The sequence below is a fragment of the Aromatoleum diolicum genome, assembly GCF_012910955.1.
Taxonomy (GTDB): domain Bacteria; phylum Pseudomonadota; class Gammaproteobacteria; order Burkholderiales; family Rhodocyclaceae; genus Aromatoleum; species Aromatoleum diolicum.
Map to the genome: position 1 here is coordinate 1 of NZ_WTVQ01000043.1, position 41814 is coordinate 41814.

At 65.6% G+C, this 41814-nt stretch carries 40 protein-coding genes; 19 read left to right on the forward strand and 21 right to left on the reverse strand.

What is annotated here, in order from left to right; translation table 11 throughout:
- Positions 1-185: 185 nt before the first annotated feature.
- From GPA25_RS19190 to ompR, 6 genes are all read right to left on the reverse strand, one after another.
- The gene (locus tag GPA25_RS19190) at positions 186-968 is read right to left on the reverse strand and encodes a peptidylprolyl isomerase (protein WP_169262014.1); all 783 of its coding nucleotides are present in this window, start codon (positions 966-968) and stop codon (positions 186-188) included.
- Positions 968-1258: a BolA family protein gene (locus tag GPA25_RS19195; protein WP_169262015.1), complete on the reverse strand. Its 291-nt coding sequence runs from the start codon at positions 1256-1258 to the stop codon at positions 968-970. The genes GPA25_RS19190 and GPA25_RS19195 overlap by 1 nt, the downstream gene beginning before the upstream one ends.
- The gene (locus GPA25_RS19200) at positions 1255-1554 is read right to left on the reverse strand and encodes a YciI family protein (RefSeq protein ID WP_169262016.1); all 300 of its coding nucleotides are present in this window, start codon (positions 1552-1554) and stop codon (positions 1255-1257) included. Before GPA25_RS19200 ends, GPA25_RS19195 begins: the two co-directional genes overlap by 4 nt.
- A complete protein-coding gene (locus tag GPA25_RS19205; protein ID WP_169262017.1) occupies positions 1554-2162 on the reverse strand; it encodes a septation protein A in 609 nt (202 codons plus the stop codon). The genes GPA25_RS19200 and GPA25_RS19205 overlap by 1 nt, the downstream gene beginning before the upstream one ends.
- A 34-nt stretch (positions 2163-2196) precedes the next feature.
- Entirely contained in the window at positions 2197-3564 is a 1368-nt protein-coding gene (locus tag GPA25_RS19210; RefSeq protein ID WP_246265885.1) for an ATP-binding protein, read from the reverse strand.
- Between the two features lie 64 nt (positions 3565-3628).
- Positions 3629-4366: an osmolarity response regulator transcription factor OmpR gene (ompR, locus tag GPA25_RS19215; protein ID WP_169262019.1), complete on the reverse strand. Its 738-nt coding sequence runs from the start codon at positions 4364-4366 to the stop codon at positions 3629-3631.
- 210 nt (positions 4367-4576) lie between these two features.
- Between ompR and GPA25_RS19220 the strand changes: the two genes are divergently transcribed.
- From GPA25_RS19220 to GPA25_RS19235, 4 genes are all read left to right on the forward strand, one after another.
- Entirely contained in the window at positions 4577-4957 is a 381-nt protein-coding gene (locus GPA25_RS19220) for a hypothetical protein (protein ID WP_169262020.1), read from the forward strand.
- 104 nt (positions 4958-5061) lie between these two features.
- On the forward strand, positions 5062-5754 hold the full coding sequence (gene tsaB, locus GPA25_RS19225) for a tRNA (adenosine(37)-N6)-threonylcarbamoyltransferase complex dimerization subunit type 1 TsaB (RefSeq protein WP_169262021.1): 693 nt from the start codon (positions 5062-5064) through the stop codon (positions 5752-5754).
- A gap of 26 nt (positions 5755-5780) precedes the next feature.
- Positions 5781-6206 (forward strand): ribosomal protein S18-alanine N-acetyltransferase, encoded by a 426-nt coding sequence (rimI, locus tag GPA25_RS19230; RefSeq protein ID WP_169262044.1) that lies wholly within the window; start codon positions 5781-5783, stop codon positions 6204-6206.
- 29 nt (positions 6207-6235) lie between these two features.
- Positions 6236-7087 (forward strand): uracil-DNA glycosylase, encoded by an 852-nt coding sequence (locus GPA25_RS19235; protein ID WP_169262045.1) that lies wholly within the window; start codon positions 6236-6238, stop codon positions 7085-7087.
- 113 nt (positions 7088-7200) lie between these two features.
- On the opposite strand, the gene lplT is transcribed toward GPA25_RS19235, so the two are convergent.
- Entirely contained in the window at positions 7201-8451 is a 1251-nt protein-coding gene (lplT, locus tag GPA25_RS19240) for a lysophospholipid transporter LplT (protein ID WP_169262022.1), read from the reverse strand.
- Between the two features lie 175 nt (positions 8452-8626).
- On the opposite strand from lplT, the gene GPA25_RS19245 reads away from it, so the two are divergent.
- The 6 genes from GPA25_RS19245 (at position 8627) to GPA25_RS19270 (ending at position 17096) form a co-directional block, all read left to right on the forward strand.
- Positions 8627-9544 carry a LysR family transcriptional regulator gene (locus GPA25_RS19245; RefSeq protein WP_169262046.1) on the forward strand — a complete coding sequence of 306 codons (918 nt, stop codon included), beginning with the start codon at positions 8627-8629 and terminating at the stop codon, positions 9542-9544.
- Entirely contained in the window at positions 9544-10917 is a 1374-nt protein-coding gene (radA, locus tag GPA25_RS19250) for a DNA repair protein RadA (RefSeq protein WP_169262023.1), read from the forward strand. The genes GPA25_RS19245 and radA overlap by 1 nt, the downstream gene beginning before the upstream one ends.
- A gap of 151 nt (positions 10918-11068) precedes the next feature.
- Positions 11069-12550: a PAS domain-containing sensor histidine kinase gene (locus GPA25_RS19255; protein WP_169262024.1), complete on the forward strand. Its 1482-nt coding sequence runs from the start codon at positions 11069-11071 to the stop codon at positions 12548-12550.
- Between the two features lie 3 nt (positions 12551-12553).
- The gene (locus tag GPA25_RS19260; RefSeq protein WP_169262025.1) at positions 12554-12952 is read left to right on the forward strand and encodes a response regulator; all 399 of its coding nucleotides are present in this window, start codon (positions 12554-12556) and stop codon (positions 12950-12952) included.
- A 20-nt stretch (positions 12953-12972) separates the two neighbouring features.
- On the forward strand, positions 12973-16350 hold the full coding sequence (locus tag GPA25_RS19265; protein WP_169262026.1) for an EAL domain-containing protein: 3378 nt from the start codon (positions 12973-12975) through the stop codon (positions 16348-16350).
- Positions 16351-16478: 128 nt separating this feature from the next.
- Positions 16479-17096 (forward strand): glutathione S-transferase family protein, encoded by a 618-nt coding sequence (locus GPA25_RS19270; RefSeq protein WP_169262027.1) that lies wholly within the window; start codon positions 16479-16481, stop codon positions 17094-17096.
- Between the two features lie 6 nt (positions 17097-17102).
- Here GPA25_RS19270 and gloA2 read toward each other — a convergent pair whose 3' ends face one another.
- The 9 genes from gloA2 to edd all read right to left on the reverse strand — a co-directional run bounded on the left by gloA2 (position 17103) and on the right by edd (position 28826).
- Positions 17103-17528: an SMU1112c/YaeR family gloxylase I-like metalloprotein gene (gene gloA2, locus GPA25_RS19275; RefSeq protein ID WP_169262028.1), complete on the reverse strand. Its 426-nt coding sequence runs from the start codon at positions 17526-17528 to the stop codon at positions 17103-17105.
- Positions 17525-17803, reverse strand: a complete 279-nt coding sequence (locus tag GPA25_RS19280; protein ID WP_169262029.1) for a SemiSWEET transporter — start codon at positions 17801-17803, stop codon at positions 17525-17527. The genes gloA2 and GPA25_RS19280 overlap by 4 nt, the downstream gene beginning before the upstream one ends.
- A gap of 29 nt (positions 17804-17832) precedes the next feature.
- Positions 17833-20571, reverse strand: coding sequence for a phosphoenolpyruvate carboxylase (gene ppc, locus GPA25_RS19285; RefSeq protein WP_169262030.1), 2739 nt, complete (start codon positions 20569-20571; stop codon positions 17833-17835).
- Positions 20572-20718: 147 nt separating this feature from the next.
- Entirely contained in the window at positions 20719-22002 is a 1284-nt protein-coding gene (gene eno, locus GPA25_RS19290; protein WP_169262031.1) for a phosphopyruvate hydratase, read from the reverse strand.
- A 109-nt stretch (positions 22003-22111) separates the two neighbouring features.
- The gene (locus GPA25_RS23865; RefSeq protein ID WP_211163225.1) at positions 22112-23749 is read right to left on the reverse strand and encodes an NADP-dependent glyceraldehyde-3-phosphate dehydrogenase; all 1638 of its coding nucleotides are present in this window, start codon (positions 23747-23749) and stop codon (positions 22112-22114) included.
- Positions 23750-23800: 51 nt separating this feature from the next.
- Entirely contained in the window at positions 23801-25228 is a 1428-nt protein-coding gene (pyk, locus tag GPA25_RS23870) for a pyruvate kinase (protein WP_211163226.1), read from the reverse strand.
- Between the two features lie 8 nt (positions 25229-25236).
- Complete coding sequence (locus tag GPA25_RS19300) at positions 25237-26322, reverse strand: aldose 1-epimerase (RefSeq protein WP_169262032.1); 1086 nt, start codon at positions 26320-26322, stop codon at positions 25237-25239.
- Complete coding sequence (eda, locus tag GPA25_RS19305) at positions 26319-26957, reverse strand: bifunctional 4-hydroxy-2-oxoglutarate aldolase/2-dehydro-3-deoxy-phosphogluconate aldolase (protein WP_169262033.1); 639 nt, start codon at positions 26955-26957, stop codon at positions 26319-26321. The genes GPA25_RS19300 and eda overlap by 4 nt, the downstream gene beginning before the upstream one ends.
- A gap of 21 nt (positions 26958-26978) precedes the next feature.
- Complete coding sequence (gene edd, locus GPA25_RS19310; RefSeq protein WP_169262034.1) at positions 26979-28826, reverse strand: phosphogluconate dehydratase; 1848 nt, start codon at positions 28824-28826, stop codon at positions 26979-26981.
- A gap of 384 nt (positions 28827-29210) precedes the next feature.
- Between edd and zwf the strand changes: the two genes are divergently transcribed.
- The 4 genes from zwf to pgi all read left to right on the forward strand — a co-directional run bounded on the left by zwf (position 29211) and on the right by pgi (position 34047).
- A complete protein-coding gene (gene zwf, locus GPA25_RS19315) occupies positions 29211-30683 on the forward strand; it encodes a glucose-6-phosphate dehydrogenase (protein WP_169262035.1) in 1473 nt (490 codons plus the stop codon).
- Between the two features lie 2 nt (positions 30684-30685).
- Positions 30686-31417 carry a 6-phosphogluconolactonase gene (gene pgl / locus GPA25_RS19320; protein ID WP_169262036.1) on the forward strand — a complete coding sequence of 244 codons (732 nt, stop codon included), beginning with the start codon at positions 30686-30688 and terminating at the stop codon, positions 31415-31417.
- A gap of 73 nt (positions 31418-31490) precedes the next feature.
- Entirely contained in the window at positions 31491-32408 is a 918-nt protein-coding gene (hexR, locus tag GPA25_RS19325) for a transcriptional regulator HexR (protein ID WP_211163227.1), read from the forward strand.
- Between the two features lies 1 nt (position 32409).
- Complete coding sequence (pgi, locus tag GPA25_RS19330; RefSeq protein ID WP_169262037.1) at positions 32410-34047, forward strand: glucose-6-phosphate isomerase; 1638 nt, start codon at positions 32410-32412, stop codon at positions 34045-34047.
- A 13-nt stretch (positions 34048-34060) separates the two neighbouring features.
- Here pgi and pip read toward each other — a convergent pair whose 3' ends face one another.
- Positions 34061-35044: a prolyl aminopeptidase gene (pip, locus tag GPA25_RS19335; RefSeq protein ID WP_169262038.1), complete on the reverse strand. Its 984-nt coding sequence runs from the start codon at positions 35042-35044 to the stop codon at positions 34061-34063.
- 189 nt (positions 35045-35233) lie between these two features.
- Here pip and pqqA point away from each other — a divergent pair, with 189 nt between their 5' ends.
- The 5 genes from pqqA to pqqE are packed head-to-tail and all read left to right on the forward strand — an operon-like array spanning position 35234 to position 38545.
- The gene (pqqA, locus tag GPA25_RS19340) at positions 35234-35308 is read left to right on the forward strand and encodes a pyrroloquinoline quinone precursor peptide PqqA (RefSeq protein WP_076601006.1); all 75 of its coding nucleotides are present in this window, start codon (positions 35234-35236) and stop codon (positions 35306-35308) included.
- Between the two features lie 58 nt (positions 35309-35366).
- On the forward strand, positions 35367-36281 hold the full coding sequence (pqqB, locus tag GPA25_RS19345; protein ID WP_169262039.1) for a pyrroloquinoline quinone biosynthesis protein PqqB: 915 nt from the start codon (positions 35367-35369) through the stop codon (positions 36279-36281).
- A gap of 43 nt (positions 36282-36324) precedes the next feature.
- A complete protein-coding gene (gene pqqC, locus GPA25_RS19350; RefSeq protein WP_211163228.1) occupies positions 36325-37125 on the forward strand; it encodes a pyrroloquinoline-quinone synthase PqqC in 801 nt (266 codons plus the stop codon).
- A complete protein-coding gene (gene pqqD / locus GPA25_RS19355) occupies positions 37122-37397 on the forward strand; it encodes a pyrroloquinoline quinone biosynthesis peptide chaperone PqqD (protein ID WP_169262040.1) in 276 nt (91 codons plus the stop codon). The genes pqqC and pqqD overlap by 4 nt, the downstream gene beginning before the upstream one ends.
- Before the next feature lie 11 nt (positions 37398-37408).
- Positions 37409-38545 carry a pyrroloquinoline quinone biosynthesis protein PqqE gene (gene pqqE / locus GPA25_RS19360; RefSeq protein ID WP_169262041.1) on the forward strand — a complete coding sequence of 379 codons (1137 nt, stop codon included), beginning with the start codon at positions 37409-37411 and terminating at the stop codon, positions 38543-38545.
- 6 nt (positions 38546-38551) lie between these two features.
- Here pqqE and GPA25_RS19365 read toward each other — a convergent pair whose 3' ends face one another.
- The 4 genes from GPA25_RS19365 to GPA25_RS19380 form a co-directional block, all read right to left on the reverse strand.
- Positions 38552-38755, reverse strand: a complete 204-nt coding sequence (locus GPA25_RS19365; protein ID WP_169262013.1) for a hypothetical protein — start codon at positions 38753-38755, stop codon at positions 38552-38554.
- Between the two features lie 101 nt (positions 38756-38856).
- Positions 38857-39792, reverse strand: a complete 936-nt coding sequence (locus GPA25_RS19370; protein WP_169262042.1) for a carbohydrate kinase family protein — start codon at positions 39790-39792, stop codon at positions 38857-38859.
- A gap of 45 nt (positions 39793-39837) precedes the next feature.
- Positions 39838-40770: an ABC transporter substrate-binding protein gene (locus tag GPA25_RS19375; RefSeq protein ID WP_169262043.1), complete on the reverse strand. Its 933-nt coding sequence runs from the start codon at positions 40768-40770 to the stop codon at positions 39838-39840.
- Positions 40771-40887: 117 nt separating this feature from the next.
- On the reverse strand, positions 40888-41814 hold a 927-nt coding region (locus GPA25_RS19380), incomplete at its 5' end, for an ABC transporter permease subunit (RefSeq protein ID WP_211163229.1).

Below are 41814 nucleotides of genomic sequence, written 5' to 3' on the forward strand. Positions count from 1 at the left end.
TCTACTTGCTCCACCACCGCCAGTTTAAAAGCCAGCGTGTAGTCCCGCTGTGTCCTCTTAATCCCCGTTTCCATCTGACTTCCCCTTTCTTTCCAGAAAAGGTGTCAACTTCTTTCAGGACGGGTCAGGTCACAAAAAAAGGCCGCCTCGTCTGCACGAGGCGGCCTTTTCTATCTCAGTCGTGCTTACTGGACTTTAGCCTTGCCCCGCAGTTCCATGATGTGCTTTTCGATCTTCTGCTGCTGAAGACGCTGCTCGATCTGCGGCTTCACTTCGGCGAAATCCGGAGCCTTGAGGTCGCGCACGTCGTCGAGCTGAATCACGTGATAGCCGAAATCGCTCTTTACCGGCGTCGCGCTGTACTGGCCCTTTTCGAGTTTCACCATCGCCTCGGAGAAGGGCTTCACGAACATCCCGGGGTTGCTCCAGCCAAGGTCGCCACCGTTATCCTTCGAGCCCGGATCCTTCGACTGCTTGGCCAGGGTCTCGAACTTTTCGCCCGCGCGGAGCTTGGTGATGACGGACTTGGCCTCTTCCTCGGTTTCGAGGAGCACGTGACGCGGCTTGTATTCCTTCGCGCCCATCTGGCTCTTGATGCCCTCGTACTCCTTCTTGAGCTCGGCCTCGGTCACCGGATTCGCCTTGACGAAGTCCTGGATGTAGGCGCGCAACAGCACCGCCTGACGAGCGAGATCCATCTGGGCCAGCACATCGGCCTTCTTGTCGATGCCCTTCTTGGCAGCCTCCTGGGCCATCACTTCGCGACGGATGAGTTCCTCGCGAACCGCATCACGCAGCTGGGGGGTGTCCGGCGCACCCTGCGCGCGCTGTTCGTTGAACATGACATCCGCGCGCGTTGTGGGAATTGCAGTGCCGTTGACCGTCGCCGTGGGCGCAGCCGCACCGGCTGCGTGGGCGATCAGGCCGGCCATGAGGCCGAGGGCAAGGCGGCTGGGAAAACGTTTCATTAAAGTTCCTTCTGGGTGAGTTGAATGCTGGCCTCTTCGGCCGTCAGGGCGCGAATCGCGAGTGCGTGGATGCGCGTACGCATCAACTCGCCAAGCGCGCCGTATATCAGGCGGTGGCGCGCCACCGTGTTCTTGCCCTGAAACTGATTTGAGACCATAGTCATACTGTAATGACCGCCACCGCCCCGTGCACCGGCGTGGCCGGCGTGCAGTGCGCTGTCGTCCTCGATTTCGATCGACACCGGGTCAAGAACGGCAAGCCGCTGACGAATTTCGTCGATGACGCTCATGGCAGAACCTTCTTGTATGGTCGCACACTGGTGCGGGCGAACACGCCCTCGATGACATACGGATCGGCGGCGAGCCACGCTTCTGCTTCCGTCTGCGAGGCGAACTCGGCGATGATCAGACTGCCGAAAAATCCGGCCGGCCCGGGATCCGGCGAGTCGATGGCTGGCATCGGACCCGCGACCAGCAGGCGCCCTTCATCGCGCAAGGCCTCAAGCCGGGCGAGATGACCGGGCCGGACTGCCATCCGGACATCGAGCTTGCCGGGCGCATCTTCACCCGTCAATACATAAAACATCAGGTCGTTTCCTCCTGGACATGTCTGGAAAGGTAGAAGCCTTGGGCGACGACGAACACAAGCATCAGCCCCATGCCACCAAACAGCTTGAAATTGACCCAGGTTTCCTCGGGAAAATTAAAAGCGACGTAGAGGTTCAGGACCCCCATCGCGCTGAAAAATGTCGCCCAGGCGAGATTGAGACGCCCCCATACCACGTCGGGCAGCCGAACCTGCGCCTCCAGCATCTTGCGGATCAGATTGCGCCGGAAGACGAGTTCGGAAACGACCAGCGTGCCGCCGAATAGCCAATACAGCGCCGTCGGCTTCCATTTGATGAAGGTCGGATTGTGGAACATCAATGTTGCGCCACCAAATACCACGATGATCGCAAGGCTGACCCAAAGCATCGTGTCGACCTTGCGATGCCGAAGCCATACCCAAGCGATCTGACCGACGGTAGCGAGAATGGCCACCAGCGTGGCAAGCAGGATGGGCGCCTGGGCAAGCTCGATGCCGTCACCGAGCCAGCGCGACGCAAGATCGTGGGCTGCGGCCTGGTTGCCACCGGCAACCTTGTAGGCGGCAAAGAAAAGAATGACGGGAAGCAAATCGAAAAGAATCTTCATGCGGCGAGATTATAGCGATTAGTGACAACAACCGTCAGAGCTGCTCGCTCGCGGTATTCCCGGAGGCGATCCCTCGGGCGCGCGCCGCGCGCGTCCGCTCGAGTGGAAGGTGGATGATGGCACGCAAGCCACCACCGTCACGCGTGCGCAGTTCGAGTCGACCGTCGTGCGACGCAATAATCCGCTCGACGATCGCCAGACCCAGCCCTGCACCCTTGGTGTTTGTGCGTGCGTCCTCGAGGCGGGTGAAGGGATGGCGCATCCGGTCCATGTCCGCCTCCGGGATTCCGGGCCCGCGATCGGCAACCTCGATCAGGGCCTCGCCCTCCCGATTTGCAAGCTTGATGCTGATAGGCTTGTCTTCGCCGGCATAGCGCACGGCGTTGTCGATCAGGTTCAGCAGGGCGCGCCGCAAGGGCAGGGCGCGTACCGGCGTGATCAAGCGTTTCGGAACATCCACCGCAACGTCGATCCCGCGCAGACGATACGGTTCGGCGAGCTCGCAGACAAGGCGTACGAGATCCAGTTCCTGCAGCGGTTCCTGCGGCTCGCCGCGGCCGAAGTCGAGGAACTGGCCAATGATGCGGTCCATCTCCTCGACATCGGCGACCATTGCCAGCACATCGGTTTCCGGCGCACCGGACATTTCGATGCCGAGGCGCAGGCGGGCAAGCGGAGTGCGCAAGTCGTGCGACACCCCGGCCAAGATCAAGGCACGATCGGCGTCAGTGCGCGCGAGGTCGCCAGCCATCTGGTTGAATGCCTTTGCCACGGTGGCGATCTCGAGGGGGCCGGTTTCGGGCAGATGTGGAGGCGTACGCCCGCTGCCGACCACGCGCGCCGAGCGCGCCAGATTTCGCAGCGGCACGCTGATGCGCGAAACGATCAGATACGCACCGATCAGCGCGACCAGCAAGGCTCCGCCTCCCCAGATGAGCCATTCGATCGCGTGCGTCTGTTCGAGCCGTTCGGAGGGTAGCATCACCCAGAAATCCTGCGCATCGTCCGGATCGAGCCGAAAGCTTACCCAGAAACCGTCCAGCGACTTCCAGCGGGCCGCAAACCGCGTGTGCGTACCGAGTTGGCGCCGGACTTCATCCGTCAGCAGACGCATCGAGCGCGTATCGGGGAGTGGGCGCAGTTCGTCCGTCGGTTCGGCCGGATAGATGCGAATTCCCTCAAGCGCAGCAAGTTCGATCAGCAGTTCGGTGCGGCGTTGCACTTCGGCGTTGATCAGAGCGGTGCGCGTGAGATTGACGACGCTTGCAACCATCTGCGCGAGATCGCGTGCGCGCGCGGGATCCTCAAAGTGCCGGAAAATCTGCGACCAGGTTGCCAGCGCCAGGGTCAACAGCAACGCAATCAGGAAAAAGGTCTGCCAAAGCAGTGTGCGCGGCAGCAATGCAGGTCGCCGCCGCACACCCGGTGCAGTATCAGGATTGATTCCTTCACCGATCGGTGAGGGATCAGTTGTCGCTGGCAGGCTTTGATTCATCCGGCACGAACACGTAGCCAAAGCCCCAGACGGTCTGGATGTAACGCGGCTTGGCCGGGTCCTCTTCGACCAGCTTGCGCAGGCGGCTGACCTGGACATCGATTGCGCGATCGAAGACGCCGTACTCACGCCCACGCGCCAGTTCCATCAGTTTGTCGCGCGACAGGGGCTGGCGCGGATGCTGTAGCAAGACCTTTAGTAGCGAAAATTCGCCGGTGGTAAGTGAAATTTCTTCGCCGTCGCGGGTCAGCGATCGCACGCCCAGATTGACCTGGACCCGGCCGAACCTGACCACTTCGTCCTCGATCGTCGGCGCGCCGGGCAGGCTCGGCGGCTGACGGCGCATCACGGCATGAATGCGCGCGACCAGTTCGCGGGGGTTGAAGGGCTTGGCGAGATAGTCGTCCGCCCCCATTTCAAGCCCGATGATGCGATCGACATCATCACCCTTGGCAGTCAGCATGATGATCGGGATGGCATTCTGATCGGCGCGCAGGCGCCGGCAGATCGTCAGACCGTCCTCTCCCGGGAGCATCAGATCCAGAACCATGACGTCGTAGTGCTCACGGTGGAGCGCACGATCCATCGATCCGGCATCCACGACAGCCTTGACGGTAAAACCCTGCTCCTGCAGGTACCTGGACAACAAATCGCGCAGGCGCGCGTCGTCGTCGACCAACAACACTCGATATCGGATTTTGGCGTTCATAGTTCACATCCTATCCCGTCAGTTTTTGGCAGGCTAGCGCCACGGGTAATCAAACGGGGTTGCCGGGTAACGTTTCGTAAGCGCTTGGGAAATACGCAACACCTCCTTACAGAGTCGCCGCATATTGCGGGCCCGAGACGCCCGTAAATACTGAAATCAAGGTATTTTAGAGTTGTTCGCATGTGACGCGGCATTCAGGTCGAAAAGGTCATGAAAGGTTCCGGACTCGCTGCCATCTTTCCCATTCCGCCGGCTTTTCGAGCTGGTGGGGTCGGGCTTATGTTACGCAACGCCGTCAGTGGGCGCGTTGTCAGTACGAGCGCCGTGTTGATCGCAGCGCTCGCGTCCGCACTTGTATCGACCCCGGGACTTGCCCGCGATCGCGCATCAACTCCATCGCTTGATGGAGGACCGCTGATTATCTATCACAATACTCCGGATCAGCGTCGCGCAGAATTACGCCGCGCACTGATCAGTGGCGCCGATTTTCCGCAAGCGCCGGCCGCGCGGCCGCGTATGTCGCAGGAGCGGCGCGATGCCCTGAATCAGGAACTGCGGGAAGCTGTTCGCGGCGCTTATCAACAGCGCTGAGACCGCGGACGCGCTCGCTGTGCGCACCGCGGATCAACAGTCGGGGCTTTGGGCACTGACGTGCGTCACCTTCGAGGGCCGGCTATCGGTAAAATAGCCGGCCTATGAAAATCCTTTCCATCGAGACCTCGTGCGAACACGCGAGTGTCGCCCTGCTGATCGACGGTGAAGTCGTCGAGCGCACGCTTGAAGGGCACGCCAATCATTCGGAACGACTGCTTCCCACACTGCGAACGCTGCTGGCCGACGCGGGGATTGCGTTGAACGCGCTCGATGCCATGGCATTCGGGGCTGGGCCCGGAGCCTTCACCGGTCTGCGGCTTGCTTGCGGCGTAACGCAAGGCCTTGCGATGGGGGCCGACCTTGGCGTGGCGCCCGTTTGCAGTCTCGCAGCCCTGGCGCTGCAAGGCACCGGGGAGTCGATCTACGTCCTTACCGATGCGCGCATGGGTGAAGTGTATACCGCCGCCTATTGCCTGCAGGATGGGTATCCGCTCGAAATCGCGCCGCCTGCCTGCTGCCCTCCGGATCTCCTGACTCTGCCGCCGGCGGGCCAGTGGTTCGCCATCGGTTCTGCGTTGCGCACATACGAAGGCCGTATTCCCGCGACCGTGTTCGACCGCCTGAGTGGTCGCAACGCCGACGGCGTGCCGCGTGCTGGCGACGTGGCGCGCCTTGCCGCGCGCATGGCGGGCCAAGGCGGCCTCGTGCCGCCGGAACAGGCGGCCCCGCTTTACGTGCGTGACAAGGTTGCGCTGACCACCGCGGAGCGTCTGGCACGCGGAGGGCGGGCGTGACGCCGGTGATCTTCGACTTTGCGCCAATGACTGATGGTGACCTTCCCTGGGTAGTCGAGAATGAGGGGGAGTTGCATGCTTTTCCGTGGACACATGGCAATTTCACCGATTCCCTCACCGCCGGTTACAGCGCGTGGGTGATGCGGCGGCAGGAAGAGCGAATTGCCTATGCAGTGATGTTGACGGTCATTGACGAAGCTCATCTGCTGAATATCAGCGTCGCACGCCACGCCCAGCGCGGCGGGGTCGGTGGGGTTCTCCTGCACCATCTGTTTGGCGAAGCCCTCCGACTTGGGTGCTCGCAATTTTTTCTCGAGGTGCGCCCCTCGAACGACGCGGCACTGGCGCTGTATCACCGCCACGGCTTCGCAGCTGTCGGACGGCGTAAACGCTATTACCCGGCACCGGACGGGCAAAGGGAGGACGCAATCGTGATGAGGCGTGATCTGTGAGTCAACGGCGTGAAGGCGTCCTGCGCGAGATGGGTCTCGCGCCGATCTGGCGCCTGCGCAGCGCAACCGGGGCAGAGGTAATTGACGCGCCGCCTGCGCCGGAGTCCGTTGTGACATCGGTACCGGCTGACGTGCTCGCGGCGGATGAAATCGCCCTGCGGACTGCCCCGAACCCGCGTCCGACACGTCCCCCACTCGCCGATGCGCCACGGGCTCCTGCAACCGCTCCGCGTTCGGAACCCGCGCGAGCGTCGCAACATCCGGCGGCCGTGGCGACGCATTCTGCCGATCCGGTCCGTGTCGCGCGCATTGCCGCACTCGAGTGGGACGAACTCGAAGCGGAGATTCGCGCCTGCCAGGCATGTCGCCTGTGCGAACGACGCAAACAGGCAGTCCCCGGTGTAGGCGATCGGCGCGCCGACTGGATGCTGGTGGGAGAGGGACCGGGCTCGGAAGAGGACCAGCGCGGCGAACCCTTTGTCGGGCCGGCGGGCAAGTTGCTCGACGCGATGCTTTCTGCCATTGGCCTCAAGCGGGGAGAAGGCGTCTATATTGCGAATGCGGTCAAATGCCGCCCGCCACACAACCGCACACCGGAAGCGGACGAGATTGCGACCTGTCTGCCCTATCTGGCGCGTCAGATCGAGCTTGTGCGCCCGCGCTTGCTCGTTGCGTTGGGTCGCCCCGCTGCGCACGCGCTGCTTGACACCGAGATCAGCATTGGTGCTTCACGCGGGCGGATCTTCCATTACCGCGATACGCCGGTGGTCGTGACCTATCACCCGGCTTATCTGCTCAGGAACCAGGCGGACAAGGCGAAGGCCTGGGAGGATCTGTGTTTTGCCAGGCGTGTGATGCAGGGAAGCGGCGGCGAAGCGTAGTTGCCGGGCGGCCCGGGAACGCCGTGGGGGCGTGCCGGAACGCTGTTGAAGGATGTTGTCCAGGCGCTGCTTGACCCGCGATGGCCTCAGGCTCCCGCCGCCACGCCCTGCAGCTAGTGCTTGTGGTCTTCCAGGAGCGTCACGGAATCGAACGCGCGCTGATTCAGTTCGTGGCGGCGCTTGACCATGTACATGGCGCCGGCAACGAAGAGCCCGAACAGCACGATGACCACATTGATCGACATGCCGGTCATGATAAGCAGGGCGTAGAGGCCGGTCATGGTGAGGATCGACAGGTTCTCGTTGAAGTTCTGCACCGCGATGGAGTGTCCGGCGCCCATCAGGATATGCCCGCGATGCTGCAGCAGGGCATTCATCGGGACGACGAAGAATCCGGCAAGCGCGCCCACCAGCACCATCAGGGCCATGGCGAGCGGCGGTTGCGTCACGACCACCATCACGATCACCACCAGCCCCATCGCAATGCCGAGCGGAATCACTTCGACCGAACGACGCAGGCTGATCATTCGCGCAGCCAGCACCGATCCGAGCGCGACACCCAGCGCCACCACGCCTTGCATCATCGACGCTTGCGAGAGATCGAAGCCGAGATTGCGCTCGGCCCACTTGATGACGATGAACTGCAGGGTTGCGCCGGCTCCCCAGAACAGGGTGGTGACGGCAAGCGATATCTGGCCAAGCTTGTCGCGCCACAGCAGTTTCAGGCAGTGGGCGAAATCGTGTACGAGATAGACAGGATTGTTCTTCAGCGGCTTGTGATCGACACCGGTGTCGGGAATGTACAGGTTGAAGACCCCGGCGATCAGATAGAACAGGCCGACTACGGCGATCGTCGCGCGGAAGGCGTTGTCGAGCAGCGGCAGCCCGAGATCGGCTAGCCATTCGGCAACGTCCGGGCGGATCAGCACGCCGCCGACGACGGTTCCGAGAATGATGGCGGCCACCGTCAGGCCCTCGATCCAGCCGTTCGCGACGACCAGCAGGCGATGTGGCAGGTATTCGGTGAGGATGCCGTACTTGGCTGGCGAGTAGGCTGCTGCGCCAAGCCCGATCACTGCGTAGGCGAAGAGCGGATGGGCACCGAGAAACAGCATCAGGCAGCCACCGATCTTGATGGTGTTGCTGATCAGCATCACCCGCCACTTGGGCATCGAGTCGGCAAACGCGCCGACGAAGGCGGCGAGTGCGACGTAGGAAACGGTGAAGAACAGCTTGAGCAGCGGCTCGTATGTTGCCGGAGCTGCCATATCGCGAAGCAGCGCAATCGCGATGATCAGCAGGGCGTTGTCGGCCAGCGCGGAAAAAAACTGCGCCGCCATGATGATGTAGAAACCGAGCCGCATCGGTGCGGGGAGCCGTTACTTATGTAAAGGCCGGTTTATATCACGACCGTCGTCAGTTTGTTGTGATTTGCCTCATGGTCAGTGTCGACGCCATTGTGCGGCGTCAGGGGTGCTGCAGCGCATCAGAGCAACATGTGCTTTAATGCAGGTTATAAATCAAACTTATGGAGTAGCCATGGCTGATCGCAGACTGCAGGTTTTCAGCGCAGTGGCCAAGTACGGTTCATTTACCCGCGCGGCCGAACATCTTTTCATGACCCAGCCGGCGGTCACGTTTCAGATCAAGCAGCTGGAAGAGCATTTCAACACGCGGTTGCTGGAGCGTGGCCATGGGAAAGTCAGCCTGACCCAGGCGGGCGAGGTGGTGATGGCCTACGCAGAGCGGATCCTCGATCTGTCGGATGAGCTCGAATCGCGGGTGTCGGAGCTGACCGATGAACTCGGTGGTTCCCTCAACATCGGCACCAGCACGACGATTGCGGCGTACTGGCTGCCGCAGTTGCTCGAGGGCTTCAAGCGCAAGTATCCGCGAGTGATTCCGCGCGTGGTGGTGGGCAATTCGCAGCTCACCGAGGATCGCGTCGCGTCGCGCGAGCTGGATCTTGCGCTGATCGAGATCGCCTCCGAGCAGCCGGCCGTGGAGCGACTCGCGGCGACGCGCGATGAGTTGCTGGTGATCTGTCGTCCTGGTGATCCGCTCGCAAAATACGACAAGCTCACCGCTGCAGACCTGCGGGATCATCCATTCATCACGCGCGATCCGGGAAACGGCATCCGCATCCTTGCCGAGGAGTTTTTCGCCGCGGCCGGTATCGGCGTGGATCAGCTGACGGTGTCTGCGGAGCTGGGCAGCCTCGCGACCGTCAAGCATCTTGCCGCCGAGGGGATCGGCTATGCGATCGCATCGCGCGCAGCCATCCAGCGCGACATCCGTGAGGGACGCCTGGTTGCGATTCCCCTCGAACCGCGGATCTATACGCCGCTCGAGGTGATCGTGCCGCGCGACAAGTTTCGCTCGCGCCTCATCACGACATTTGCCGAGTATGCCGTTGCGGAATTGCAGCATATGGCCGCCGCCGGCGAGACGGCGTGATGGCGAAGGCCAAGACCAGTTTCGTTTGTACGGAATGCGGCGGACAGGCGCCGCGCTGGCAGGGGCAGTGCCCGCAGTGCAAGGGCTGGAACACGCTCGTCGAGACTGTGGTGGAGCAGGGGGGCGGAGCCGGCAGCCGCTTTGCGGCGCTCGCCGGCACTACCGCAAAGCTGCAGACGCTGGCCGAGCTTGAGCCGCGCGAGGAACCGCGAACACCGACGGGCATCGAAGAATTCGACCGTGTTCTGGGTGGCGGGCTGGTGGCGGGTGGCGTTGTGTTGATCGGGGGGGACCCGGGTATCGGCAAGTCGACGCTGCTGCTGCAGGCCTTGTCCGTCCTTGCAGCGCGCCACCCCGCCATCTACGTCAGCGGCGAAGAATCGGGCGAGCAGGTTGCATTGCGCGCGCAGCGTCTGCAGCTCGATCCGACGGGCCTGCAGTTGCTGGCCGAGATCAATCTGGAGCGCATTCTTGCGACGCTGAAGGACGCACGGCCGCGCATCGCGGTCATCGACTCGATCCAGACGGTGTATTCGGAAGCGCTGCAGTCAGCACCCGGCTCGGTCGCGCAGGTGCGCGAATGCGCAGCGCAGCTGACACGCTTCGCGAAACAGAGCGGCACGAGCCTGATCCTGGTGGGCCATGTCACCAAGGACGGCACGCTGGCCGGACCGCGTGTGCTGGAACATATCGTCGATACGGTGTTGTATTTCGAGGGCGATACGCACTCGAGCTTCCGCCTGGTGCGGGCGTTCAAGAACCGCTTCGGGGCGGTGAATGAGCTGGGCGTGTTCGCGATGACTGAACGCGGCTTGCGCGGCGTGAGCAATCCATCGGCGATCTTCCTGTCGCAGCATAGCCAGCAGGTGGCCGGCAGCTGCGTGCTTGTGACACAGGAGGGCACGCGGCCGCTGTTGGTGGAGATCCAGGCGCTGGTGGACGGTGCGCATAGTCCGAACCCGCGGCGCCTTTCCGTCGGTCTGGAGCAGAACCGGCTTGCAATGCTGCTGGCCGTGCTGCATCGCCACGCGGGCGTGGTGTGCTTCGATCAGGATGTCTTCGTCAACGCCGTGGGCGGCGTGAAGATTACCGAACCCGCGGCCGACCTTGCGGTGTTGCTCGCGATCGTGTCGTCGCTGCGCAGCCGGCCGTTGCCGCGCGAGTTGGTGGTGTTCGGCGAGGTGGGACTGGCGGGGGAGATCCGTCCGGCACCGCGCGGGCAGGAGCGGCTCAAGGAGGCGGCGAAGCTGGGCTTCTCCGTCGCGATCATTCCGAAGGCGAATGCGCCGAAACAGGCGATCGCCGGCATGCGGGTGATTGCGGCCGACCGCATCGAGGAAGCCATCGAGCAGGCGCGCGAGCTGGAGGTTTGACCATCCCGGCAGGCATCTAAGTTAATTATTGCAAATCATTCGTATTCCTGACAGGGTTTCGCTAAAGTGTCATTGACGATCCAGGGACAGGGCTTCCTGTCGGTCGAAACATTGCGCTTCGGCAGTTGGGCGTCATGCGGAGGATTTTCCAATGTCCGAGAGCCCCGATCATGGCTGGATCGCCGATACACCGGATGCGCTGATCCTTGTTGACGCTGTCGGCGTGGTGCTCGAATGGAGTCCTGGCGCGGAGCGGATGTTCGGCTACTCGCGCGCGGAAGCAGTAGGGAGCGGGCTCGATCAACTGGTGGTGATCGCGGAGCGGGCCGATGAGCAGCGGGGCTTCATTGCCGAGACGCTCGCGGCGGGTTGGGGTACGTTCGAATCCCTGCGCCGGAGAAAGGACGGCACGCTGATCTACGTCGATATTTCCGGCAAGCGGATGGGCGACGGTTCGGCAGCGGATAGCCAGGTGCTGTTCTCGGAAAAGGACGTCACGCAGCTGAAGGTGCGGCGGGACAGCAAATCGCTCGAAGCACGCTTCGGTGATTTGCTCGAATCGACGCCCGACGGCATCGTGATCGCCAACTCGACCGGCCATATTCTCGTCACGAACAGCCAGGCGGAACGATTGTTCGGTTACGCGCCGGGCGAATTGCGCGCCCGTCCGGTGGAGGATCTGTTGCCCGAGCGCTTTCGCGCCTCACACAAGGGACACCGTTCGCATTATTTCTCCCAGCCGCGCACCCGCGCGATGGGTGCGGGGCTGGAACTGTTCGGCTTGCGCAAGGACGGCAGCGAGTTTCCCGTTGAGATCAGCCTGAGTCCGCTGATGAGCGAGGAGACCCCGGTGGTGATCAGCGCGGTTCGTGACGTCAGCGAACGCAAGTGCTTCGAGCAGGCGCTGCAGGAAAAGAACCTCGAACTGGAAAACGCGAACCGTGCGAAGGATCGCTTCCTCGCGAGCATGAGCCATGAGCTGCGCACGCCGCTGAATGCGGTGATCGGCTTCTCTGGAACACTGCTGATGAAGCTACCGGGAGAGCTGAACGCGGACCAGACGCATCAGCTGGAGATCATTCGCGGCAGTGCGCGCCATCTGCTGGCCCTGATCAACGATTTGCTGCATCTGGCGAAGATCGAGGCGGGGAAGGTGGAGCTGCATCCCGAGTTGGTCGACTGCAATGCACTGATCGAGGAGGTCGCCGCGACCCTGAGACCGCAGGCCGTAGCCAAGGACGTGGCGCTCGAGCTCGACGTTCCGGTGGAGCCGGTGGTGTTCAGAACGGACCGGCGGGCCGTGAGTCAGATTGTTATCAACCTGACCAATAACGCGATCAAGTTCACCGAACGCGGCAGCGTCCGCATGGGCCTGTCGGCGGGTGACTTCGGCGGACAGCGGCGCTTGGAGTTCAGCGTTCAGGATACCGGACCGGGGATTCGTGAGGATGAACTGGCGACGCTGTTCGAGCCCTTCGTGCAGGGGCAGGCGTCACGCATCAAGGGTGTGGAGGGGACGGGCCTTGGCTTGCACCTTAGCCGCACGCTGGCGGGATTGTTGGGCGGGACGCTGACATGTCGCAGCACGTATGGCGAAGGCTGCGTGTTTACACTCGTCGTGACGGAGATCTGAGCGATGGCTGCAAGAATACTGATTGCCGAGGATCACCCGGCCAGCATGGAGTTGATGCGCTACCTGCTGGAGGCGAATGGTTACAGCACGCTGACTGCGGGGAATGGCGAGGTGGCAGTCGCGGTCGCGCGGCGAGATCGGCCGGATCTGATCGTCTGTGATCTGCAGATGCCCAATCTGAATGGCTACGAGGTGCTCGAGGCGCTGAAGCTCGACGCGAATCTGCAATGCGTTCCGGTGATCGCCGTCACCGCGTTCTCGATGATGGGTGATCGCGAGAAGGTCTTGACCGCAGGGTTCGACGGCTATTTCTCAAAGCCGATCGAGCCTGAAACCTTTATCACGCAGATGGAACTCTTCCTGCCGCCAGCGCTGCGCGGGCGGCGGCCGGAAGGGGAATGAGGACGGAGCGGACGGAAGGCATGGCAAACATTGCTGTCGTTGATGACGTTCCAACGAACCGAGAACTGCTGGCGACGGTGCTGAAGGCGCTTGGTCACCGGGTGATCGAAGCAGCGGATGGGGTCGCCGCACTCGCATTGGTGCGTCGGGAGGCGCCCGATCTGGTGATCTGCGACATCCTGATGCCGGAGGTGGACGGCTATGAGTTCGTACGCCAGCTTCGCGCAGATCCGGCGATCGCCAAGACACCGGTGATTTTCTATACCGCGTATTACCTCGAAGCCGAAGCGCGGCAGCTGGCTCAGGCCTGCGGGGTGGCCGAGATTCTGACCAAGCCGAGCGATCCGGAAGACATCATCGCGGTGGTGAAGCGAGTCCTGAGCGAGGCTGCGGAGGCCGGGCAGGCCGAGGCTCCGACGCCGCCCGAGTTCGATCGGCAGCATCTGCAGCTGATTACCGGCAAGTTGTCGGAGAAGGTGGCGGAGCTGCAGTGCGCGAATGACAAGCTCCAGGCCTTGATCGCACTTAATCTGCAGCTCGCGTCGCAGCGCGATACGTCGCAACTGCTCGACCATGTGTGCACGAGTGCCCGGCAGTTGATCGGAGCCGAGTACGGCAGCATTGCAGTGCGTGTGGCAGGTAGCGACGCGCTTGCGTATGTGGGCCACTGCGGGGTCGATCCCGCGGTGGTGGCGGCGATGGGGCCGTTGCACTTCGATGCAGGCGTGGCGGGCGAGGTGTATCGGTCCCAGCAGGTTCAGCGCCTGGAGCTGTCCGAGGGACAAGACGCCCTCAGTGGCCTTCCTGCCGGATACCCGCCGCTGCATTCCCTCATCGCGGCACCGGTGACTTCGCTGACGAGTGCGTACGGCTGGATCTGTCTCGGCAACAAAGTGGGCGAGACCGGCTTCACCGATGCAGATGAAGAACTCCTGCGCATTCTTGCGGCCCAGGTGGGCCGCATCTACGAAAACGGCAGTCTGTACCGCAGGGTCCAGGCCTATGCGTGCGAACTCGAGGCGGAAATCGTCGATCGCGAGCGCGCGCAACGACAGCTGGCAGCGCAATACACCGTCGCCCGCATCCTCGACGACGCGGGGACGATCGCAGAAGCGGCGCCGCTCCTGCTCGAGGTGGTCTGCAGCGAACTGGAATTCGCCGCAGGAGCGCTGTGGAGCGTGGATGAGCCGGGGCAAATGCTGCGTTGTCTCGAAGCTTGGTGCCAACCGGACGACCTTTGCTCGATCTTCGTCGCGAATACGCGACAGATGACGTTCAGGCGCAAAGTCGGGATTCCCGGTCGCGTATGGGCCTCCGGCGCACCGGTGTGGTTGTCCGATCTGCAGGCGGAGCCGGACGTCGCCAGGAGTCGCGATGCGTTACAGGCGGGTTTCCGCTCTGGGGGCGCGTTCCCGATCGTCGTGCGTGGCCGGGTTGCCGGGATCATCGAGTTTTTCAGCCGCAAGGCGTCAGGGCCGGACACGCGTCTGGCCGAGACGCTGACTGCACTGGGCGGGCAGATCGGGCAGTTTTTCGAACGCAATGCCCAGCAGCAGCGCATCGTGCGCCTGACGCGGGTTTATGCGGTGTTGAGTGGCATCAATTCGACGATCGTGCGCAATCACGATCGCAAGGAGTTGTTCGGCGAGGCCTGCCGGATCGCCGTGCAGCAGGGTGAATTCGGCATTGCCTGGATCGGCGAGTTCGACCCCGAGGCGATGGAGCTGATCCCGGTGGCTTGGGCGGGGATCGATGAGGCGCAGGGGACGGAGCGCCTGTCGGTGCGCAGCGACAGCCCATTTGCGCGGCAGGCTGTAGGTAGGGCAGTGCTGAGCGGCATTCCCGTCTTCATCAACGACTTGTCGAAGGTCAGCGAGGCGGGAAGCCGGTGCGCGGAGGCACTACGCCGCGGATATCAATCACTGATCGCCTTGCCGCTGGTGGTTGAAGAGAAGGTTGTCGGGGTGATGGTGCTTTATGCGCGCGAACCCGATTTCTTCACCGGCGAGGAGCTGGAGCTTCTTACGGAACTTGCCAACGACGTATCCTTTGCGCTCGAGTACATCGGCAAGCAGGACCTGCTCGCCTATCTTGCGTATCACGACGTCCTGACGGGCCTGTCCAATCGCGCGCACCTGCTGGAATCCCTCGGTCAGGCCTTGCAGACGGCGCGCAAGCATCCGGGCGAGAAGGTCGCTGTCGTGCTATGGAACGTCAACCGCTTCCGCAACATCAACGACACTTTCGGGCGTCAGGTCGGCGACCGGGTGCTGCGCGAAGTGGCACAGCGCTTCATGGCGGCGTGGCCGGACGGGACCAGCGTGGCTCGCATCGCCGGGGACCAGTTCGCCGCGATCCATGCGGGGGGGCGGGAACTCACCGAGATCGCGCACTCGATCGAGAATGCCGCTGCCGGAATGCTCAAGCAGCCGATCGTGGTGGGCGAGCATGAGCTGCGCCTGTCGATGTCGGCCGGCGTTGCGGTGTTCTCCGGCGGCGATGAGGATGCCGACACGCTGGTGAAGAATGCCGAGGTGGCGTTGCGCAAGGCGAAGGGGGCCGGGCTGGGCTTCCTGTTCTACGGACCGGAGATGAACGCGCTGATCGCCGAGACGCTGATACTGGAAAACCGGCTGCGTCAGGCGCTGGAACGCGACGAATTCGTGCTGTATTACCAGCCGAAGACGAACGGCGCGAGCGGACGCGTCACCGGGCTCGAAGCGCTGATCCGCTGGAACGACCCGGAGGGCGGGGTGGTGCAGCCGGGCGTGTTCATTCCGATCCTCGAGGAAACCGGGATGATTCTGGAGGTCGGTGCCTGGGCGATCCGCAAGGCGCTGGCCGATATGCAGAAATGGCGCATCGAGGGCATCGATCCACCCCGCGTCGCGGTGAATGTGTCGGCAATCCAGCTGCAACAGAAGGACTTCGTCGATTCGGTGCGTCTTGCGATCAAGGCTTGCAATGGCGAGGCGCCATCGGTGGATCTCGAGATTACCGAGAGCATGCTGATGACGGATCTGGATGACAATATCCTGCGCCTGTCGGAGATTCGCGGGCTGGGGCTGGACATTGCAATCGACGATTTCGGCACCGGCTACTCGTCGCTCGGCTATCTCTCGAAGCTGCCGGTGAACGCGCTGAAGATCGACAAGTCCTTCATCGACACGATGGCGGCGACGCCCGAGAGCATGACGATCGTGTCGACGATCATTTCGCTCGCGCACTCGCTCGGCCTGAAGGTCATCGCCGAAGGGGTCGAAAAGGAGGAACAGGCCAAGTTCCTGCGCCTGTTCCGCTGCAACGAATTGCAGGGCTATCTGATCAGTCAGCCCTTGCCGCCGGATGAGGTGGTCGGCTACCTGCGCGACAGTCTGGCCAGCGTGCAGCTTCAGTGATCGTCAGCGCGGATGTCGGGTGCAGCTTGCATGCCTGCGCTCATGCGCTAGGCTGAACCAGCGACCGGGCGGACTTCTGGGGGCCACGGGGACTTGCCGCCGCGCCGCTCAATCCAAGGAGGTGCCAGATGAAGCTCTACCATTTCCCGGCTTCGCCGAACTCGCGTCGGGTGCAGCTGACCGCGGCGTATTTGGGCATCGCGTTCGACGAGCAGCAGGTCGTCGACATCACGAAGGGCGAGCAGAAAACGCCCGAATACCTCGCATTGAATCCGAACGGATTCACGCCGACGCTGGTGGACGGCGATCTGGTGCTGTGGGAGTCGCGCGCGATCGCGCAGTACCTGGCGTCGAAGAAGCCGGAGGCGGGCCTGCTTGGCCGTAACGAGACTGAGCGTGCGGACATTGCGCGCTGGCAGTGCTGGGACGTCGGGCACCTGATGCCGAACATGTTTACCTTGGTGTGGGAAGTGCTGGTGAAGGCGATGCTGAAGCTCGGGCCGCCCGATCAGCCGGCGGTCGACCGTGCCTACGAGCAGGTGAGCCGTTTTCTGCAAGTGCTCGATACGAGCCTTAAGGGGAAGAAGTTCTTGGTCGGCGAGACGTTGACACTCGCGGACCTGACAGTCGCGGCGTCGTTTACCTATACCGAGGCGCTGAAGCTGCCGGTCGGCGATTTCCCGCAGATGAAGGACTGGTTCGGACGGATGCAGGCGCTGGAGGCGTGGAAGAAGACGCAGCCGTGAGTCCGCTCAGCGATTCTCCGCAGGGATCGCCGAGGACGTCGATTCATAGAGTTCGAGCGGCAGGTCGTCCGGGTCGGCGAAGAAGGTGAAGCGGCGCCCGGTGAGTTCGTCGAGGCGGATGGGCTCGACGACGACGCCACGTTTCGCCAGTTGGCGCACGCTGGCGTCGAGATCGGCGACAGCGAAGGCGAGGTGGCGCAGGCCGCAGGCCTCGGGGCGGGAGGGGCGCGCCGGCGGCTCGGGAAAGGAGAAAAGCTCGATCTGGCCGCCGTCGGGTAGCGCGAGGTCGAGCTTGTACGAGCGGCGCTCGGCGCGATACGTCTCCGCGATCACGCGCAGCCCGAGCACTTCGCAGTAGAAGTCCTTCGAGCGCGCGTAGTCGGAACAGATGATCGCGACGTGATGGAAGCGTGCGAGCCCGACGCCGTTCATTTGCGTTGCCCCCGGCGTTCCCGGTCGTAACGGATCTTCATGACGAGGATGCTGAGCGCGAAGAACAAGGTGACGACGTTCGCGAGCAGCACCGGCCATGATCCGACCAGCACGCCGTAGGCGAGCCACAGCGCGACGCCGGTCGAAAACACGGAGTACATCCCCAGCGAGATTGCGCGGGCGTCGCGCGTGCGCCAGATATGCAGCGCCTGCGGCACGAAGGAAGCCGTGGTGAGGAGGGCGGCGAGGTAGCCGATGGCGTCGGTCGGGTTCATGGCCAATGTGGTCGCGTGGGGCGGGCGGACTATCCGCTGTTCCTCAGTCCGGCGGCGATGCCGTTGATCGACAGGTGGATGCCGCGACGGATGCGCTCGTCGTCGGCGCCGTCGCGATGGCGGCGCAGCAGTTCGATCTGGACGTGGTTGAGCGGGTCGAGGTAGGGGAAGCGGTTGCGGATCGAGCGCTTGAGCAGCGGGTTGGCGTCGAGGAGCTCGTGCTGGCCGGTGATCTTGAGCAGCGCGGCGACGGTCGCTTCGTGCTCTGCGCGGATGCGCGGGAAGATCGCGTCGCGTAGCGCGGCGTCGCGCACGAGGCCGGCGTAGCGGCTGGCGATGGCGATGTCGCTCTTCGCGAGCACCATGTCCATGTTCGACAGCAGGGTCGCGAAGAACGGCCAGTCACGGTGCATCGCCTGCAGGCGGTCGAGGCCGGCGGCGGCGTGGCGTTCCAAGTAGGCCGCGATGGCCGAACCGAAGCCGTACCAGCCGGGAAGCATCAGGCGGCATTGCGACCAGCTGAACACCCAGGGGATTGCACGCAGGTCCTCGATTGCGGTGTTCTTTTTGCGCGAGGCAGGACGCGAGCCGATGTTGAGCTGGGCGATCTCGTCGACGATCGTCGATTCGCGGAAGTACTGCTCGAAGTCGTCCGTTTCATAGACCAGCGAGCGGTAGGCGCGGAAGGCCGATTCGGAGAGTTCGTCCATTGCGGCGAGGAAGTCGGGGCGCGGGGCCGCCTCTCCACCAGAGAGCAGGCTCGCTTCGAGCGTCGCTGCGACCAGCACTTCGAGGTTGCGCCGGCCGACTTCGGGGTTTCCATACTTCGCGCCGATGACTTCGCCCTGTTCGGTGAGGCGGATCTGGCCCTGCACCGCGCCACCGGGTTGCGCGAGAATGGCCTGATAGCTCGGGCCGCCGCCGCGTCCGACGGAGCCGCCGCGGCCGTGGAAGAGGCGCAGGCGCACGCCCTGGCGGTGGAAGACGTCGACGAGCGCGATCTCGGCCTTGTAGAGTTCCCAGCCGGAGGTGAGGAAGCCGCCGTCCTTGTTCGAGTCGGAGTAGCCGAGCATGACTTCCTGCGTCCGGTCACGCGAGGCGAGCAGTCGCTGCCACGCGGGCAGGGCCAGGAGGCGGTCCATCACCGGTCCGCTTGCCTGCAGGTCGGCGATGGTTTCGAACAGCGGGATCACGTTCACCGCGAGCGTGCCGGCGCGCGGGTCGAGGAGGCCCGCTTCCTTGAGCAGGACGGCGAGTTCGAGCATGTCGGAGACGCCGTCGGCCTTCGAGATGATGCAGTTCGGCACTGACGCGACACCATAGCGGCGATGGGCTTCGCGCGCCATGCGGAAGATTGCGAGTTCCGAGGCGGTCTCATCCGTGTAGGCGTAATGCGGGGAGTTGAGCGGCCGCGCGGTCGCGAGTTCCGCGAGTAGGCGCGCGATGCGGGCCGATTCGTCGAGCTTGAGGTAATCGGTGCCGGGATGCGCGACTTCAAGGAGTTCGGCGACGACGCGTTCGTGCACCTCGGCGTTCTGTCGCAGGTCGATCGGTGCGAGATGGAAGCCGAATACCGACACGGCGCGCCGGATGCTGCGGAGTCGGCCACGAGCGAGGTCGCCCGAGCCGTTGCCGACGAGCGAACGATGGACGATCGCGAGATCCTCGGCGAGATCCTGCGGACTAGCGTAGGGCCGGACCGCATCGGTCGCAGCCGATCCGCCGAGCAATGCGCGCCGTGTCGCGGCGAGGCGCGCGCGGATGCCTGCGACAGCACGGCGGTATGGCTCGTCGCTGCGATGCGGCGAGCAGTCGGGCGAGGCGTCGGCGAGGGCGAGCAGTTCGTCCGAGGCCGGAACGAGCAAGGAGGCGAGCGAGAGCTGCGAGGCGAGGATCTCGAGCTCGTCGAAGTAGTGGTCGATGACGTGCTCGCACTGCATCGCGAGGGCCTGTTCGAGCATCGGCGCGGTGACGAAGGGGTTGCCGTCGCGATCGCCGCCGATCCAGCTGCCGACCTGCAGAAATGCGGGCAATTCGTGATTCGCGAGATAGACATCGCGCGCGGCGAGCTCGTCCTCGATGCTCGCATACAGGCGCGGCACTTCGCGCAGGAAGGTGGTCTCGTGATAGCCGAGGCCGTTCGTGACTTCGTCGACGACCGACAATTTCGCCGGCCGCAGCATCCGCGTCTGCCACAACGTCAGCACGCCGCGGCGCAGCGCATCGTCGTTCTCGCGGCGCTCTTCGGGCGTGAGCGTCATGCGGTCGCGCTGGTCGAGCAGGCGGGCGATCGCCGTCTGGCAGTTGAGGATGCTCTTGCGCTGCACTTCGGTAGGGTGCGCGGTGAGTACCGGTACGACCTGCGCGGTGGCGAAGAAGTCCGCAAGCGCGGCGGCGTCGAGGCCGGCGTCGAATGCACGGTTCATCGCGTGCGCGAGGCTGCCTTCGCGCGGCGCGGAGCCGGCGATCAGGTGCGCGCGCGAGCGGCGGATGTGGTGCTGGTCTTCGGCAAGGTTTGCGAGATGCGAGAAATAGCTGAAGGCGCGCACGACGTGCAGGGTGTCGTCGCGCGACAGCGCATCGAGCGCGGCTTCGAGTTCGTTGCGCGCGCCGTGGTCGTCGTCGCGATGGAAGCGGATCGAATCGCGGCGGATGCGCTCGATCGCCTCGAACACATGCTCGCCCTCGCGGGCGCGCACGGTGTCGCCGAGGAGCCGGCCGAGCAGCCGGATGTCGTCACGCAGGGCCTGGTCCTTGTCAGTGCTCACATCAGAGGTCAAAGCGGGGCTCCGGAAAGCGGAAGGCGCGCCGCGGGGAGGTCGTCCGCGCGACGCGGCCATGGGTGTAAAAAGAAACCGGCATCACCGCCAGGGAGTGAGCGTTGATGCGATGCCGGTTTGGGGAGTAATCGTGGGTCAGCGCGCGCGGAACGCTTTCGAGCCGGCGAAGCGGGCATCCGCGCCGAGTTCGCGTTCGATCGCGAGCAGGCGGTTGTATTTTTCGACGCGGTCCGAGCGGCTCGCCGAGCCGGTCTTGATCTGGCCGCAGGCGGTCGCGACCGCCAAGTCCGCGATCGTCGTGTCGCCGGTTTCACCCGAGCGGTGTGAGACGATGGATGCGTAGCCCGCGCCGCGCGCCATTTCCATCGCAGCGAGCGTTTCGGTCAGCGTGCCGATCTGGTTCGGCTTGATCAGGATCGCATTGGCGATGCCTTTCTCGATGCCGGCGGCGAGGATCTCGGTGTTGGTGACGAAGAGGTCGTCGCCGACGAGTTGCACGCGACGACCGAGGCGGTCGGTCAGTACGCCCCAGCCGGCCCAGTCGTCCTCGGCCATGCCGTCCTCGATGCTGAGGATGGGGTAGTCGCCGACGAGCTCGGCAAGGTAGCCGCAGAACTCGGCACGCGAGAAGCGTTTGCCTTCGCCGTCGAGGCGGTAGTCGCCGTCATGGTGGAATTCGGACGCCGCGCAGTCGAGCGCGAGCGCGATCTGCGAGCCGGGCTTGTAGCCGGCGCGTTCGATCGCTTCGAGGATCAGGTCGAGCGCCTCGCGCGTGCCGCTGACGTTGGGCGCGAAGCCGCCTTCGTCGCCGACCGAGGTCGGGAAGCCCTTCTTGTCGAGCAGCGTGCGCAGCGCATGGAACACGCCGACGCCGGCGCGCAGCGCGTCGCCGAAGCGCTCAAAGCCGTGCGGCACGATCATGCATTCCTGAATGTCGAGGCTGTTGTTCGCGTGCGCGCCGCCGTTCATGACGTTCATCAGTGGCACCGGCAGATCGAAGCCGCGCGAGGCGTCGCCGAGATGGCGGTACAGCGGGATCGTTTGCGCGTTTGCTGCGGCGTGAGCGGTCGCGAGCGACACGGCGAGCAGCGCGTTGGCGCCGAAGTTGGATTTGTCCGGGGTGCCGTCGAGCTCGCACAGCAGCGCGTCGATCGCGGCCTGGTCGCGGGCGTCACGGCCTTTCAGTGCGGCCGCGATCGGGCCTTCGACGTTGGCGAGGGCCTTGGTCACGCCCTTGCCACCGAAGCGCGCAGGGTCGCCGTCGCGCAGTTCGAGGGCTTCACGCGCGCCGGTGGAGGCGCCCGAGGGCACGGCGGCACGGCCGAGGTGACCGGAGTCGAGGCGCACGGTCGCCTGCAGGGTGGGGTTGCCGCGGGAGTCGAGGATTTCGAGGGCTTCGATCGAGGTGATGGTCGTCATGGTCGTCGTTCGGGAGCGTGTTCGTCGCAAAGGCTGAAGGAAAAAGGGCCGGTATCTGAAAGGTCTGGAGAGCGGCGATACCGGCCCGGGGAGAAAGCGTTGGCGCGTCTTACAGGATGAAGCGCGTATTGACGAAGTTCGACTTGTTGCCGAGCACGATGCTGTCGAGGAGCTTCTTCGACGCGGCGGTCTGCTTGGCGGCGACCATCGTGCGGATCGAGAACGAGCGCAGCGCGTCATGCACCGAGAGCGTCCCCTCGGCCGAATCCTTGCGCCCGGCGAACGGGAACACGTCGGGGCTCCTCTGGCATTGCGCGTTGAGGTTCACGCGGCACACCTGGTTCACCAGCGGATCGACGAGGTTCGCGATCTGGTCCGGATTGGTGCCGAAGATCGACACCTGCTGGCCGTGGTTCGAGGTGATCACGTACTCCAGCGCGGTCTCGATGTCCTCGAAGGGCGCGACCGGCACCACCGGGCCGAACTGCTCCTCGCGGTAGAGCTTCATGCCGTCCTTCACCGGGAACACCACCGCCGGGAAGAACAGCGTCTCGACCGAGGCGCCGCCGTTCTCGTTGAGCACCTTCGCGCCCTTGGCGACGGCATCGCTGATGCACTCGTCCATGTAGGCGACCTTCGCCATCTCCGGCAGCGGCGTGAGCGTCACGCCCTTTTCCCACGGCATGCCGATCTTGAGTTTGCCGATCTCCTCGCAGAAACGGCGCAGGAACTGGTCGGCGATCGCCTGATGCACGAGGATCATCTTGATCGCGGTGCAGCGCTGGCCGTTGAAGGACAAGGAGCCCGCGATGCACTCCTTCACCGTCAGTTCGATGTCCGCATCCGGCAGGATGATCGCCGCGTTCTTGGCCTCGAGGCCCAGCACCGCGCGCAGGCGGTTGGTCTTCGGGTGGGCCTTCTTCAGCTGGTCGGCGACCTTGCTGGTGCCGATCAGCGCCAGCACATTGACCTTGCCCGAGCTCATGATGTGCGGCACGACGACGTGGCCCTGGCCATACACGATGTTGATCACGCCCGCCGGGAAGGCGCTGCGGAACGCCTCCAGCATCGGGTAATACAGCAGCACGCCGAAGCGCGGCGGCTTGAAGAGCACCACGTTGCCCATGATCAGCGCCGGGATCAGCGTGCAGAAGGTCTCGTTCATCGGGTAGTTGTAGGGGCCCATGCACAGCACGATGCCGAGCGGCGAGCGGCGGATCTGCGCGATCGTGCCGTCGACGATCTGGAAGCGCGAGTTCGCGTTGTCGAGGTTCTTCAGCTCGGCGATGGTCGCCTTGATGTAGTCGATCGTGCGGTCGAACTCCTTCTCCGAGTCGGCGAGGCTCTTGCCGATCTCCCACATGATCAGGTTCACGATTTCGTGGCGGCGCGCGACGATCTGGTTGGTGAAGTTCTCGACGCAACTGATGCGATCGGCGACCGACATCGTCGGCCACTGGCCACGACCGTTGTTGTAGGCGCCCACCGCCGCAGCGATCGCCGCATCGGCTTCCGCCGTGCCGGTCACCGGGAAGCTGCCGAGCTCGACGTGGGTGAGGCTGCCGTCGGCGCCGCGCAGCGCGACCGGCGAATGCACCGGGCGCGTCTCGCCCTTCCAGATGTGCATCTCGCCGTTGAGCAGGATCGCGCGCTGGTGCAGCGGCGCGAGCACGCGGCACTCGGCGGGGATGTCGGATTCGGTGGGGAACAGGGCGTGCAGGCGGGATTGGATGGCGTTGGCGTTCATGTCTCTTCCTTTCTCTCTTTATCTCTCTCGTTGCGGTGGGGGCCGGTGTTCTCAGTTAGCAACTTCGCCGGCCGGCCAGGCGAGGCGCAGCAGGTTGGTGCTGCCGGGGGTGCCGAACGGAACCCCGGCGGTGACGACCACAGCCTGCCCCGGGGCGGTGAGGCCTTCCGCGCGGCAGTGCTCGACCGCCACCTGAACCATCTCTTCGACCGCGCCGGCCTCGATCGAGCGGCGCGAGCGCACACCCCAGACAACGCACAGGCGCCGTGCGACCGGTTGTGACGGAGTGAGGCTCAGAATCGGGGAGCGTGGCCGCTGGTGGGCGATGCGCAGAGCGGTCGCACCCGATGCGGTGAAGGCCACAGTGGCCGACACCGGCAGCGTGGCCGCGACGGCGCGGATCGCGGTGCCGATCGCGTCGGTGGTGTTGCCCTTCGGGTCGGCACCGACCGCTTCCATCAGCTGGCGCTGCAGCGGATCGGCCTCGGTGCGGGCGATGATGCGGCTCATCATCGCCAGCGCGTCGACGGGGTAGCGTCCGGATGCGGTCTCGGCGGACAACATCACCGCGTCGGCGCCGTCGAACACCGCGGTCGCGACGTCGGACGCTTCGGCACGGGTCGGTGCGGGGGCGGAGATCATCGATTCGAGCATCTGCGTCGCGACGACGACGGGCTTGCCCGCGCGACGGCACAGCCGCACGATGTGCTTCTGCAGGCCCGGCACGTCCTCGGGCGGCAGTTCCACGCCGAGATCGCCGCGCGCCACCATGATGCCGTCGGCGAGCGCGATGATCTGCTCGAGTTCGACGAGCGCCGCGGGCTTCTCGATCTTCGCCATCAGCAGGGCACGATCGCCGATCAGTTCGCGCGCCTCGACGAGATCTTCCGGACGCTGGACGAAGGACAGTGCCACCCAGTCGATGCCCAGTTCCAGGCCGAAGGCGAGGTCGCGGCGGTCCTTGGCGGTCAGCGCCGACAGCGGCAGTGCGACATCGGGGACATTCACGCCCTTGCGGTCGGACAGGCGGCCATCGGTCAAGGCTTCCATTTCCAGCACGCCGTCGCTCTTGGCAAGCACGCGCAGGCGCATCTTGCCGTCGTCGACCAGCAGCTCATGCCCGGGACCGACCGCGGCGATGATCTCCGGGTGCGGAATGGCCACGCGGCGGGCGTCGCCGGGGGTCGGGTCGAGGTCGAAACGGATGCGATCGCCGCGCGCGAGCGTAACGCCGCCGTCGGCAAAAGTGCCGAGGCGCAGCTTCGGTCCCTGCAGGTCGATCAGCACGCCAATCGGGCGCCCGAGGCTCTCCTCCAGCGCACGGATGCGGTGGTAGACGGCACGGTGATCGTCGTGGGTACCGTGGCTGAAATTCAGGCGGAAGACATCCGCCCCGGACTCGGCGAGCGCGCGCAGCGTCTTCTCGTCAGCACTCGCGGGGCCGACAGTTGCAATGATCTTGGTGTTCTTGCCTGGCATCTGGGGTCTCACGCGGTCATGACCGCAAGGGGGTTGATGAAAAGGGGCACAGGATCCGACTCGGCATCGAACTCGGCGCCGCACGCAAAACTGCGCCTCGCACCCGGCGCGAGGCGGATGGCCGACTCGCAATCCGGGCGATTGAACGCATCGGTCATCGCCTCGACCGGCTCGATCGCAATCGCGCGGCGTGCGTCGCGCGCGAGCGTGTCCGCGGTGAACACGTGGGTGAGACCGCTGCGCTGCCAGATCGTCAATTGCCGACCATTTGCGGGATCGCGCAGGCGGCTGCGGATCAGCCCGTCGGCATCGGGCGCGGCGTCCGCATAACAGCCGTCGAGCACGTCGGTACCGAGACGGCGGGGCAGGCGAAAGTCCGGCATCGACGCCTTGGCAATCGGTGCGAACGCGGCCTCGCCGGCCCGCGGGATCAGCGCGTTGTCGGTGACAATGCAACGCGTTGCCGGCACCGTCAGTTCGAGGCTCGCCAGCTCGGCATCGCCCAGACGGAAGTAGGGGTGCCAACCGGCGGCGCAGGGCGCTGCGCGGTCGCCGACATTCGTCGCCGTCACGACGAGTGCGATGCTGCGCGCCGTAAGGCTGACGCGCACATCGAATTCCAGCGCGAACGGGTAACCGGGGAAGGCGTCGGGCCCGATCACGCCCGTGAAAAGCACGCTGGCCCCCCTCGCCACTTCCTGAATATCGGCTACCGCGAGCTCCATCCCGCGCAGAAATCCGTGGTAGATCAGCCGTTCCGCCGCAGCGACACCGGGGAGCAGGTCGTGCTCGCGCCCGTCGAAACGGTAGCGGCCGTCCGCGATGCGGTTGGGGAAGGGCGCGAGAATGCCGTTGCGCACGCCGTTCTGGCTGGCGAGTTCCGCGGCCGAGACGTAACCATCGGTCAGCTCCACCAGCTCGTCGCCGTGGGGCACGCGCCAGTCGAGCAGGGTCGCGCCCCGAAGCGCAAAAACGGCATAGGCGCCGCTGTACTCGTCGCGCAGTTCGACCGCTGCGATGTCGGCGAACTCCACCTTCCGCACACGGAACGGATTCGCAACAACGCTCGCGACGGTCGCGGGCAGGGCAGTCATCTTGCGGAATCCGCCAGGCGCAGTGCGGCGGCCGCACGCGCGAGTTCGGTGATCGCTGCCCAGTCGCCGGCACGTACGCGATCGGCTGGCGTGAGCCACGAGCCGCCGACGCAGGCCACGTTCGGCAGCGCGAGGAAACCCGGCGCGCTCGCCGCATCGATGCCGCCAGTCGGGCAGAAGCGCAGCTGCGGGAAGGGGCCGCCCAGCGCCTTGAGCATGCCGATACCGCCGGCCTGCGCTGCGGGGAAGAGCTTCATCGCGGTATAGCCGGCTGCCAGTGCGTTGATCACGTCGGTGGGCGTCATCACGCCGGGCAGCAGCGGGATCGCCGATTCGCGTCCGGCGCGCAGCAGTTCCGCCGAGGCTCCCGGGCTGACAGCGAAGCTCGCGCCGGCTTCCGCCGCGGCGGCGAGATCCGCCGGGGTCACGACCGTCCCGGCGCCGACGATCGCGTCGGGCACTTCGGCGGCGATCGCACGGATGCTGTCGAGCGCCGCGGCGGTGCGCAGCGTCACCTCCAGTACGCGGATGCCGCCGGCAACCAGCGCGCGGGCCAGCGGCACGGCGTCGGCGACCTTGTCGAGCACGATCACCGGCATCACCGGGCTGGCGCCGAGCAGGGTTGAAATGTCCATTTATTCTGTCTCCGTGTGGGCTCAGGCCGTTTGCAGCGGGCCTGGCAGGGTCGAGCCGAAGGTGCTGGCGCCCTGTTCGGCGCCAGCGGCATTGGCGCGGGCATTGAGAAAGAGTTCGCGACCGACACCGTGCTGGTTCGCTTCCATGTCGGCGGTGGCGGGCTCGCGGGCCGCCCATTCGCCGGCATCGACGAGCACGTCGAGCACGCCGGCGTCGGCATCGAGGCGGATCATGTCGCCGTCGCGGACGCGGGCCAGCGGGCCGCCGGCGAGGCATTCGGGCGTCACGTGGATCGCCGCCGGAACCTTGCCCGAGGCCCCCGACATGCGGCCATCGGTCACGAGCGCAACGCGATAGCCCTGGTTCTGCAGCACCGTGAGAGCCGGCGTGAGCTTGTGCAGTTCGGGCATGCCGTTGGCGCGCGGGCCCTGGAAGCGGACCACGGCGACGAAATCGCGCGTCAATTCGCCGCGGCCGAAGGCGGCCAGCAGCGCATCCTGATGGTCGAAGACGATGGCTGGCGCTTCGACAATGCGGTGCTCGGGTTTCACGGCGGACACCTTGATCACGGCGCGGCCCAGCTTACCCTTCAGCAGCTTCAGCCCGCCATCGGCGCTGAACGGGTCGGCAGCGGGCCTCAGCACCGTCGCATCGAAACTGGCGCTCGCGGCCGGGCGCCAGGCGGCGCGCTCGCCGTCGAGCCAGGGCTCCTCGGCATAGCGAGCAAGCCCTTCGCCCATCACCGTCGTAACGTCGTCGTGCAGCAGGCCCGCGCCGATCAGCTCGCGGATCAGGAAGCCCATGCCGCCAGCCGCGTGGAAATGGTTCACGTCGGCACTGCCGTTCGGGTAAATGCGCGTCAGCAGCGGCACGGCCGCGGATAGCTCGGCGAAGTCGTTCCAGTCGATATGGATGCCCGCGGCGGCGGCGATGGCCACGAGGTGAATGGTGTGGTTGGTCGAGCCACCGGTGGCGAGCAGGCCGACGATGGCATTGGCGATGGTGCGCTCGTCAACGACCCGGGAGATCGGGATGTACTCGTTGCCGAGGCGAGTGATCGCGGCCAGGCGCTGGGCGGCGGCGCGGGTCAGGGCGTCGCGCAGCGGCGTGCCGGGATTCACGAAGGCCGCGCCCGGCAGGTGCAGGCCCATCACTTCCATCAGCATCTGGTTGCTGTTCGCGGTGCCGTAGAAAGTGCAGGTACCCGGGCCGTGGTAGGCGGCCATCTCGGCCTCCAGCAATTCCTCACGCGTGGCCAGGCCTTGGGCAAACTGCTGGCGTACGCGAGCCTTGTCGTCATTGGCGAGGCCGCTGGTCATCGGGCCGGCGGGGACGAAGATCGTCGGCAAATGGCCGAACTGCAGTGCGCCGATCAGCAGGCCCGGCACGATCTTGTCGCATACCCCGAGACACAGCGTGCCGTCGAAGACGTTGTGCGACAACGCGACCGCCGTAGACATTGCGATCACGTCACGGGAAAACAGCGACAGCTCCATGCCGGCCTCGCCCTGGGTGACGCCGTCGCACATCGCCGGCACGCCGCCGGCAAACTGGGCGACGGCCCCGGCGCTGCGCGCCGCCTCCTTGATGAGGGCGGGCATGCGTTCGAAGGGCTGGTGGGCCGAGAGCATGTCGTTGTAAGCCGATACGATTCCGAGGTTCGGCAGGCGTGCCTGGCGCAGCACCAGTTTCTCGTTGGGCGCGAAGGCGGCATAGGCATGGGCCTGGTTGGCGCAGGAAACGTGGGTGCGCGCGGTGCCTGCGGCCCGGGCAGCGGCTTCCATCCGGGCGAGATAGGCGGCGCGGGACGCCGCGCTGCGGGCACGGATGCGGTCAGTGACACGGGCGAGGACGGCGTTGGCGGTCATGGAGCCTCCTTGTGTGGCGGGGGAGTCGCCCTCCTGACTTTAATTGAGTCTGTTTGGCGACTTGCTTTTGCACAAGTGTAGAATTGCTACATGGCAAATTGCAAGTCCATTTTCGAAAAACTTCATGACCCGTCTCCTGTCCCGTGTCGACGCAGGGTGGCAACAGGTGCTTACACTTCGCTGTTACACCGACTATACATAAGGGCCTGGCGGATTTGACGGGAGATGTAGCGAAGTATCAGCAAGGCACAGCGGGCTTATCGTGAAATGTTGACTTTCTACAAACAAGCGTCTCTAATTTGATGTACATTTACTACCGATCCACTGCGAGCCTGATTTTCCGGGCAAGCGGCTGAATGACCCAAACCCGAACGAGGCAACAAAGTGATCCCACTCGATGCGTTCGATCTGATTCTGTTCGGCGGCAGCGGCGACCTCGCGATGCGCAAGCTGCTGCCGGCGCTGTATTTCCGTCACCGTGACAGTGCCCCCGCTACCGGCGCCAATGGCTGGCGCATCGTCTCGGTGGGGCGCGAGAACCTTTCGCGCGATGCCTACATCGCAAAGGTCGAGACCCACTGCCGCAAGTACATCGCGGCGGGCGACTTCGACGAGACGGCATGGACGGCCTTTGCCCGCTGTCTTGATTACATCCCGCTGGACGCCCGCCAACCCGGCGACTATGGGCGGCTGGCGACGCTGCTGGCCGACAATCCGGCGCGTGTGCGGGTGTTCTACCTCGCCACCACGCCGGGCCTCTTCGCCGCGATCTCCGACAACCTGGGCGCCACCGGGCTGGTCACGCCGGACAGCCGGGTGGTGCTGGAGAAGCCGCTGGGCCGCGATCTGGCCTCGGCCCGGCAGATCAACGAGGAGGTCGGCGCGACCTTCCGCGAGGACCAGATCTACCGCATCGACCATTACCTCGGTAAGGAGACGGTGCAGAACCTGATCGCGCTGCGCTTCGGCAATACGCTGTTCGAGCCCTTATGGAGCCGCGCCTGCGTGCGCGACGTGCAGATCACGCTGGCGGAGACGGTCGGCGTCGAAGGACGCGGGGAGTTCTACGATGGCATCGGCGCGCTGCGCGACATGGTGCAAAACCATCTGCTGCAGCTGCTGTGCATCGTCGCGATGGAACCGCCGGCGAGCATCGACCCCGACGCGATGCGCGACGAGAAACTGAAGGTATTGCGCTCCCTGCGCCCGATGACGCCGGAAGACGTCGCGACGCGCACCGTACGCGGACAGTATCGCGCCGGGGCAATCGACGGTCTTCCAGTGGCGTCGTATCTGGACGAGCCGGGCATTCCCGCCGGCAGCCGCACCGAAACCTTCGTCGCACTGAAGGCCGAACTCAACAACTGGCGCTGGGCCGGCGTGCCGTTCTATCTGCGTACCGGCAAGCGCATGCAGGAACGCCTTGCCGAGATCGTCGTGAATTTCCGCGACGTACCGCATGCGCTGTTCCCGTCCCTGAGCGGCGAGCGCGCGCCCAACCGGCTGGTGATCCGCCTGCAGCCGGACGAAGGGCTGGAACTGCACCTGATGGCCAAGGTGCCCGGCGACGAAATGCGCCTGCGTCCGGTGGCGCTCAACCTCGACTTCGCAGATACCTATCACGGCCGCCAGTGGGACGCCTACGAGCGCCTGCTGATGGACGTGATCCGCGGCAAGCTGACGCTCTTCATGCGGCGCGACGAACTCGACGCCGCCTGGCGCTGGGTCGAGCCGATCCTGGACGGCTGGGAGCAGGACACGGTGCCACCCCGGCCCTATACGGCCGGCACCTGGGGCCCCGCGGCCTCCAGCGCGCTGGTCGGGCGGGACGGGCTCGCGTGGCTGCAGGATTCCTGAACATGGGTGCCAATTCCAGACTGGCGCTGCCGAGCCACGTCGGGCAAAGCCTGTTCGACGATGAACGGAGCATGGCCGCGGCACTGGCCGACCGTGTCGCCGCCATGCTGCGCCATGCATTGGGGCAGCGGCGCACGGCCAGCCTGGTGGTATCCGGCGGACGCAGCCCGTTGCCCTTCCTGCGCGCGTTGGCGCACCGTGATCTGGACTGGCCGCGCGTGTCGGTGACGCTGGCCGACGAACGCTGGCTGCCCCCCGAGCACCCCGACAGCAACGCCGGCATGGTGCAGGCCAGTCTGCTGCAAGGGCCTGCCGCGGCGGCGCGCTTCGTACCGCTTTATGGTGGCGAGGACAGCCCCGAAGCCGGGCTCGCAGCCTGTGAATTGCGCTGTGCGGAGCTGTCGCGGCCGTTCGATGTGGTCGTGCTCGGAATGGGCGAGGACGGCCATTTCGCGTCGCTTTTCCCGGGCGTGCCGGGTCTGAGCAGCTTGCTGGCGGAAAACGGTCCGTCACTCGCCGCAGTGAATCCGCCCGGCGCCAGCCACCCGCGCATGACGTTCAGCCATGCGGCGCTGCTCGATGCGCGCCAGCTGCTGGTGCAGATCCACGGCCCGCGCAAGCGCGCCGTGATCGAGGAGGCCGCGGCGCGCGGCGATGCCGATTTGCAACCGATTGCCGCACTTCTGCAACAAACCCGAACCCCAGTGCAGGTATTCTTCAGCCCGGCCGATTGAAGCCAGGCCGCAGGATTCCCCTTGGATGCCTTGCCTGGCGCTCGAGACGGACCATAAGAAAGAGGTTACAGGAATGGACGACCTACCCATCATCACCCCGCCCGGGCAGATCCCGGGCAGTCCCGGCACGCGCCGGGCGAGCCCGCTCCTGGAGCGCATCGAGGCCAGTTTCGGGGATCTGCGCAAGTCCGAACGCGCCGTCGCCGACTTCGTGCTGGCGCAGCCCAACGAGGTGCTCAGCATCTCGATCGCGGAGCTCGCCTACCGTGTCGGCGTCAGCCAGCCGACGGTCGCGCGCTTCGTCAATGCGCTCGGCTTTACCGGCTTCAAGGACTTCAAGCTGCGCCTCGCGCAGAGTCTCGCCAGTGGCGTGCCCTATGTGCATCGCGATGTCGGTCCTGACGACTCGCTCGAGGAGGTCGCGCCGAAAGTCTTCAACCGCACGATCGGCGCGCTGATGAGCGTACGCAACCAGCTCGACGCGGTGCGCCTCGGGCGGGCCGTGGAAATCATCACCCGCGCCGGTCGCATGGAGTTTTATGGCGTCGGCAATTCCGGTATCGTGGCGGCCGACGCGCAACACAAGTTCTTCCGTTTCGGCATCCCGGCAGTCGCCTACAGCGACCCGCACATCCAGGGAATGGCCGCAACCCTGCTCGAAGAGGGCGATGTCGTCGTTGCAATCTCCGCCAGCGGCCGCACCCCGGAAGTGATCCGCAGCTGCGAGCTGGCGCGTGAAGTCGGTGCGGAAGTGATCGCGATCACCGCCAGCGGTTCCCCGCTGGCGCGCATCGCGAGCGTGGTGCTTGCCGCCGACGTGCCCGAGGATCCGGACCTGTATGCACCGATGACCTCCCGCATCGCGCACCTGGCGATCATCGACGTACTGTCGGTAAGCGTCGCGCTGGCGAGCGGGCCCGAACTGATCAAGCGCCTCGAGCGCACCAAACAGACACTGCGCGACAAGCGCATTCGAGGTTATGAGGGCTGACATGACGAAATTGACCAATTCGCCGGCCTGGCTTGCACTGGCCGCGCACCGCGCCGAGGCGGGCGACGCGCACATGCGCGACCTGTTCGCTGCCGATCCGGCACGCTTCGAGCGCTTCTCGCTGCGCGCCGCCGACCTTTTTCTCGACTACTCGAAGAATCGCATCGACCGCAGCAGCCTCGAATTGCTCACGGCGCTCGCGCGCGAACGCGGACTCGAAGCAGCCCGCGCGGCGATGTTCGCCGGCCGCCGCATCAACACCACCGAGGACCGTGCCGTGCTGCACGTGGCCCTGCGCAACCGCGGCGACGCCGCGATCGAAGTCGACGGCCACGACGTGATGCCGGCGGTGCGCGAAGTCCTCGACCGGATCGGCAATTTCGCGGACAAGGTGCGCAGCGGGGAGTGGACGGGATACACCGGCGAGCCGATCACCGACATTGTGAACATCGGCATCGGCGGCTCGGATCTCGGCCCCGTGATGGTCTGCCAGGCGCTCGCCGCCTGCGGCCACCCGCGACTGACGATGCATTTCGTATCGAACATCGATGGCGACCACCTCGCCGGCGTGCTCGCGCGGGTGCGTCCCGAGCGTACGCTGTTCATCATCGCGTCGAAGACCTTCACGACCATCGAGACGATGACCAATGCCGCGAGCGCGCGGGCGTGGTTCCTCGCCGGCGGGGCGAAGGACGCGGACGTCGCGCGGCATTTCGCCGCGGTGTCGACCAATGCCGAACGGGTCGCCGCCTTCGGCATCGACCTGGCGAACATGTTCGGCTTCTGGGACTGGGTCGGCGGGCGCTATTCGCTGTGGTCGGCGGTCGGCCTGCCGATCGCACTCCATGTCGGACGCGACAACTTCAACGCCTTGCTCGATGGCGCACATACGATGGATCGGCACTTCGTCGAAGCGCCGCTCGAGGAGAACATGCCGGTCATCCTTGGCCTGCTGGGGGTGTGGTACCGCGGATTCTTCGGTGCCGCGAGCATCTCGGTTGCGCCGTACGCACAGGCGCTCGCGCGGCTGCCGGCCTACTTGCAGCAGCTCGAAATGGAGAGCAACGGCAAGTCGGTTACGCGCGATGGCCAGCCGGTCGATACACCGACTTGCCCGGTGATCTGGGGCGAACCTGGCACCAATGGCCAGCACGCCTTTTTCCAGTTGCTGCACCAGGGCACCGACCTGATTCCGGTGGACTTCATCGCGCCACTCGCAGCGAGTCACGGACTCCCCGATCATCACCGCCTGCTCCTCGCGAACTGCATCGCGCAGAGCAAGGCCCTGATGGTCGGCAAGACGGCCGACGAGGTGTGCGCCGAGCTCGCGGCCGGTGGCCTGTCGGGCGAGGCGTTGGAGGCGCTGATGCCGCATCGCGTCTTCCCCGGCAACCGCCCGAGCAACACGCTGCTGCTGCCCGACCTCTCGCCGCGCTCGCTGGGTGCGCTGATCGCCCTCTACGAGCACAAGGTGTTCGTGCAGAGCGTGATCTGGGGGATCAACGCCTTCGACCAGTGGGGTGTGGAACTGGGCAAGCAGATCGCGACCCGTATCGCCGGCGAGCTCGCCGGCGGGGCGCGCGGCGAGCACGATGCATCGACGGCAGGGCTGATCGCCGCCGTGCGCGCGGCGCGCTGAGCGGGCAGGCCCGTCAGGCGGAATCAGCGGGAAACTGCGCCGTAGCGTCGACCAGCGCCTGCTGCATCGACGCCACGAAGGGATTGTGCCCGGCCTCGGGGACGATCCGTAGCCGGCTCCCCGGCACGGCGCGATGCAGGCGCCTGGCATTCTCGACCCCGCAGACGAGATCCTTCTCCCCATGAAGGATCGCGACCGGCAGGCAGCCGAGCGTCGCGGCGAGCTCGAGGAGGCGCGTCTCGCCGAGGAAACAGTGATGACGCAGGTAATGCGCCTGCACCCGATACTTCGCGAGCAGCGCCGCCTGCGTGTCCGCGTCCGGGAACTCGGGCAGCGGGGCAGGGGAGCCGCCGTCGAGCGTCGCCTCCCATTGCATCCAGCGGCGCACCGCTTCAGCCGCGACCAACGCATCGTCTCCGAGCACGGCATCGAACAGGCGATCCGGCAGCGCACGACCCCGATCGCCGGGGGCTGCCCGGTCGAGCGCCTGCCACGTCTGCGGGAACAGTCCGCCGGCCCCGGCAAAGAACCACTCCAGGTCCGCAGGCCCCGTCAGGAAGATGCCGCGCAGGATCACGCCGAGACAGGCGTCCCGATGCGCGGCGGCATACGCGACGGCGAGCGCAGCACCCCAGGAGCCGCCCGTGACCAGCCAGCGCTCCACCCCCAGGTGCCGACGCAGCCGCTCGATGTCGGCGACGAGATCGGCCGTGGTGTTGTGTGCGCATTCCCCGCGGGGCGTGCTGCGTCCGCAGCCGCGCTGGTCGAAGAGCACGATGCGGAAGCGCGCAGGGTCGAACAGCTGCCGCATGCGCGCCGAGAACCCGCTGCCCGGGCCGCCGTGCAGCACGACCAAGGGAAGGCCATGCGGATTCCCGCACTGCTCGAAGTAGATCGAATGTCCTCCACCCACCGGGAGCCACCCGCGCTGCCACGGTTCGATGGCCGGGTAGGGCGGCGATGGCGCGGGATCGAGGGGCGAATCCGTGGCTTGCATGCACTCGATCCTAACGCAATCCCCGAGGCGGGCGCAGACGGCCCGTCGCGCATCTCATGAAAATCGCTAGGTGAACTTCCCCACTTTTGTGATGTGCGTTCGGTAGCGGCGGTGCATCCTGTGCTCCGGCTCGGCAATAAGGCCGCGGTCGCTTCCTCGAACCACGACAGACGACACAGGAGACACATCATGAAATGGGAAACCCCCTCGGCTTGCGATTTCCGCTTCGGCTTTGAAATCACGATGTACATCGCGACGCGTTGAGCGTCCCCGGCACGGCCTGCGGATGCCGGTTCGTGCCGTCGCATGAGGAGGTGAGGGTGTGAAGATCAAGGTGCTCGGTTCGGCGGCGGGGGGCGGATTCCCGCAATGGAACTGCAACTGCCGCAACTGCGACGGCCTGCGGCGCGGAACGGTGCGTGCCCACGCACGTACGCAGTCGTCCATCGCGGTGAGCGGCGACGACGAGAACTGGGTGCTGTTCAACGCCTCGCCCGACGTGCTGCAGCAGATCCGCGCCTTTCCCGGGCTGCAGCCGGCACGCGCGCTGCGCGACACGGCGATACGCGCCATCGTGCTGATCGACGCACAGATCGACCACACGACGGGCTTGCTGATGCTGCGCGAGCACCGCGCTGCGCATCAGCTGTGGTGCACCGCCGCGGTGAGGGAAGACCTCTCGGCCGGCAATCCGCTTTTCAATGTCCTGTCGCATTACTGCGGCCTCGACTGGAGCGAGGTGCCACTTTTTGGTGCCTTCGCGATGCACGGCGTGCCCGGTGTCGGTTTCGAGGCGCTGCCGCTCACGAGCAACGCGCCGCCGTATTCGCCGCACCGCGACCGCCCGCGACCCGGCGACAACATCGGTGTGACGCTCGTCGATGCCAGGAGCGGGCGGCGGGTGTTCTACGCGCCCGGCCTCGGCGAGATGGAGCCGCACGTGTGGGCAACGATGCAGATGGCCGACTGCGTGCTCGTCGACGGCACCTTGTGGACCGACGACGAGATGATCCGCCTCGGTGCGTCGCAGAAGACCTCGCGCGCAATGGGCCACCTGCCGCAGTCCGGCCCCGGCGGGATGATCGAATGGCTCGACCGCCTGCCTGCGAGCACCCGCAAGGTGCTGATCCACATCAACAACACGAACCCCATCCTCGACGAGGACAGCGCCGAACGCGGGGAGCTTGCGGCGCACGGCATCGAGGTGGCCTACGACGGCATGGAGCTGTCGTTCTGAGGGGCGGTCCCCGCCGAACGTTGCACTGGAAGGAGAGAGGAAGATGGATTTCGACGTCGCGATCGAGGATGCCGCCGCAAGAGCCGTGCAAGCCTGTGCGGGCGATGCGCCGCCGCTGAGCCGCGAGGAATTCGAGTCCCGCCTGCGCGGCAAGAGCACGAGCTACCACATCCATCACCCTTTCCACGTGATGATGGCGGAGGGGCGGCTTACCCGCGCGCAGCTGCAGGGTTGGGTCGCCAACCGCTTCTACTACCAGATCGCGATCCCGGTGAAGGACGCCGCGATCATGTCGCACTGCCCGGATCGCGAGATCCGCCGCGAGTGGATCCAGCGCATCCTCGATCACGACGGCTACGAGATTGGCGACGTGAAGGACCCGGGCGGCATCGAGGCGTGGATCCGTCTCGGTGAGGCAGTCGGCCTCACGCGCGACGACGTCACTTCGCTGCGCTTTGTGGTGCCGGCGGCGCGCTTCGCGGTCGACGCCTACGTCAATTTCGCGCGCCAGCGCCCGTGGCAGGAGGCGATCGCGTCCAGCCTGACCGAGCTCTTCGCGCCGCACATCCACCAGCAGCGCATCGACACCTGGCCGCAGCAGTATCCGTGGGTCGATGCCGCGGGGCTGCAGTATTTCCGCAACCGCCTCACCCAGGCGCGGCGCGACGTCGCCCACGGCCTGCGCTTCACGCTCGACTACTTCAGCCGCAGCCGCGCGCTGCAGGAGCGGGCGCTGGAGATCCTGCAGTTCAAGCTCGACGTGCTGTGGGCGCTGGCCGACGCGATCATGCTGAGCCAGTGCGAGATTGAAATCCGCGGGGAGAAAGCAGGAGCGCGGGCATGAGCGCGGAAACCGGAACGGACACCTGCCCGCGCGTGTCGCGCCGCTTCCGCCTGCAGTGGGAAGAGGCGCAGAATGCCTGGGTGCTGCTCTACCCGGAAGGGATGGTGAAGCTCAACCAGAGCGCGGGCGAGATCATGCGCCGATGCGACGGCAGCCGCACGGTGTCGGCGATCGTCGCGGATCTGGAACAGGCCTTCGGCGCGAGCGGGCTCGCGGACGATGTCGCGAAGTTCCTCGAACTCGCGCGCGGCCAACAGTGGATCGAAGGGTAGGGGGAGCTGCGATGTCCGCTACAAGCATTCCGGCGCAACCCGGCCCGCCGCTGTGGCTGCTGGCGGAACTTACCTACCGCTGCCCGCTGCACTGCGCCTTCTGCTACAACCCGGTCGATTTCGCATCCAGCGGACCGGAGCTTTCGACCGACGACTGGCTGCGGGTGCTGCGCGAGGCACGCGCCGCGGGCAGCGTGCAGTGCGGTTTCTCGGGCGGCGAACCGATGCTGCGCGACGACCTCGAGCTCCTCGTCGCCGAAGCACACCGGCTGGGCTACTACACCAACCTGCTGACCTCGGGTGTCGGCCTCACGCCAGAGCGCGCCGCGGCGCTGAAGGACGCGGGCCTCGACCACATCCAGCTCTCGTTCCAGGACTCGACGCGCGAGCTCAACGATTTCCTGTCGCACACCCGCACCTTCGACCTCAAACAGCGCGTCGCCGCGCTGATCAAGGACAACGGCTGGCCGATGGTGATGAACTGCGTCATCCATCGCCTGAACATCGACTACATCGACCGCATCATCGAGATGGCGGTCGAACTCGGCGCGGAATACCTCGAGCTCGCCAACAGCCAGTACTACTCATGGGCGCTCCTGAATCGCGACCAGCTCCTGCCCACGCGCGAACAACTCGAGCGTGCCGAGCGCATCACCAACAAATACCGGGAAAAATACGGCGACCGCATCCGGATCTTCTTCGTGGTGCCGGACTATCACGAGAAGCGCCCCAAGAAGTGCATGAACGGCTGGGGCAACGTCTTCCTCACCGTGACGCCGGACGGCACCGCGCTGCCGTGCCACACCGCGAAAATGCTCCCCGGGCTCGCCTTTCCGAACGTGCGCGAGATGGGGGTGCGCGAGATCTGGTACGAGTCCGAAGGCTTCAACCGCTACCGCGGCGACGGCTGGATGAAGGACACGTGCCGCAGCTGCCCGGACAAGGAAAAGGATCTCGGCGGCTGCCGCTGCCAGGCCTACATGCTGGCGGGCGATCCGGCTGCAGCCGACCCCGTGTGCGACAAGTCGCCCGCCCACGGGGTGGTCGTCGAGGCCCTGGCCCGCGCCGAGTCGGGCGCCGGCCGGACCGCGCCGCTGGTGTTTCGCGATCCGGCCGCGTCACGCCGCCTCGCCGAGGGCGCAGGTTGAAAAGGATCAGCGGTGACCCCGGTAGCGCGAACCGTCGCGGTCGCTCCTGTAGCGGTAACCGCCGTCATGGCGGTCGCCCCAGCTGCGTTCGCCCCAGTGGCGGTGATGGCCGGAGCCGTAACCGTCGTGGCCCACGGGGAGCACGATACAGCCGCCGAGCAGGCCGGCAACGAGGAATGCGATGAGGAATTTGCCGAATGAGCGAGCCATGATTGACCTCCTTGTGAGTGGTCAACGCGCTGCCGGCATGCGCCGTGCACCGCTGAGCCTGACTGCTTTGTAAGACAGTGTATGGGGAGCCGCAGGCGCCCTCAGCCCGTTGTTCCCAACTCTCCGCGACGCGGCATGTCCGCGCCCCGTCGCGAGCACGTGATCGCGGCGGCGCGGGCCGCGAAGTCGAGCAGGCGGGCGAGAGTGGCGGCGTCCATCGTGGCGACCGCCACCGGGCCGAGCCGGCCCGTTTCCGCAAGGTGCGACAGCATCGCCGCCTGGAAGGTATCGCCCGCACCCACCGTATCCACCGTCGTGACGCGCGGGGCGGGCACGTCGGCCCGTCCCTGCGCATTCCACGCGCTCGCCCCGTCCGCGCCGCGCGTGACGACGACCAGCTTCGCCCCGTTCGCGAGCCAGCGCGCTGCGAGTGCCGCCTCGTCCGTTTCGCCGTACAGCAGGCGCACGTCCTCGTCGCTGATCTTCACGAGGTGCGCGAGGCCCGCGAGCGTGTCGGAGCGCTCGCGCCAGCGCTCCAGAGAGGGCTCCACGTTGAGCCGCACGTTCGGATCGTAGGCGATCAGGCGCCGGTCGCGCTCGCGGCGCACCAGCGATTCCAGCGCGGTCGCCACCGGCTCGACGACCGTTGCGTACGAGCCGAGATGGATCGCGCGCACCTCGTCCCCCAGCTCCGGCAGCTGCGCCGCCGACAGCAGGCGGTCGGCCGCGCCGTTGCCATAGAAGGCATAGCGGGGCACACCGGCCGCGTCGAGCTCGATCATCCCCAGCGTCGTCGGCGCATCGAAGCGCGGGCAGGGCGTCGTGTCCACTCCCTCGCGGGCGAGCACTCGCGCGAGACGGTCACCGAGCATGTCCTTCGCCAGACCGCTGAGGAAGGCCACCGGCTGGCCCAGGCGCGCGAGCCCGATGGCGACGTTGAAGGGCGAGCCGCCGGGGCGCGCATCGAGATGCAGGGCGTTGTCGGTCTCGTTGCCGATGAAGACGTCGAACAGGGCTTCGCCGCAGACTAGAAACATGATGAGGAACCGTCGAGGGGGTTGATGGGAGCGTGTCGGGCGACGTCAGCGCGGCGACGACCAGCCCTTGTAGCCCGACACGTTGTCGCGGGTCACCAGCGTCGAGGGGATCAGCACCATCGGGTTGGCGGGCTTCTTGCCGTTGAGGATGTCGTTGCCGATCACGACGGCCTGCTGCGCCATCAGCCACGGATCCTGGCTCGCCGAGGCTTCGACCTGGGTTTCGCTCTTGAGCGCGTTCTCGATGTCCGGTGCGCCGTCGACCGACGAGATCACGATGCCCTTGCGCTTGAGCTGGCGGGCGGCAAGGTCGGTGCCGATGGCCTGCGGATCGTTGATCGTGAACACTGCGTCGAGCTTCTGGAAGCGCGTCAGGTGGCCGAGCATCACGTTCATGCCGCCTTCGCGCGAACCCTTGCCATCCTGGTCGTCCGACAGCACCTTGATGCCGGGCGCCGCGGCGAACACTTCCTTGCAGCCCTTGACGCGGTCGATCACCGCCGACACCTGCGGCCCGTTCTGGATGATCACGTTGCCCTTGCCGCTCAAGCGCTTGACGATGTGCTCGCAGGCGATGCGGCCGGCCTGCACGTTGTCGGTCTGCACCGTCGCGTCGGCGCCCGCCGCAGCCACGTCAACCCCGACGACGGCGATGCCGGCCTTCTGTGCCTTTTTCACCGCCGGTTCGATCGCCTTCGCGTCGGCGGCGTTGAGCAGGATGAGATCGACTCCGGCGGAGATGAAGTTGTCGATCTGCGTGAACTGTTTGTTCAGGTCGTAGTCGGCCGACGCGGTGATGACCTTGGCGTTCGGGTACATCTCCTTCACCTTCGCTTCGGCCCCTTTCGCGATCGTGACGAAGAAGGGGTTGCCGAGCGAGCCGACGGTCACGCCGACGGATTTGATTTCGCGTGCCTGGGCGACGCCGGTGACGCAGGCCAGCGCGATGCCGGCGACGAGTGCTTTGCGAACGAACATGGATGTCTCCTGAACCGGTCTTATGTTTAGCCGCGACCCGGGACCGGAATCCGGGCCGTGGCGTGATCGAAAAAGGAAAAAGGCGGAGGTGGGGCGGGGCAGGGCCGATATGGGCGATCAGGTACGCGCGCCGCTCTGGCGGTAGCGGTCCAGCGCAACCGCGCCGATGATGACGAGACCCTTGATGATGTACTGCCAGATGTCCGAGACTCCCAGCAGCACCAGGCCGTTGGTCAGCACCGCGATGATCAGCGCACCGATCAGCGTGCCGAGGATGGAGCCGACGCCGCCGACGAAGCTCGTGCCGCCCAGGATCACCGCGGCGATCGCGTCGAGCTCGTAGGACTGGCCGAGCTGCAGGCCGTTGGCGGCGAGCAGTCGCGCGGAGGTCATCACCGCGCCGAGACCGGCGAGCAGCCCCGACATCGCATACACGAAGAGCAGCACCTTCCACACCTTGATGCCCGACAGGCGCGCCGCCTCCGGGTTGCTGCCGACCGAGTAGATGTGCAGCCCCAGCACCGTGCGGCGCAGGATGAACCACGAGCCGGCGATCACCGCGACTGCGATCCACACCAGCCAGGGCACGCCGAGCAGGTTGTCGTTGCCGATGAAGGCGAAGGGCAGGTCCGGGTTGAACACCGTCTGGTCGTCGCCGATCAGGCGCGCCATGCCGCGCACCGCGGTCAGTGCGCCGAGCGTCACGATGAAGGGCGGCAGCTTGCCGAACGCGACGAGGCTGCCGTTCACCAGCCCGAACGCAAGCCCGACCGCGAGGCCCGCGGCGATGCCGAGGAAGCCCCCGCCCGGCAGCGTAGAGCTCATCACCGAGACGACCGCCGCGGCTGCGAGGATGGCGCCCACCGACAGGTCGATGCCCGCGGTCAGGATCACGAAGGTCATGCCGGCCGCGAGCACGATGTTGATCGACGCCTGCTGGGCGACGATCGACAGGTTCTGCGCGGTGAGGAAGCCTTCCGCCAGGATGCCGAAGCCGAGCGCCAGCAGGATCAGCACCGGCAGCATGCCGACGGTACGCATCAG

What these genes read in the sequence shown, in the direction of transcription:
- GPA25_RS19190 (WP_169262014.1), bottom strand. Translation starts at nt 968, where the DNA reads ATGAAACGTTTTCCCAGCCGCCTTGCCCTCGGCCTCATGGCCGGCCTG.
- GPA25_RS19195 (WP_169262015.1), bottom strand. Translation starts at nt 1,258, where the DNA reads ATGAGCGTCATCGACGAAATTCGTCAGCGGCTTGCCGTTCTTGACCCG.
- GPA25_RS19200 (WP_169262016.1), bottom strand. Translation starts at nt 1,554, where the DNA reads ATGTTTTATGTATTGACGGGTGAAGATGCGCCCGGCAAGCTCGATGTC.
- GPA25_RS19205 (WP_169262017.1), bottom strand. Translation starts at nt 2,162, where the DNA reads ATGAAGATTCTTTTCGATTTGCTTCCCGTCATTCTTTTCTTTGCCGCC.
- ompR (WP_169262019.1), bottom strand. Translation starts at nt 4,366, where the DNA reads ATGAACGCCAAAATCCGATATCGAGTGTTGTTGGTCGACGACGACGCG.
- GPA25_RS19220 (WP_169262020.1), top strand. Translation starts at nt 4,577, where the DNA reads ATGAAAGGTTCCGGACTCGCTGCCATCTTTCCCATTCCGCCGGCTTTT.
- tsaB (WP_169262021.1), top strand. Translation starts at nt 5,062, where the DNA reads ATGAAAATCCTTTCCATCGAGACCTCGTGCGAACACGCGAGTGTCGCC.
- rimI (WP_169262044.1), top strand. Translation starts at nt 5,781, where the DNA reads ATGACTGATGGTGACCTTCCCTGGGTAGTCGAGAATGAGGGGGAGTTG.
- GPA25_RS19235 (WP_169262045.1), top strand. Translation starts at nt 6,236, where the DNA reads ATGGGTCTCGCGCCGATCTGGCGCCTGCGCAGCGCAACCGGGGCAGAG.
- lplT (WP_169262022.1), bottom strand. Translation starts at nt 8,451, where the DNA reads ATGCGGCTCGGTTTCTACATCATCATGGCGGCGCAGTTTTTTTCCGCG.
- GPA25_RS19245 (WP_169262046.1), top strand. Translation starts at nt 8,627, where the DNA reads ATGGCTGATCGCAGACTGCAGGTTTTCAGCGCAGTGGCCAAGTACGGT.
- radA (WP_169262023.1), top strand. Translation starts at nt 9,544, where the DNA reads ATGGCGAAGGCCAAGACCAGTTTCGTTTGTACGGAATGCGGCGGACAG.
- GPA25_RS19255 (WP_169262024.1), top strand. Translation starts at nt 11,069, where the DNA reads ATGTCCGAGAGCCCCGATCATGGCTGGATCGCCGATACACCGGATGCG.
- GPA25_RS19260 (WP_169262025.1), top strand. Translation starts at nt 12,554, where the DNA reads ATGGCTGCAAGAATACTGATTGCCGAGGATCACCCGGCCAGCATGGAG.
- GPA25_RS19265 (WP_169262026.1), top strand. Translation starts at nt 12,973, where the DNA reads ATGGCAAACATTGCTGTCGTTGATGACGTTCCAACGAACCGAGAACTG.
- GPA25_RS19270 (WP_169262027.1), top strand. Translation starts at nt 16,479, where the DNA reads ATGAAGCTCTACCATTTCCCGGCTTCGCCGAACTCGCGTCGGGTGCAG.
- gloA2 (WP_169262028.1), bottom strand. Translation starts at nt 17,528, where the DNA reads ATGAACGGCGTCGGGCTCGCACGCTTCCATCACGTCGCGATCATCTGT.
- GPA25_RS19280 (WP_169262029.1), bottom strand. Translation starts at nt 17,803, where the DNA reads ATGAACCCGACCGACGCCATCGGCTACCTCGCCGCCCTCCTCACCACG.
- eno (WP_169262031.1), bottom strand. Translation starts at nt 22,002, where the DNA reads ATGACGACCATCACCTCGATCGAAGCCCTCGAAATCCTCGACTCCCGC.
- GPA25_RS23865 (WP_211163225.1), bottom strand. Translation starts at nt 23,749, where the DNA reads ATGAACGCCAACGCCATCCAATCCCGCCTGCACGCCCTGTTCCCCACC.
- pyk (WP_211163226.1), bottom strand. Translation starts at nt 25,228, where the DNA reads ATGCCAGGCAAGAACACCAAGATCATTGCAACTGTCGGCCCCGCGAGT.
- GPA25_RS19300 (WP_169262032.1), bottom strand. Translation starts at nt 26,322, where the DNA reads ATGACTGCCCTGCCCGCGACCGTCGCGAGCGTTGTTGCGAATCCGTTC.
- eda (WP_169262033.1), bottom strand. Translation starts at nt 26,957, where the DNA reads ATGGACATTTCAACCCTGCTCGGCGCCAGCCCGGTGATGCCGGTGATC.
- edd (WP_169262034.1), bottom strand. Translation starts at nt 28,826, where the DNA reads ATGACCGCCAACGCCGTCCTCGCCCGTGTCACTGACCGCATCCGTGCC.
- pgl (WP_169262036.1), top strand. Translation starts at nt 30,686, where the DNA reads ATGGGTGCCAATTCCAGACTGGCGCTGCCGAGCCACGTCGGGCAAAGC.
- hexR (WP_211163227.1), top strand. Translation starts at nt 31,491, where the DNA reads ATGGACGACCTACCCATCATCACCCCGCCCGGGCAGATCCCGGGCAGT.
- pgi (WP_169262037.1), top strand. Translation starts at nt 32,410, where the DNA reads ATGACGAAATTGACCAATTCGCCGGCCTGGCTTGCACTGGCCGCGCAC.
- pip (WP_169262038.1), bottom strand. Translation starts at nt 35,044, where the DNA reads ATGCAAGCCACGGATTCGCCCCTCGATCCCGCGCCATCGCCGCCCTAC.
- pqqC (WP_211163228.1), top strand. Translation starts at nt 36,325, where the DNA reads ATGGATTTCGACGTCGCGATCGAGGATGCCGCCGCAAGAGCCGTGCAA.
- pqqD (WP_169262040.1), top strand. Translation starts at nt 37,122, where the DNA reads ATGAGCGCGGAAACCGGAACGGACACCTGCCCGCGCGTGTCGCGCCGC.
- pqqE (WP_169262041.1), top strand. Translation starts at nt 37,409, where the DNA reads ATGTCCGCTACAAGCATTCCGGCGCAACCCGGCCCGCCGCTGTGGCTG.
- GPA25_RS19365 (WP_169262013.1), bottom strand. Translation starts at nt 38,755, where the DNA reads ATGGCTCGCTCATTCGGCAAATTCCTCATCGCATTCCTCGTTGCCGGC.
- GPA25_RS19370 (WP_169262042.1), bottom strand. Translation starts at nt 39,792, where the DNA reads ATGTTTCTAGTCTGCGGCGAAGCCCTGTTCGACGTCTTCATCGGCAAC.
- GPA25_RS19375 (WP_169262043.1), bottom strand. Translation starts at nt 40,770, where the DNA reads ATGTTCGTTCGCAAAGCACTCGTCGCCGGCATCGCGCTGGCCTGCGTC.